This window comes from Corynebacterium sp. H128 (genome assembly GCF_037482625.1).
GTDB lineage: Bacteria > Actinomycetota > Actinomycetes > Mycobacteriales > Mycobacteriaceae > Corynebacterium.
Genome location: NZ_JBBHKW010000002.1, coordinates 1 through 57671, shown reverse-complemented (window position 1 = coordinate 57671; position 57671 = coordinate 1). Strand labels below are relative to the sequence as shown.

Annotated in this window: 52 protein-coding genes and 1 pseudogene (1 of these 53 running past the window's edge); 37 read left to right on the top strand and 16 right to left on the bottom strand. The window is 58.1% G+C overall.

Annotation, left to right across the window (positions count from 1 at the left end):
* From hisD to WG915_RS02055, 16 genes are all read left to right on the top strand, one after another.
* Nucleotides 1–689 carry the 3' portion of a histidinol dehydrogenase gene (gene hisD, locus WG915_RS02130; protein ID WP_339563718.1) on the top strand. 616 nt of this gene lie to the left of the window's left edge, so the window shows 689 of its 1305 coding nt (coding positions 617–1305); its start codon lies off the left edge, out of view; it ends in the stop codon at nucleotides 687–689.
* Nucleotides 690–691: 2 nt separating this feature from the next.
* Nucleotides 692–1774: a histidinol-phosphate transaminase gene (locus tag WG915_RS02125; RefSeq protein ID WP_339563717.1), complete on the top strand. Its 1083-nt coding sequence runs from the start codon at nucleotides 692–694 to the stop codon at nucleotides 1772–1774.
* Nucleotide 1775: 1 nt separating this feature from the next.
* Nucleotides 1776–2372, top strand: a complete 597-nt coding sequence (gene hisB, locus WG915_RS02120) for an imidazoleglycerol-phosphate dehydratase HisB (RefSeq protein WP_339563716.1) — start codon at nucleotides 1776–1778, stop codon at nucleotides 2370–2372.
* Nucleotides 2373–2393: 21 nt separating this feature from the next.
* Nucleotides 2394–2582: a hypothetical protein gene (locus WG915_RS02115; protein WP_339563715.1), complete on the top strand. Its 189-nt coding sequence runs from the start codon at nucleotides 2394–2396 to the stop codon at nucleotides 2580–2582.
* 60 nt (nucleotides 2583–2642) lie between these two features.
* On the top strand, nucleotides 2643–3920 hold the full coding sequence (locus tag WG915_RS02110; RefSeq protein WP_339563954.1) for an MFS transporter: 1278 nt from the start codon (nucleotides 2643–2645) through the stop codon (nucleotides 3918–3920).
* Between the two features lie 14 nt (nucleotides 3921–3934).
* A complete protein-coding gene (gene hisH, locus WG915_RS02105; RefSeq protein WP_339563714.1) occupies nucleotides 3935–4567 on the top strand; it encodes an imidazole glycerol phosphate synthase subunit HisH in 633 nt (210 codons plus the stop codon).
* Nucleotides 4568–4603: 36 nt separating this feature from the next.
* Nucleotides 4604–5341, top strand: a complete 738-nt coding sequence (gene priA / locus WG915_RS02100) for a bifunctional 1-(5-phosphoribosyl)-5-((5-phosphoribosylamino)methylideneamino)imidazole-4-carboxamide isomerase/phosphoribosylanthranilate isomerase PriA (protein WP_339563713.1) — start codon at nucleotides 4604–4606, stop codon at nucleotides 5339–5341.
* Between the two features lie 13 nt (nucleotides 5342–5354).
* A complete protein-coding gene (locus tag WG915_RS02095; RefSeq protein WP_339563712.1) occupies nucleotides 5355–6152 on the top strand; it encodes an inositol monophosphatase family protein in 798 nt (265 codons plus the stop codon).
* Entirely contained in the window at nucleotides 6149–6913 is a 765-nt protein-coding gene (gene hisF, locus WG915_RS02090; RefSeq protein WP_339563711.1) for an imidazole glycerol phosphate synthase subunit HisF, read from the top strand. Before WG915_RS02095 ends, hisF begins: the two co-directional genes overlap by 4 nt.
* Complete coding sequence (hisI, locus tag WG915_RS02085; protein WP_339563710.1) at nucleotides 6910–7272, top strand: phosphoribosyl-AMP cyclohydrolase; 363 nt, start codon at nucleotides 6910–6912, stop codon at nucleotides 7270–7272. Before hisF ends, hisI begins: the two co-directional genes overlap by 4 nt.
* Complete coding sequence (locus tag WG915_RS02080; protein WP_339563709.1) at nucleotides 7260–7892, top strand: TIGR02234 family membrane protein; 633 nt, start codon at nucleotides 7260–7262, stop codon at nucleotides 7890–7892. Before hisI ends, WG915_RS02080 begins: the two co-directional genes overlap by 13 nt.
* 71 nt (nucleotides 7893–7963) lie before the next feature.
* Nucleotides 7964–8776 carry an indole-3-glycerol phosphate synthase TrpC gene (gene trpC / locus WG915_RS02075; RefSeq protein WP_339563953.1) on the top strand — a complete coding sequence of 271 codons (813 nt, stop codon included), beginning with the start codon at nucleotides 7964–7966 and terminating at the stop codon, nucleotides 8774–8776.
* Nucleotides 8777–8828: 52 nt separating this feature from the next.
* Complete coding sequence (gene lgt / locus WG915_RS02070; RefSeq protein WP_339563952.1) at nucleotides 8829–9689, top strand: prolipoprotein diacylglyceryl transferase; 861 nt, start codon at nucleotides 8829–8831, stop codon at nucleotides 9687–9689.
* Between the two features lie 33 nt (nucleotides 9690–9722).
* A complete protein-coding gene (gene pyk / locus WG915_RS02065) occupies nucleotides 9723–11150 on the top strand; it encodes a pyruvate kinase (RefSeq protein WP_339563708.1) in 1428 nt (475 codons plus the stop codon).
* A gap of 49 nt (nucleotides 11151–11199) precedes the next feature.
* Complete coding sequence (gene glgP, locus WG915_RS02060) at nucleotides 11200–13803, top strand: alpha-glucan family phosphorylase (protein WP_339563707.1); 2604 nt, start codon at nucleotides 11200–11202, stop codon at nucleotides 13801–13803.
* A gap of 27 nt (nucleotides 13804–13830) precedes the next feature.
* Nucleotides 13831–14493, top strand: a complete 663-nt coding sequence (locus WG915_RS02055) for a GntR family transcriptional regulator (protein ID WP_339563706.1) — start codon at nucleotides 13831–13833, stop codon at nucleotides 14491–14493.
* A gap of 5 nt (nucleotides 14494–14498) precedes the next feature.
* Here the strand turns inward: WG915_RS02055 and WG915_RS02050 are convergent, their stop codons facing one another.
* Both WG915_RS02050 and WG915_RS02045 read right to left on the bottom strand, forming a co-directional pair.
* Nucleotides 14499–15752: an amidohydrolase gene (locus tag WG915_RS02050; protein WP_339563705.1), complete on the bottom strand. Its 1254-nt coding sequence runs from the start codon at nucleotides 15750–15752 to the stop codon at nucleotides 14499–14501.
* Nucleotides 15753–15770: 18 nt separating this feature from the next.
* On the bottom strand, nucleotides 15771–17111 hold the full coding sequence (locus WG915_RS02045) for a DUF4921 family protein (RefSeq protein ID WP_339563704.1): 1341 nt from the start codon (nucleotides 17109–17111) through the stop codon (nucleotides 15771–15773).
* A gap of 31 nt (nucleotides 17112–17142) precedes the next feature.
* On the opposite strand from WG915_RS02045, the gene WG915_RS02040 reads away from it, so the two are divergent.
* On the top strand, nucleotides 17143–17496 hold the full coding sequence (locus tag WG915_RS02040; protein ID WP_339563703.1) for a hypothetical protein: 354 nt from the start codon (nucleotides 17143–17145) through the stop codon (nucleotides 17494–17496).
* Between the two features lies 1 nt (nucleotide 17497).
* On the opposite strand, the gene WG915_RS02035 is transcribed toward WG915_RS02040, so the two are convergent.
* The gene (locus tag WG915_RS02035) at nucleotides 17498–18586 is read right to left on the bottom strand and encodes a glycerate kinase (protein WP_339563702.1); all 1089 of its coding nucleotides are present in this window, start codon (nucleotides 18584–18586) and stop codon (nucleotides 17498–17500) included.
* A gap of 366 nt (nucleotides 18587–18952) precedes the next feature.
* Here WG915_RS02035 and gdhA point away from each other — a divergent pair, with 366 nt between their 5' ends.
* Complete coding sequence (gene gdhA / locus WG915_RS02030; protein WP_339563701.1) at nucleotides 18953–20299, top strand: NADP-specific glutamate dehydrogenase; 1347 nt, start codon at nucleotides 18953–18955, stop codon at nucleotides 20297–20299.
* Nucleotides 20300–20393: 94 nt separating this feature from the next.
* Here gdhA and rbsD read toward each other — a convergent pair whose 3' ends face one another.
* From rbsD to WG915_RS02000, 6 genes are read right to left on the bottom strand one after another with little or no spacing between them, the layout of a single operon-like run.
* Nucleotides 20394–20768, bottom strand: a complete 375-nt coding sequence (gene rbsD, locus WG915_RS02025) for a D-ribose pyranase (RefSeq protein ID WP_339563700.1) — start codon at nucleotides 20766–20768, stop codon at nucleotides 20394–20396.
* Complete coding sequence (locus tag WG915_RS02020) at nucleotides 20768–21673, bottom strand: ribokinase (protein WP_339563951.1); 906 nt, start codon at nucleotides 21671–21673, stop codon at nucleotides 20768–20770. The genes rbsD and WG915_RS02020 overlap by 1 nt, the downstream gene beginning before the upstream one ends.
* Nucleotides 21670–22593 (bottom strand): D-ribose ABC transporter substrate-binding protein, encoded by a 924-nt coding sequence (locus tag WG915_RS02015; protein WP_339563699.1) that lies wholly within the window; start codon nucleotides 22591–22593, stop codon nucleotides 21670–21672. Before WG915_RS02015 ends, WG915_RS02020 begins: the two co-directional genes overlap by 4 nt.
* A 38-nt stretch (nucleotides 22594–22631) precedes the next feature.
* A complete protein-coding gene (locus WG915_RS02010; protein ID WP_339563698.1) occupies nucleotides 22632–23588 on the bottom strand; it encodes an ABC transporter permease in 957 nt (318 codons plus the stop codon).
* Nucleotides 23585–25120, bottom strand: a complete 1536-nt coding sequence (locus tag WG915_RS02005; protein WP_339563697.1) for a sugar ABC transporter ATP-binding protein — start codon at nucleotides 25118–25120, stop codon at nucleotides 23585–23587. Before WG915_RS02005 ends, WG915_RS02010 begins: the two co-directional genes overlap by 4 nt.
* Nucleotides 25121–25129: 9 nt before the next feature.
* Complete coding sequence (locus WG915_RS02000; protein ID WP_339563696.1) at nucleotides 25130–26146, bottom strand: LacI family DNA-binding transcriptional regulator; 1017 nt, start codon at nucleotides 26144–26146, stop codon at nucleotides 25130–25132.
* Between the two features lie 229 nt (nucleotides 26147–26375).
* On the opposite strand from WG915_RS02000, the gene WG915_RS01995 reads away from it, so the two are divergent.
* The 8 genes from WG915_RS01995 (at nucleotide 26376) to WG915_RS01960 (ending at nucleotide 38468) form a co-directional block, all read left to right on the top strand.
* Nucleotides 26376–27092 (top strand): DivIVA domain-containing protein, encoded by a 717-nt coding sequence (locus tag WG915_RS01995; RefSeq protein ID WP_339563695.1) that lies wholly within the window; start codon nucleotides 26376–26378, stop codon nucleotides 27090–27092.
* Between the two features lie 51 nt (nucleotides 27093–27143).
* Complete coding sequence (locus tag WG915_RS01990; protein WP_445227769.1) at nucleotides 27144–27617, top strand: YceD family protein; 474 nt, start codon at nucleotides 27144–27146, stop codon at nucleotides 27615–27617.
* The gene (rnc, locus tag WG915_RS01985; protein WP_339563693.1) at nucleotides 27614–28345 is read left to right on the top strand and encodes a ribonuclease III; all 732 of its coding nucleotides are present in this window, start codon (nucleotides 27614–27616) and stop codon (nucleotides 28343–28345) included. Before WG915_RS01990 ends, rnc begins: the two co-directional genes overlap by 4 nt.
* Nucleotides 28346–29182: a bifunctional DNA-formamidopyrimidine glycosylase/DNA-(apurinic or apyrimidinic site) lyase gene (mutM, locus tag WG915_RS01980; RefSeq protein ID WP_339563692.1), complete on the top strand. Its 837-nt coding sequence runs from the start codon at nucleotides 28346–28348 to the stop codon at nucleotides 29180–29182. It begins immediately after the preceding gene.
* Nucleotides 29183–29703: 521 nt separating this feature from the next.
* The gene (locus tag WG915_RS01975; RefSeq protein WP_339563691.1) at nucleotides 29704–31143 is read left to right on the top strand and encodes an alanine/glycine:cation symporter family protein; all 1440 of its coding nucleotides are present in this window, start codon (nucleotides 29704–29706) and stop codon (nucleotides 31141–31143) included.
* Nucleotides 31140–31406, top strand: coding sequence for an acylphosphatase (locus WG915_RS01970; protein WP_339563690.1), 267 nt, complete (start codon nucleotides 31140–31142; stop codon nucleotides 31404–31406). Before WG915_RS01975 ends, WG915_RS01970 begins: the two co-directional genes overlap by 4 nt.
* A gap of 254 nt (nucleotides 31407–31660) precedes the next feature.
* A complete protein-coding gene (gene smc / locus WG915_RS01965; protein ID WP_339563689.1) occupies nucleotides 31661–35098 on the top strand; it encodes a chromosome segregation protein SMC in 3438 nt (1145 codons plus the stop codon).
* A gap of 25 nt (nucleotides 35099–35123) precedes the next feature.
* The gene (locus WG915_RS01960) at nucleotides 35124–38468 is read left to right on the top strand and encodes a hypothetical protein (RefSeq protein ID WP_339563688.1); all 3345 of its coding nucleotides are present in this window, start codon (nucleotides 35124–35126) and stop codon (nucleotides 38466–38468) included.
* A 17-nt stretch (nucleotides 38469–38485) separates the two neighbouring features.
* On the opposite strand, the gene WG915_RS01955 is transcribed toward WG915_RS01960, so the two are convergent.
* Nucleotides 38486–38878, bottom strand: coding sequence for an ArsR/SmtB family transcription factor (locus WG915_RS01955; protein WP_339563687.1), 393 nt, complete (start codon nucleotides 38876–38878; stop codon nucleotides 38486–38488).
* Nucleotides 38879–38930: 52 nt separating this feature from the next.
* On the opposite strand from WG915_RS01955, the gene WG915_RS01950 reads away from it, so the two are divergent.
* The 5 genes from WG915_RS01950 (at nucleotide 38931) to ffh (ending at nucleotide 46243) form a co-directional block, all read left to right on the top strand.
* Entirely contained in the window at nucleotides 38931–39950 is a 1020-nt protein-coding gene (locus WG915_RS01950) for a cation diffusion facilitator family transporter (protein ID WP_339563686.1), read from the top strand.
* Between the two features lie 41 nt (nucleotides 39951–39991).
* Nucleotides 39992–41578: a signal recognition particle-docking protein FtsY gene (ftsY, locus tag WG915_RS01945; protein WP_339563950.1), complete on the top strand. Its 1587-nt coding sequence runs from the start codon at nucleotides 39992–39994 to the stop codon at nucleotides 41576–41578.
* A 176-nt stretch (nucleotides 41579–41754) separates the two neighbouring features.
* Complete coding sequence (locus WG915_RS01940) at nucleotides 41755–43056, top strand: ammonium transporter (RefSeq protein ID WP_339563685.1); 1302 nt, start codon at nucleotides 41755–41757, stop codon at nucleotides 43054–43056.
* A gap of 3 nt (nucleotides 43057–43059) precedes the next feature.
* A complete protein-coding gene (locus tag WG915_RS01935; RefSeq protein WP_339563684.1) occupies nucleotides 43060–43398 on the top strand; it encodes a P-II family nitrogen regulator in 339 nt (112 codons plus the stop codon).
* 1228 nt (nucleotides 43399–44626) lie between these two features.
* On the top strand, nucleotides 44627–46243 hold the full coding sequence (ffh, locus tag WG915_RS01930) for a signal recognition particle protein (protein ID WP_339563683.1): 1617 nt from the start codon (nucleotides 44627–44629) through the stop codon (nucleotides 46241–46243).
* Between the two features lie 39 nt (nucleotides 46244–46282).
* Here the strand turns inward: ffh and WG915_RS01925 are convergent, their stop codons facing one another.
* The 3 genes from WG915_RS01925 to WG915_RS01915 form a co-directional block, all read right to left on the bottom strand.
* Nucleotides 46283–46882 carry a class I SAM-dependent methyltransferase gene (locus WG915_RS01925; protein ID WP_339563682.1) on the bottom strand — a complete coding sequence of 200 codons (600 nt, stop codon included), beginning with the start codon at nucleotides 46880–46882 and terminating at the stop codon, nucleotides 46283–46285.
* A gap of 83 nt (nucleotides 46883–46965) precedes the next feature.
* A complete protein-coding gene (locus WG915_RS01920; RefSeq protein ID WP_339563681.1) occupies nucleotides 46966–47592 on the bottom strand; it encodes a response regulator transcription factor in 627 nt (208 codons plus the stop codon).
* Complete coding sequence (locus WG915_RS01915; RefSeq protein WP_339563680.1) at nucleotides 47568–48740, bottom strand: sensor histidine kinase; 1173 nt, start codon at nucleotides 48738–48740, stop codon at nucleotides 47568–47570. The genes WG915_RS01920 and WG915_RS01915 overlap by 25 nt, the downstream gene beginning before the upstream one ends.
* A gap of 112 nt (nucleotides 48741–48852) precedes the next feature.
* Between WG915_RS01915 and WG915_RS01910 the strand changes: the two genes are divergently transcribed.
* On the top strand, nucleotides 48853–49725 hold the full coding sequence (locus WG915_RS01910) for a CPBP family intramembrane glutamic endopeptidase (protein WP_339563679.1): 873 nt from the start codon (nucleotides 48853–48855) through the stop codon (nucleotides 49723–49725).
* A 137-nt stretch (nucleotides 49726–49862) separates the two neighbouring features.
* Nucleotides 49863–50396, top strand: coding sequence for a 30S ribosomal protein S16 (gene rpsP / locus WG915_RS01905; protein ID WP_339563678.1), 534 nt, complete (start codon nucleotides 49863–49865; stop codon nucleotides 50394–50396).
* 88 nt (nucleotides 50397–50484) lie between these two features.
* Here rpsP and WG915_RS01900 read toward each other — a convergent pair whose 3' ends face one another.
* Nucleotides 50485–51600, bottom strand: a complete 1116-nt coding sequence (locus tag WG915_RS01900) for an ATP-binding protein (RefSeq protein ID WP_339563677.1) — start codon at nucleotides 51598–51600, stop codon at nucleotides 50485–50487.
* Between the two features lie 113 nt (nucleotides 51601–51713).
* Here WG915_RS01900 and rimM point away from each other — a divergent pair, with 113 nt between their 5' ends.
* The gene (gene rimM / locus WG915_RS01895; RefSeq protein ID WP_339563676.1) at nucleotides 51714–52208 is read left to right on the top strand and encodes a ribosome maturation factor RimM; all 495 of its coding nucleotides are present in this window, start codon (nucleotides 51714–51716) and stop codon (nucleotides 52206–52208) included.
* On the top strand, nucleotides 52208–53008 hold the full coding sequence (trmD, locus tag WG915_RS01890) for a tRNA (guanosine(37)-N1)-methyltransferase TrmD (RefSeq protein WP_339563675.1): 801 nt from the start codon (nucleotides 52208–52210) through the stop codon (nucleotides 53006–53008). Before rimM ends, trmD begins: the two co-directional genes overlap by 1 nt.
* Before the next feature lie 409 nt (nucleotides 53009–53417).
* On the opposite strand, the gene WG915_RS01885 is transcribed toward trmD, so the two are convergent.
* Nucleotides 53418–54518: an asparaginase gene (locus WG915_RS01885; protein WP_339563674.1), complete on the bottom strand. Its 1101-nt coding sequence runs from the start codon at nucleotides 54516–54518 to the stop codon at nucleotides 53418–53420.
* A 162-nt stretch (nucleotides 54519–54680) separates the two neighbouring features.
* On the opposite strand from WG915_RS01885, the gene WG915_RS01880 reads away from it, so the two are divergent.
* Entirely contained in the window at nucleotides 54681–56954 is a 2274-nt protein-coding gene (locus WG915_RS01880; protein WP_339563673.1) for a Tex family protein, read from the top strand.
* A gap of 114 nt (nucleotides 56955–57068) precedes the next feature.
* A complete protein-coding gene (rplS, locus tag WG915_RS01875; RefSeq protein WP_339563672.1) occupies nucleotides 57069–57410 on the top strand; it encodes a 50S ribosomal protein L19 in 342 nt (113 codons plus the stop codon).
* A gap of 141 nt (nucleotides 57411–57551) precedes the next feature.
* On the opposite strand, the pseudogene WG915_RS01870 reads toward rplS, so the two are convergent.
* Nucleotides 57552–57671, bottom strand: a pseudogene (locus WG915_RS01870) (IS30 family transposase); the annotation flags it as partial.

The following is a 57671-nucleotide window of genomic DNA, read 5'->3' as shown; positions in this document are numbered from 1 at the left end:
ACCCCGTGGATATGATCACCGGACCGGGAAACATCTTCGTCACCGCCGCCAAGCGATGCGTGCGCGGTGTAGTGGGAATCGATTCGGAGGCTGGACCGACTGAAATTGCGATCGTCGCCGATGACACCGCCAATCCCGTCTATGTGGCTTACGACCTGATTTCCCAGGCCGAGCACGATGTCATGGCTGCATCCGTGCTCATTACGCCCTCCGAAGAATTTGCGCGCGCAGTGGACCGCGAGATCGAACAGCGCTATGGCGTCACTCGCAACTCCGACCGCGTCGCCCAGGCGCTGAAAGGGGAGCAATCCGGCATTGTGCTTGTCGACGACCTTGACCACGCCATCGCCGTCGCCAATGCCTATGCTGCCGAGCACCTGGAGATCCACACCGCGGACGATGCTTATGTAGCCGCCAACATCCGCAACGCAGGTGTCGTATTCATTGGCGAGTACGCCCCGGTGCCCCTCGGAGATTACGCAGCTGGATCCAACCATGTGCTGCCAACTTCGGGGTCCGCGGCCTATGCTGCAGGCTTGTCCACGCATACCTTCCTCAAGCCGATGCACTTTGTGGAGTACAGCGAAGCTGCCCTTAAAGACATTGGCCCAACCATCATCACGTTGGCTGACGCAGAACAATTGCCAGCACACGGCGAGGCCATCAAGGCCCGCATTCAGGAGCCTTAAAGATGACTTCCCTCAATGATCTTCCGCTGCGCGAGGAACTTCGTGGTCAGTCGGCTTATGGCGCGCCGCAATTGGATGTCGATGTTCGGCTCAACACCAACGAGAATCCGTACCCGCCGTCCCAGGCGCTTATCGACGACCTCGTCGCGGAAGTTGCGAAGACCGCAGCCGACCTCAACCGCTATCCCGAGCGGGATGCAGTAGCGCTCCGTGACGCGTTAGCTGATTATGTTTCGCAGCAAACGGGCGTGGAAGTGACCCGAGAGAACCTGTGGGCCGCCAACGGCTCCAACGAGGTATTGCAGCAGCTCCTGCAAGCCTTCGGAGGGCCTGGTCGCACTGCGATGGGATTCGTTCCTAGTTACTCGATGCACCCGATCCTTGCCCAAGGAACCTACACCGAGTTCATCGGGGTGCCGCGCGGGGAGGACTTCCGCATTGATATGGATGCGGCTTTAGCGCGAATTGCAGCGGATCAGCCGGATGTTATTTTCGTGACAACGCCGAATAATCCCACCGGAGACGTGACCTCCATAGCGGATATTGAGCGCATCCTCAGCGCAGCGCCGGGCATTGTGATTATCGATGAAGCCTATGCAGAGTTCTCGCCATCCCCATCGGCAACTACCTTACTGGCAAAATATCCTAATAAGCTGGTGGTTTCACGCACCATGAGCAAGGCATTCGACTTTGCGGGGGGTCGGCTTGGCTACTTCGTTGCCGACCCTGCCTTCATCGAAGCTGTGATGCTGGTGCGCTTGCCGTACCACCTATCCACCTTGTCTCAAGCAGCGGCCATCGTGGCGCTGCGCCACCGGAACGACACGCTGGCGACCGTAGCCAAGCTCGCTGCTGAACGCGAGCGCGTCGTTGCTGCGCTGCAAGAGCTGGGCTACACAGTTGTCCCCAGCGAATCCAATTTTGTGTTTTTCGGACCATTCGACGACCAGAAAGCAGCATGGGAGCAGTTCTTAGCTGAGGGTGTTCTGATTCGCGACGTGGGTGTGGCTGGGCACTTGCGCGCTACGATCGGATTACCAGCAGAAAACGATGCCCTGCTCCGGGCCGCAGCGAAGGGAATTTAACATGCGCATTGGCACTGCGACACGGACCACGAGTGAATCGGATATCACTGTGGAGATCAACCTCGACGGCACTGGCCAGGTCAGCATTGACACCGGCGTGCCGTTCTTCGATCACATGCTCACCGCTTTTGGCGTGCACGGCTCCTTCGACCTAAAGGTCCGTGCACAGGGCGATACCCACATTGATGCCCACCACACTGTTGAAGACACCGCCATTGTGCTCGGCCAGGCATTGTTGCAGGCTGTGGGAGACAAGAAGGGGATTCGCCGTTTCGGATCCGCACAGCTGCCGATGGATGAGACGCTGTGCGAAGCGATCATCGATATTTCCGGCCGCCCTTACTTTGTCATGACCGGCGAACCAGAGCATATGGTGCATCAGGTGATCGGCGGCCACTACGCGACCGTCATCAATGAGCACTTCTTTGAAACCCTGGCGCTCAATTCCCGTATTACGCTGCATGTTCGCTGCCACTACGGACGCGATCCGCATCACATTACGGAGGCCGAGTTTAAGGCCGTCGCGCGAGCCTTGCGCGTAGCCACTGAGCTGGATCCACGACAGAGTGGCATCCCGTCCACCAAGGGTGCCCTGTAAGCGATGCAAGAAGTTGTTACAGTGGCTGCTAGTGCCGGTCAGCCCAACTATGCGATTGTCTATCTGCTGTTCATCGTTGCAGGTCTGCTTGTCGGTGGGGCATGGTCGGCATACAAGGCTGAAAACAAGAAAATGACGTACGTGATGGGGCTAGCAGCTGCCATCGCGGTGACCGCCGCAGTGTTGTGGCTGATAGGGGAAATGACTTAAGTGGTGAAGCAGGCGAAGAACCCGACTCTGACTCGAGCGGAATTGGACAACCTGTCCAGCATGTGGAAGAGCCCGGGGTTCCTAGCCACTATCATCGCCGTCGGCGCGGCCTTTGGCAGCTGGTCTTTGCTGCTTCCCATTGTGCCCCTGGCAGTTATTCAGTCAGGTGGATCGAATGCACTCGCAGGGGCTACCACCGGTGTTTTCATGGCCGCGACTGTGATCACCCAAACTTTCACTCCCGGGCTGTGCCGGAAATTCGGTTATGTGCCCGTGATGAGCGTGGCGGCCTTCCTACTCGGAGTGCCAGCTGTTGGTTACGCGCTCGGCGTCAGTATGCTGCCGGTCCTGCTTATCTCCGCGATTCGCGGTGTTGGCTTTGGCGCGCTCACGGTGGCAGAGTCCGCGCTGATCGCGGAGCTCGTGCCTCTTAAATTCCTCGGCAAAGCGTCCGGCATGTTGGGGCTAGCAGTGGGTTTTTCCGAGCTAATTTTTCTGCCTTTGGGTTTGTACCTGGCAGAAAATGTCAGCTTCACCGTGGTGTATGTCCTCGGGGCAGTAGTCGCCCTAGTGGCAGCGCTCATGTGTCTATCTATCCCGCGCATCAAGCCCGAACCCACCGTTCCTGCTTATGCTTTGGAAGAAACTGCAGGGGCTAGCCCGGCGCCACGGGTTGCCACTTGGAAACTGGTCACCGTCCCTGCGATCGGAATTTGCGTTACCTCAATGGGCTTCGGTGTGGTTTCCTCGTTTTTGCCGGCCGCAGTCCGGGAGGCTGATGCACTCAACGGGGCCCTTTTCGCCGGAATTGTGCTCTCCATCGTGGGCGCGGCGCAAATGGTCTTCCGCTATTTGGCCGGGGTAGTGGCAGACCGGCGTGGTGAAGCGGGGCGAGTCATGGCACCAGCGCTCTTTGCTGGAGCCGCAGGCCTAGCGTTGATGTCCGCCACGGTCCTCAATGACTGGCCGGTGTGGTGGCTGTTTGTCGCCGCAATCTTGTACGGCGGCGGTTTTGGCGCGGTGCAGAACGAAGCGCTACTGATGATGTTCACCCGGCTGCCTCGTAACCGAGTATCTGAAGCTTCTGCGCTGTGGAACATTGCCTTTGACTCCGGAACGGGAATCGGATCTTTTGCTCTGGGCTTGGTGGCTACCGCATTTGCCTATTCGGGTGCCTTTGCCACTGCTGCGGGACTAATGCTGCTGGGGCTCGTGGCCACCGTGCTCGATAGCTTCTTGGGACGCCATCGCATTACGGAATCGGGCAATATTCGGGCGCGCCTGCGTCAGGTCAGCGCCGCCCGGCGGATCGCACGACCACGGACGAAGCGGAAGTAGCTAAGATATCCAGCATGAAGAAGATCGCCCTGCTGGATTATGGCTCTGGAAACATTCGCTCGGCACAGCGTGCTCTGGAACATGTCGGGGCTGAAGTCTCCCTGACCAAAGATCCACACGTCGTCCTCGCTGCCGACGGCCTGCTGGTGCCCGGTGTCGGTGCATTTGATGCGTGCATGCGGGGATTGCAAGCAGTGCAGGGGCCTCGTTTGATTGGCGAGCGGCTGGCCGGGGGACGCCCAGTGCTGGGCATCTGCGTAGGTATGCAAATCCTGTTTGACACCGGTGTAGAACACGGTGTGAAGGCAAGCGGTTGTGGCGAATGGCCCGGGACCGTAGAAAAACTACAGGCACAGGTGCTCCCACACATGGGGTGGAATACCGTGGAGGCGCCTGCCGGTTCACCAATGTTTGCGCAGATTGCGCCGGAAGATCGATTCTATTTCGTGCACTCCTATGGTGTGCGTACCTGGGAGTTCGAGGGCGATGGTTTGACCACTGCGCCACAGGTAGCGTGGGCTACGCACGAATCGGATCGCTTTGTTGCGGCCGTCGATAATGGCGCGCTGTGGGCCACACAGTTCCACCCGGAGAAGTCCGGAGATGTTGGGTTGCAGTTGCTTCGAAATTGGGTAGGACAACTATAGGGCGGCAGGCGTAGCAATCGGGATAGACTGCTAACCATGACTTTCACTCTTCTTCCGGCAGTTGACGTAGTTGATGGCCAAGCCGTGCGGCTGCACCAAGGCGAGGCAGGCAGCGAAACCGTGTATGGCACCCCGCTGGAGGCCGCGTTGAACTGGCAGGAACAGGGCGCTCAGTGGCTCCATTTTGTGGACCTAGATGCGGCGTTCGGACGCGGGTCGAATCATGAATTGATGGCTGAGGTCGTCGGCAAGCTTGACATCAATGTCGAGCTCACCGGTGGCATCCGCGATGATGCTTCGCTGGAACGCGCGCTAGGAACCGGTGCGCGCCGGGTGAACATCGGCACTGCTGCGTTGGAGAATCCCGAATGGTGTCGTGGAGTGATCGAAAAGTACGGTGACCGCGTAGCCATCGGGTTGGATGTGCGAGAAGTTGACGGGGAGTGGCGTACCCGTGGCAACGGTTGGGTATCTGACGGCGGCGATCTCTGGGAAGTTCTCGAGCGCCTGACTTGCCAAGGCTGTTCCCGCTTCGTGGTCACTGACGTCTCCAAGGACGGCACCCTGAGTGGCCCTAACATTGACCTCTTGCGTGACGTCGCGGCTGCTACCGATGCCCCTGTCGTCGCCTCCGGCGGCATTTCTAAGCTTGAAGATGTCACCGCACTGGCGCAGTATCGCGCAGAAGGAATCGATTCCGCCATCATCGGCAAGGCCTTGTACGAGGGACGCTTCACGTTGCAGCAAGCCTTAGCCGCGGTGGCCGGCCAATAGGAGTACAACGCTCATGGACGCACGCATGCTGCTCGCCATCGCAGAAGCGGTGGTCGATGATGCCGAACGAATCTTCTTAGCCGGTATGGGCATTGCGGAGCGCGTAGACAAATCCGGTGGGGATTTTGCCACTACCTCAGATCTCAGTATTGAGGCGTTGCTGCGCCGAGAACTCACCGCAATCACCGGAATCCCCGTATACGGCGAGGAGGGCGGTGGCAGCCTCGAGGACGAAGCAGTATGGGTGGTGGACCCCATCGACGGCACTGCGAACTATGTAGCGGGCAATCCGATGTGTGCCATTCTGGTCAGCCTGCTGTACCGCGGTGCCCCCGTGGTAGCGCTCTGCTCGATCCCTGCTTTAGGCAAAAGACTCACCGCCTTTGCCGGTTCTCCGCTGCTATTGAACGGAAAACCACAGCCGCCAATTGCACACCCGCATCGGCGGGAAGTGCAGATCGGTTATGGTTCCATCGTGGCCGACAGGAGACACGATATGTCTTCCGCACTACGCCACGAGTTGTTGGCCAAACTCGCCGATGAAGACACCCGCCTGCGAGTCACAGGCTCAGTCGGGGTGGATCTTGCCTTCGTCGCGCTCGGCATTTTCACCGCAGCGGTGACGTTTAGCCCCTTTGTTTGGGACAACGCTGCGGGGGTCCTCTTGGTCCAAGCAGCCGGTGGCGTGGCCACAGGGCTGGACGGACACCCCTGGCGGATAGGGGCCACCGGTGTTATCGCCGGGGTAGCTGCCAAACACAATGAGATCTTGAGTACCATCGACGAGATCCGGAAAGAGGAGAAGGTGTGACGGTAGCAGTACGCGTAATCGCATGTTTGGATGTCGACGGTGGCCGAGTTGTCAAAGGAGTTAACTTTGACAACCTGCGCGATGCCGGCGATCCAGTGGAGCTTGCGTCCAGATACGGCCAAGAGGGCGTAGACGAGCTCACGTTCCTCGATGTCAGCGCTTCCAAACAAGGCCGGGGCACAATGCTCGACGTAGTGCGTCGCACCGCGGAACAGGTATTTATTCCGTTGACTGTAGGCGGCGGAGTGCGCAGTGCAGCGGATGTGGATGAGTTACTACGTGCTGGTGCGGACAAGGTGAGCATTAACACTTCCGCTATCAGTCGCCCTGAGCTCATTTCAGAGCTCTCCCAGCGCTTCGGCGCCCAGTGCATCGTGCTGAGCGTAGATGCACGCCGGGCAGCGCAGATGCCCAGCGGCTTCGAGGTCACCACGCACGGTGGCACAGTGTCCGCAGGGCTCGATGCCGTCGAGTGGGCACGTCGTGGGGCGGATTTGGGGGCAGGGGAGATCCTGCTCAACTCCATGGATGGTGACGGCACCCAAGATGGGTTTGATGTCGAGCTGATTCACAAGGTGCGGGCAGTGGTGTCTGTCCCGGTGATCGCCTCCGGCGGTGCCGGTAAAGCTGAACACTTCCCACCTGCGGTGGCCGCCGGGGCAGATGCAGTACTCGCTGCTACGATCTTCCACTTTGGCACCGTGACAGTGTCCGAAGTAAAAGACCAGCTTGCCGACGCCGGATATGAGGTGCGTCGATGAGTGATCCGGCTACTTTCGAGCTCGCCCCCGAGCTTGCCGCAAAACTAAGATTCAATGATGCCGGCCTGATCCCGGTCGTCGTCCAGGCTGCGGGCACCCTAGAGGTGTTGATGCTTGCGTGGATGGATGCGCATGCCCTGGCGTATTCCTTGGCAACGCGCCAAGGAACCTATTTCTCCCGATCCCGCAACGAATACTGGATCAAGGGTATGACCTCTGGTCATGTGCAAGAGGTAGTAAGCATAGCTGCAGATTGCGATGGAGATACGTTGTTGATGGTTGTCCGGCAAACTGGCGCCGCCTGCCACACTGGATCCCGCACGTGCTTTGATGATCGGGAACTACCATGCGCAAATTAGCTACTCTTCTGCTTGCCCTTGGCGCAGCCGTGGTGTGGGCGAGTTCGCGACTGACGTGGCTAAGCGTCGCTGCTTTTGACGATAAGTCCGGGGAAGCTGTGCATAATCTGCCGGGGGCGGTGTGGTCTACCGAAATGACGGCCGTTGCCTTGGTGCTGGTAGCTGCTGTCGTCGCAACGCTAGTGCTGCGTCGTATCGCTCGCAGAATCGTCGCCGCCATTGCGGGGCTCGCAGCTATAGGCGCGAGCTGGCACCCGCTGCAATTGCTGACCACTGAACCGGACCCGCAGCGGGTGAAGGATCTGCTTACTTCCGGGGCGGCTTCCCAACAGCAGAATAAACCGATCATCATCACAGATTGGGCTGAGCTCACCAACATTCAGGTGCAGCATCTCGGGCCAGCTTTGGCTTTGCTGGGATGCGCATTGGCGCTGGTCGCTGCAGTACTGCTGGTGATGAAGCCTGGGGAAGACGGAGTGCGTCGCAATGCCTATGAAACCAAGAGAGCTCGCGAGGAACGACTGGAGGCAGACCTAGCCGAAGACCCCGATTCGCCCCGGCTGATGTGGGATGCCCTAGACGCTGATGTAGACCCGACTACCGCACGCCACGATTTTTAAACCGGTAGGGCTAGCGACTAGCCTTAGTTTTGTGCACCAACTTTTCCCTGGGTTTGCAAGCGAGAGGACAGATACTCGTGTCCATCTTTGAGCAGATCATTCAGGGCGTAGTGGAAGATGTCGCCTACCGGGAGTCGTTGGTTCCATTCAAGGAAATCAAGGCGATGTCCAAGGCGGTTGATCCGCCCCGTGACGCTCGCGGCGCCCTCCTGCAACAAGGCTGTGGCGTCATCGCCGAAATCAAGCGTGCCACCCCCTGCCATGGTGTAATCGCTCAGATTGAACGCCCCGCTGAACTCGCTATGCAATTCGAAGCCGGCGGCGCGCGCATGATCGGCTGCCAGACTGAGCGTCGACGATTCATGGGTTCGCTCGAAGATCTCGCTGCCGTGCGTGCAGCGGTGTCCGTACCGGTGATGAGCAAAGACTTCATCGTCGATCCTTACCAGATCCATGAGGCACGCTACTACGGGGCCGACATGGTTCCCCTCATCGTTTCCGCGCTCGACCAGCCTCGACTCGAGTCATTGCTGGATCGCATTGAGTCTCTAGGGATGACGGCGCTTGTAGAGGTGCAAACCCCGGACGACGCCTCGCGGGCCATCCAGGCCGGAGCCTCGGTTGTAGGCGTGAACGCCCGCAACCTTCATTCCATGACGATGAACCCCAAAGCATTTGGTGAGATCGCTCCTGGGCTTCCGAGAGAGACGATTCGTGTGGCCTTATCCGGGGTACGCACCCCCAAGGACTTGCGTTGGTATTCCAGTGCTGGTGCTGATGCTGTGGTGATCGGGGAAAGCCTGGTGACAGCTCCAGAGCCACTCCGGCTGGTGCGCACGATGGTTGCCGTCGGCCAGCATCCCGCCACTCCGACCACGCGCTAATCCTGGGGTAGTGACAGCGCGTATCCCATCTTTAGGGCACACTAGTTGCGTGATGAATCTCGCGTACCTACCTTCGCCGCCGCAAGGGGTGTGGCACCTCGGTGGCATTCCGATCCGCGCCTATGCGCTCTGCATTGTTGCTGGAATCCTCGTGGCAATCTGGCTGACGAAGCGACGCTACCTAGCCCGTGGCGGTAATCCAGATGTCGTGTTGGACGCGGCACTCATTGCTGTCCCGGCCGGAATTATCGGTGGCCGAATCTACCATGTGATCACTGATAATGATCAATATTTTTGTGACACGTGCAACCCAGTTGATGCGCTCAAGGTGACGAACGGTGGCCTGGGAATTTGGGGAGCAGTAGCTCTCGGTGTGCTGTGCGTGTGGGTGATGATGCGCGTCCGGAAACTGCCCTTCGCACCGCTTCTCGACGCCGCCGCCCCCGGGATCATCCTGGCCCAAGCCATTGGACGGTTGGGGAACTACTTCAACCAAGAGCTCTACGGTGGCCCGACCACCTTGCCGTGGGGCTTAGAGATCTACTACCGCGTGGATGCTAACGGTGCGCTGGCGCCGCTGACCGGCCGTTCTACCGGTGAAGTGATCGATGTGGTGCACCCGACTTTTCTGTATGAGCTGATCTGGAACGTACTGATTTGCCTCTTGTTGCTTTGGGCTGACAAGCAATTCGATCTGGATCGTGGCCGAGTCTTCTGGCTCTACGTTGCGGGCTATACCGCGGGCCGCTTCTGGATCGAGCTCATGCGCAGTGATCCGGCGACGCTCATCCTTGGCCAACGCGTGAATACTTTCACCTCAGGAATTCTCTTCTTGGTCGCAATTGTGATGTTCTTTTGGTTGGGACGTCGACAAGCAACCAGCGGATCCGACCGCCCCGGGTCACACTTGTAGCCGTGTACCCCCATTAGGACTAGGGTGGGGGGCGTGAATAGACGAACAAAGATTGTATGTACGCTCGGTCCGGCAGTCGCCTCTAAAGAAGGCATCCTTGGTTTAGCAAAGGCTGGAATGGATGTCGCGCGATTGAACTTCTCGCACGGCGATCATGCCGACCATGAACAGAACTACCGCTGGGTCCGGGAAGCAAACGACGAGACTGGTCGCGCCATCGGCGTGCTGGCCGATCTCCAGGGCCCTAAGATCCGACTCGGTCGTTTCGTGGACGGTGCCACTGTGTGGGAAACCGGCGAGACGGTCCGCATCACCGTTGAAGACGTAGCAGGTACGCATGACCGCGTCTCCACTACCTACAAGGAGCTCGCTAAGGACGCCAAGCCTGGTGATCGCTTGCTTGTCGACGACGGCAAGGTTGGCCTCGTCTGCATCGCTGTGGAAGGCGATGACGTCATCTGTGAGGTCACTGAGGGCGGCCCAGTCTCCAACAACAAGGGTGTTTCCCTGCCTGGCATGAACATCTCGGTGCCTGCGCTATCCGAGAAGGACATCCGCGATCTCCGCTTCGCCCTGCAGCTCGGCGTGGACTTCATCGCACTGTCCTTCGTCCGTTCCCCAGCGGACATCGAGCTAGTCCACCAGGTCATGGACGAAGAGAATCGTCGCGTGCCGGTGATCGCAAAGCTGGAGAAGCCAGAAGCAGTTGAAGCACTCGAATCCATCATCCTGGCTTTCGACGCTGTCATGGTGGCCCGTGGTGACCTCGGCGTGGAAGTGCCGTTGGAAGATGTCCCCGGCGTGCAGAAGCGGGCGGTTCAAATTGCCCGAGAGAATGCTAAGCCAGTGATCGTGGCGACCCAGATGTTGGACTCCATGATCGAAAACTCCCGCCCGACTCGCGCGGAAGCTTCGGACGTTGCCAACGCTGTGCTCGACGGCGCAGATGCCGTGATGCTTTCCGGCGAAACCTCCGTGGGCAAGGACCCTGAGAACGTGGTTCGCACGATGGCTCGCATCGTGGCAGCTGCGGAATCCAACGGTTCCACGCCACCACTCAGCCACATTCCGCGCACCAAGCGGGGCGTGTTGTCCTACTCGGCACGTGACATCGCAGAGCGTCTGAATGCGAAGGCACTGGTTGCTTTCACCACCTCCGGCGATACCGCTAAGCGACTTGCACGTTTGCACAGCTCGCTGCCACTGCTGGTGTTCACCCCGCAGGTAGAAGTTCGTTCCCAGCTTGCTCTCACGTGGGGCGCGCAGACCTTCTTGTGTTCAACGGTGCGCACCACCGACGACATGATGGTGGAAGTAGACAAAGCGCTGTTGGCTATGGACGACTACCAAGTCGGCGATGTGATGGTTGTCGTGGCAGGTACTCCTCCTGGAGAACCAGGCAATACCAACATGATTCACGTCCACATGCTTGGCGAAGACGTGAGCGAAGTGAAGTACTAGTTTTTCTGTTCCGGTCGCGGTTTCCTCGTTCTGTGGCAAAGTGAAGGGCGTGAAACCTTCAAACACCATCAACGTTGTTCAAAGCGTCCCGCCGGCCCTCGCACCGTTGTGGCACCTCGCCATGAATTTGCGTTGGTCTTGGCGCCAAGAAACCCGCGACCTTTTCAGTGAAATCGATCCGACCCGATGGAGCGACTTCGATGAGAATCCCCGCCGGATGCTCATGGAGGCCTCCTCGGAGCGCTTGCGCGAACTCGCTGCAGATCGGGATTATGTCGAGCGCGTCAATGCTGAAGAAGCTGATCTTAATTCCTACCTGCAATCCTCCTTCTGGTACCAAAACAGCCATGCGACGCATCAGATTGAGGACCAAGCGACCGTAGGTGAAAGCGACCTCGGTCCGGCAGATCCGATTGCTGCATACTTCTCAATGGAGTTTGGTATTCACCCCTCCCTCCCGATCTACTCCGGTGGCTTGGGAGTTTTGTCCGGCGACCACATGAAGTCAGCCTCCGATCTTGGTGTCCCGCTTATCGGCGTCGGACTGTTGTACTCCTACGGCTACTTCACTCAGTCCCTGTCCGGCGATGGCTGGCAGGAGGAGCACTACGAGTACCATGACCCGAATCTGCTTCCGGTGGAACAAGTCCTTGATGAGAAGGGCCAGCAGCTTAAAGTCACCGTCGCTTTCCCAGAGGGACGCGACATTGTTATCGCCCTGTGGGTGGCTGCAGTAGGGCGCGTCCCGCTGTTGCTGCTCGATACCAACATCCCAGACAACCCGCCGGACATGCAGGATGTCACTGACCGGCTTTATGGCGGCGACAGTGAACACCGAGTCCGCCAAGAACTAGTCCTTGGCGTCGGCGGCGTGCGTGCTGTCAATGCATTCTGTGATTCCCGTGGCTTGGCCCGCCCACGAGTTGCCCACCTCAACGAGGGGCATGCCGGCTTCTTAGGACTCGAGCGGATTCGCGAGCGCATGGTCGAAGGGGCCACATTCGATGCTGCATTAGCCCAGGTGCGCGCAGCCAGCATCTTTACCACCCACACCCCAGTGCCAGCAGGCATCGACCGCTTTGACATGAACTTGGTCCGACGATACCTGGGTGAAGGGCTACCGGAGGAGCGCCACCTCGTCCCCGGCGTTCCGCTGGATCGTTGTCTTTCCCTGGGCGCTGAGGCAGACCCGCACCGATTCAACATGGCGCATATGGGCCTGCGCCTATCGCAGCACGCCAATGGCGTCGCAAAGCTGCACGGTGAGGTCTCCCGCCATATGTTCGCTGCCCTCTACAACGGTTTTGAACCGGAAGAGGTCCCAATCGGCTCGGTCACCAACGGCGTACATTTGCCTACCTGGACTAAACCCGAAATGCGCGCGATCATCGAACGCTTTTCCGAAGGCCAGGATCTGGCAGTTGCCGACGAGTGGAGCAACCCAGACGCGGTTAAGGATGAAGAGCTGTGGGGCGTACGCAACAAATTGCGTGGGGATCTCGTCCGCGTCGCACGCAAAGCGATCAAACAATCCGGAATACGACGTGGCCAGTTCGCAGCCCAGCTGAGCTGGACCGACCGTGTGTTGGATCCGAATATTCTCACCGTCGGCTTTGCGCGCCGTGTGTCCACTTATAAGCGTCTGACGCTGATGCTGAAAAACCCGGAGCGACTCCGCAAGATTCTGCTCAACGAGCAGCGTCCCGTGCAGTTCGTCATCGCGGGCAAGGCACACCCCAATGACATGGGTGGCAAGAAGTTGATGCAGGAAATCGTTCGTTTCGCAGACGAAGCCGGCGTGCGCGATCGCTTCCTCTTCCTACCGGACTATGACATCGGGCTCGCAAGCTACCTGGTTTCCGGATCAGATATCTGGCTCAATAACCCGGTGCGGCCGCAGGAGGCCTCCGGAACCTCTGGCATGAAAGCCGTGATGAATGGCTGCTTGACCTTGTCTATCTCCGATGGCTGGTGGGACGAAATGCCACAAGAGGGCTATGGCTGGACCATTCCGACGGTGGAGACAGATGATCAGATGTTCCGTGATCAGCTAGAAGCAGAAGCACTCTATGATCTCCTCGAGTATGAGATCGTGCCGAAGTTCTACGAACGGGACGAAGCCGGGGTACCTCGTGAGTGGCTCGACATAGTTCGCCGTTCCATGACGGAGCTTTCGCCACTGGTCAGCTGCACCCGCATGGTGCGTGATTACACCGAGCAGTACTACCGTCCTGCAAATCACGCTGCGCGACTGGTGATGCGCGATCCGGATGCCGCAGAGCAGTTCGTGAACTGGAAAGAACGGGTGTATCAGTCCTGGCCAAACCTCCGTCTGGCTGATCTGCAGCTGCGGAACGCCTCCGATACCAACCGCGCGGTTACCGCCGGAGAAACAGCGAGCATCTCTGTGGACGTGGAGCTGGGCATGCTGACCGGACGCGATGTTGACGTCCAAGCGGTCTTCGGCGCGCTGGATCACGAGGGCAATCTAGTGGACACCACCGTCGTCTCGATGCAGGACAATGGGGAAGGACGTTATTGGGCTGAGCTGCCGATTCACGAGCCAGGTCAGCTTGGGTACACCGTCCGCGTTGTGCCACGGCATCAGCTCTTACCCAACCCGGCTGAGCTGGAATTGGTGAAGTTCTATTAATGAACCCCGCGGAGTAGGGTAAACCGTATGAGTTCGGTGACCTTCGAGCGGGGACGCACCCCTATGACGCAGGCCGAGTTTTCTTACACGGAGCTGCGTCGCGCTATCACCTCCGGGGAACTCCCCGGAGGTTCTCATATTGTCCAATCAGACTGGGCTGAGAAATTGGGGGTTTCAGTGACCCCGATTCGAGAAGCAATACGCCGTTTGGAACAAGACGGCTTAGCCCAGTCCGAAGCTCATAAAGGCACGACGGTCACGGGGTTCAGTCTGGAACGAGCGGAAGAGGTGTATCACCTCCGCTCGATTCTGGACCCGATCCTCATCCGCAAATACTTTGAGGGACCTGCCCAAGATCTTTCCGGTGCCAAAGATATGATGCACCGTCTTAATGCGGAATCGGATCCGGTGCTCTACGCCGACCTTGATCGGGAATTCCACTGCGCGCTGATGTGCATCGACGATTCATGGACTTCCCGAATCGTACTCAACCTCTCCCTCGCAGCTGCTCCCTACGTGTGCGTCGCCCTCCAATCGAAGCCGGAGTTGTTCAGCTCAGGTGCCAAGGACCACTCTGCTTTGATTGAAGCCTTTGAAGCAGCAGACGTGGACCAGTGCGTAGAACTACAAACGCAGCACCTGCTGCGGACACTCGCGGTACTGCGCACCCTCCCGTTACCGAGTGAGTAGCCCTCCTAGATGGCCAAGTACGTCAGGATAGCGGTGGCCGCTGCCTTATTCGCGGTGGTGACTGTGGGCTCAAAATCTGGCAGGAACGTACTCATGTGGTTCGAGGGGACATCCTCCGCGATTCGGTCAGTAGCCACCGCTTTCTCCCATTGCTCGCGCGGTGTGGCACCCAGCATCCAGTACAAATATGGGGCGTCATACGCCCGCGGAATCTGGGAAAAGTCCTCGGAGGCGGTCCAGGGGGCGCCGTCTACGGAGTCTTCCCCAAAGACTGCATCAAAGTTGCTGCGGACGCGTGCGAAGACCTCAGGGTCATTGTCTGTCAGTGGGGCATGGTTGGTGTACTCAAAAGTCGGGGGCTGTGGGCAGCCCGAGGCCGCACATTCGCCGCGGACCACGCGCTCAATGGCGGCGTAGAGATCTTTCTTGATCTCGTCATTGTAGGTGCGGCAATTCAGTACCAGATATGCCGATTCAGGGATAGTGTTGTTCGAGTTTCCGGAGGACAAGGTACCTACGGTGATGACGGCGAATTCCGATGGAGGGATTTCTCGCCCGACGATTCCTTGCAAACGCACAACCACCATGGCCGCCACAAAAGTGGGGTCGATGGAAAGGTGCGGCATTGATCCGTGAGAGGACTTGCCGAAGATCTTGATTCGAATGGAATCTGCAGCGGCGAGCGCTGGACCTGGCATAGACCTGATGGTGCCGGCGGCGCCAGGGCCAATATGCTGGCCAAATACCACATCTGGTCGTGGCATGACCTCTTTGAGATTGTCCTGGACCATGCGGAGCGCGCCGGCGCCATTTTCCTCAGAAGGCTGGAATAGGGCGACAAAGGTGCCAGACCAATGCTCGCGCAGGTCGTCAAGAAGCGCACAGCAGCCAAGCAAGGCAGTGGTGTGCATGTCGTGGCCACAAGCATGCATCAGCTTTGTGCGCACTCCCTGTGGGGTGACACCTTCCGCAACGGAGGCGAAGTCGACACCGGTCTTTTCTTCTACAGGAAGGGCATCAAAGTCGGCGCGCATGACCGCGGTAGGTCCGGCGCCGTTTCGGAAAATTGCGATGATGCCATAGCCGCCGATACCGGAGATCACTTCGCAATCGAAGTCTGCTAGCTTCCGCAGAATTTGTTGCGCTGTGCGCTTTTCCTGCATGGATAGCTCAGGGTGGGTGTGCAGATCACGATAGAATTCGCGCTGCCACCCTAGATCGATTGTGGACTGGGCGAGGATGGAAGTGATTTCGGACATACCCTTAACTTTAGACCTCTAACTCCGCAGTATGGGGTTGTACTTGAGGGAGTTTCGTTCCACGTTCGCCTCAGTGGCAATGCGGACGGTCGGGGCGATTCGGTTCTCTTCGCGGAGTCGGAACAGTTCCGGTACTACGCGATCCCGAATGTTCTGCGGTGAAAGCGTGTTGAGGTAAATCTTGGTGCCGCCTTCAAATCCTGCGAGGTTGGAGACACGCCACTTGATCATCACGCGCCATGGCATAGGAATATCTAGGTCGATTGGCTTATGGTGCCATTCCTCGTTGCAAGGCACGTTGGCGCCGGTGGCGGCGTGGCAGGCGTGGATGAGATCACTCATAGCGTTGATCTCCGCTGTGGTCTGCAGCCAGGGCTCCGGGGTTGCTGATTTCGAGTAGACCTCTAGCGTTGGGTAACGGTGCCCGAAGCCGGCGAAAGCCACCGCGTGATCATTCTCAGCAAGGATGAGGTTGTGGTAGTTCGCGTAGTCTACCGCCCACTCGTTGTACATATTCGGGTTTGCCCGCAGCCGTGAAATCTCCGCCTCTGCATGAACTCCCCGCTCATCAATGGCAACCAGCTGTTTGTGCAGATGGTCAAAGGAGGCTCCGGCGGGCTTGAGCCAGTTCTGGAAAACCGCGACATAAGGCGCGTAGCGGTTGCGGGAGTAGAGGTCGGCGATGGCTTCTGTGGTGAAGCGAATCATCGCGCGGTGTTCCGCGACGCTAAGGGTGCCTGAAGACGCCAACTGTGAATCGTGTGTTGCGCCGTCGATAAAGTGGCGGCGTCCAATAATCAGATCGTGCCCGCCACCGAAGTAGCTGTCAGCGCGATCTACCAGTTCTTCTTCGGTGAGGGCCTCCAGCTCTGCTTCGCTTTTGCCGGCAGCCCGCAAACGTGTCTTGACGATGTTAAAAACGTGCTCCCGGCCTTCCGGATCAGCAAGGTATTCGTGCATCCTCAGGGCAGTTTCTGCGTCCATCTCATAGCCGTAGTTCTCCTGCCAGTAGTCGTAGGAGACAATTTCGAAAAGGTTGGGGACGCGGCGAAACTCTGCGGTGCTGCTAGCAAGCTGTCCTGGAAGCAAGCCCGGCCGGGTGACCCAATTTCCATCTTCCAGCACCACCCGCGCCTTTTCTGGTGGAGTTTGCAGGAGTCGTTCGGAGCAGAAGGCGCACGCCGCGCGATGATCATCTTCGCTGAGTTCCCGCGGGTCGGTTGCAGGCGTGGAGAGGGGGCGATTGCCACGACCGGGCACCGTCCACACCTCGGTTCCCGTGAGAGGGTTGACCTGCTTCAATGTGCCATCGGCCATTGTGATTAGCGGGGTAGGGCGGTTGAGAAAAGGTGTGCTCATACTTATCGACCTTATTAGCTACGCTGAGTTTATGCCTGAGATTATTTTCGATGTCCTCGTTCCCGAGTCTGAGATTACCTCCCTGCTAGCACGCTTTGAGAAACTTGCCAGCACCATGAAGCTCACCGCGCTACTCGACGGCGAGGCTGTCGTAGCTGCTGAAGTTGCAGAGCAGCTACGCGCCCAAGTCGAGGGCGATGCCGACGACTATCGAATGGCTCGATACGTGGTGCATGCTCCCAACAATCTGAACCACACCGCGATGACTTTTGCCCGGCTCCTTACCCCACACGCCGACCTGCCTGCAGAACCGGCGTTGTTGGAAAACGAGCAGGAGTTTGAGATCGCAGCTGACTATCCCTGGGTTGTGGAAATCCGTCCCTGACTTAAGTATTAAGCTGCCGGGCGATGCGTTCGCCAGCATCGATGAGCTGGGTGTTGATGTCGGCATCGATGAGCTCGGCCGTGAGGATGTCAGTGGCGGGGGAGTCCTTGAACCGGCCGGCGACGATGGCAGCTTGCGTGCCTTGTTTCGCCGCGAGTTCCAAGACCATGCCCGTAACTTTGTCGCGAGATGATTGCTCGTCAAAGGAACCCTCGCCCGTGATCACAACGTCAGCCTCGTGCAAGTGTTCTACCAGTCCCATGGATTCGGCGACCACCTGTGCGCCGGGGAGCACCTTGATGGCGGATTCTGTGCCATGCATGATGGCGGACAGCCACGTGAGTGCGATAGGTAGGCCCCCTGCAGCGCCAAAACCGGGTCGGGTGGGGTCGATTCCGCATTTTTCACACAGCGTGGCCAGCGCTTTATCCAGAACAGCAACATCTTCCGGGGAGGCACCCTTTTGGGGGCCGAAAACTGCTGCGGCCCCGTTGGGGCCGATAGCAGGGGAGGTTACGTCTGTGAGCAGTACCCATTCCACACTGGCGGCGGGGATGTTGAGCTGGGCAGTATCGAAATGGTCGAAGTCTTCCAGTGCTGCGCCACCCTGCCGTAGTGGGTTCCCAGCGGCATCCATTGCGCTAGCACCGAGAGCAACAAGGATTCCCGAACCGCCGTCGACGGTGGCGCTGCCTCCCAGGCCCAGCGTAATTCTGCGGGCGCCGCGAGAAACAGCGTCAGCAATCAGCACTCCGGTGCCATAGGTGTCGCCGGTGGTTGGGACTGGGCAGTCGGCGACAGCTGGAAGCCCGGAGGCGGCGGCAACGTCAATGAAGGCTTCTGGGTAGGCATCGTTAAAGACGTAACTCGCTTCGGTGAGGCGGCCTGCGGCATCGGTGGTGGGGAGGGTGATGGTGCTTCCCTCAAAGCAGGCGGCGGTGCCTTCACCGCCGTCGGCAAGCGGCAGTAGGGTGACTGTGGCGTCGGGGAGCACGCGCTGGATTCCCTTAGCGATGAGCTCGGCGGCTTGGGGAGCGGTTGCTGTTCCTTTGAAAGAATCTGGGGCGATCAACACGCGGAGCGTATGCATAATATCCAATCTGTTGTATATTTGCGGTTGGAGTTTTATTCTCACGTTATGGAACTTTGTTCAACAAAAGCATCCGTCATATGAGATGGTCAGTGTGCTTTTTGACGTTTTGCCAGGCAATTTCCAGTTGTGATCCACATCTCAAAAACGGCCGAATTCTGGCCTGTGGCTCATTTCTGGGAAAAGCCGCCACGAATATTCTGATAAAGTTTTCACCGTCACGTTGTTAGCTGAAGTAATTCACTTGCAGGTGGTCGTTTTATCAACATCCGCGGCAATCGCAATTCTTGCCCGGGGTAGAAGCCATTATTGCACCCCGGAAGAACAAGGGTTGTGAGGCTGCGCGAATACCGAAAGGAATGCAGCATGTCTTCTATCGAGGCCCAAGTCTCTGACTATTACAACAAGCTTCTGCTGCGCAATGCCGGCGAGCCAGAATTCCACCAGGCTGTTGCCGAAGTACTCGACTCCCTCAAGATCGTGCTTGAAAAGGATCCACACTACGCCGACTACGGACTCATCCAGCGCCTCTGCGAGCCAGAGCGCCAGCTGATGTTCCGTGTTCCTTGGGTTGATGACAAGGGTGAAGTCCAGGTCAACCGTGGTTTCCGTGTTCAGTTCAACTCTGCAATCGGACCTTACAAAGGCGGCCTGCGCTTCCACCCATCTGTCAACCTTGGCATCATCAAGTTCCTCGGCTTCGAGCAGATCTTCAAGAACTCCCTGACCGGTCTGCCAATCGGCGGCGGCAAGGGCGGTTCCGACTTCGACCCCAAGGGCAAGTCCGACGCCGAGATCATGCGATTCTGCCAGTCCTTTATGACCGAATTGCATCGCCACATCGGCGAATACCGTGACGTGCCAGCAGGCGATATCGGAGTCGGCGGACGTGAGATCGGCTACCTGTTCGGGCAGTACCGCCGCCTGGCAAACCAGCATGAATCCGGTGTTCTCACCGGTAAGGGCCTCGCCTGGGGTGGTTCCTTGGTGCGCACCGAAGCCACCGGCTATGGCCTGGTGTACTTCACCAAGGAAATGCTCGAGGCACATGGCTCCTCCTTCGAAGGCAAGAAGGTTATTGTCTCCGGCTCCGGAAACGTGGCCATCTACGCCATCGAAAAGGTACAGGAGCTGGGCGGCACTGTCATCGCGTTCTCCGATTCCACGGCATGGGTAGAGACGCCTAACGGCGTTGACGTTGCCAAGCTCAAGGAAATCAAGGAAGTACGCCGCGAGCGTGTCACCGCTTACGTTAACGAGACTGAAGGCGCCGTGCTGCACACAGAAGGATCCATCTGGGATCTACCTTGTGATGTTGCATTGCCATGTGCCACTCAGAATGAGCTCGGTGGCTCCCACGCCAAGGCGCTGGCAGACAACGGTTGTAAGTTCGTCGCAGAAGGCGCAAACATGCCATCCACCGCGGAGGCGATCGAGGTTTACCGCGAGCGAGGCATCCACTTTGGTCCAGGTAAGGCTGCCAACGCCGGTGGCGTTGCTACCTCCGCATTGGAGATGCAGCAGAACGCTTCCCGTGACTCCTGGAGCTTCGAGTACACCGACGAGCGGCTGCACAAGATCATGTCGGGCATCTTCCAGAACGTTGCCAAGACGGCCAAAGAATACGGTCACGAAGGCGACTACGTAATCGGCGCCAACATTGCAGGCTTCAAGAAGGTTGCTGACGCAATGCTCGCACAGGGCGTTATCTAACACCGACAAAAAATCGGCCCGCTTCCTGTCCCCTGCTTAGCTGCAGTGATCGGAAGCGGGCCATTAGTGTGCTCATGGGACCTGAACGGCCACGCTAGAATGCCACTCCTGAAGTGAGGATGACATTGGCATAGGCTGTGGTCTCTCCGGTGCGAACCACAAACTTGACGTCGCTGAGCAGCGCCTTGAGCTCTTCATGGCTTTCCTTCCGGAGGGGCAGCCCGTTGAAGAGCGCCACTACTTCTTCAGGCGACTCTTCAGCGACAAGCGATTCTTGAATCACTACCTCTTCCCGTAGCGCTGCCAGCACCTCACTGAACCTCGGGATGCCAAAGACCAGCGCCAAATCGATTACTGGTACATGGCTGGGGATAGGTAACCCGCAGTCAGCCACCGCAAAGGTGTCTGTGTGCCCGAGCTGGTTGATTGCAGCGGCTAGCTCCGCGTTCAAAATGCCCAACTTGCGCATCAGTGGACCTCCGGTAGTGGATCGGATAGGGAAGGGTATGACGGCTGAGCGCCGTGCTTGGTGGCAGCATAAGCACCGACACGAGCGGCATGTTGGGCCGCAGTACGGAGCGAATGGCCAGCCAGCAATTGGGCTGCCAGCGCCCCAGTGAAGGCATCACCAGCCCCGGTAGTGTCTACCGCCGTGATCGATGGCGACGGGATGGCGGTGAGCCCGGCACTATCGCCGAGCAGGGCACCCTTGGCGCCCAGAGTGAGAACAACGGAAGCAAAACCGGCATCGAGCAGCGCACTCACCATGTTTGCGGGCTCAGACTGCGGCGCAGTAATACCGAGCTGAGTCATAACGAGGCCGGCTTCGTGTTCGTTGACAACCAGGGGGTCAGCGCGGAGAAGCGCTGCGCGATCAACGTCGATGACAGGCGCCAAGTTGATAATGACTCGTCCGCTCGCTTGCGCCACCGCAGCGGCGAAGCCCTCGGCCGGAATCTCGCCTTGTAGGAGCAGGATTTCTGCATCCGACACTGAGTGGGATGCCAGGAAATCGCCGTCTACTGCTGCGTTTGCACCTGGCACGACGATGATCGTGTTTTCGCCGTCTTCAGCCACAGTGATGATCGCAAGTCCGGTGGTTGTCTGCGCTAGCTGCGAGATGTGGGAGCAGTCCACACCGGAAGAACGCATGAGGGAGAGCGCAGACTCTGCGTACGCATCGTCACCAACCGCGCCGATGAAACGAACGCGGGCTCCCTGCAGCGCTGCGGCTACTGCTTGGTTTGCTCCCTTACCGCCAGGCAAAATGTCCCCGCCGGAGCCAAGCAGAGTTTCGCCTGGCTGTGGGTGGCGGTGTACCTGGACGAATAGGTCAGCGTTGATGGAACCAACTACGCAGAGCGTCTTCATTATTTGAACTCAGCAACGTTGGAGGAATCTACGGTCACGACCTCAACCGGGATTTCCTTCTTAGCGTCCTTGCCGTCGAGAAGTGCCTTGGCCTGCTCCACGGCCTGTGCACCCAGCTCAGCTGGCTGCTGTGCGATGGTTCCTGCAAGCGAGCCCTTTTCGACGGCTGCAATACCGTCAGCGGTGCCGTCGAAACCAAATACCTTTACTTCCTTGCCTGCCTTCGCTCCCAGAGCCTCAATAGCGCCGAGTGCCATTTCGTCGTTCTCAGCAAAGACTGCCTTGACGTTGGGGTGTGCCTGCAGCAGGTTAGTGGTGACGTTCAGGCCTTCGGTGCGGTCGAAGTTGGCGGTCTGCTTCGCCGCAACCTTGATGTTCGGGAAGGCGGAGATACCTTCTTCGAAGCCCTTGCCACGGTCACGGGAAGCGGAGGATCCGGCAATGCCCTGCAGAATCAGTACTTCGCCTTCTTCGCCGATTGACTTCGCCAGTGCTTCGGCAGCTTGCTTGCCGCCAGCGACGTTGTCAGAAGCAATGAAGGATGCGATCTCGCCCTCGCTTGCGGAGCGGTCAACGGCGATCACTGGGATCTTGGCGTTGTTGAGGGACTTCACGGATGGGACAACAGCGTCGGAGTCGGTTGGGTTGACAATGACCACGCCCGAGCCGGAGGTCTCTGCATTCTTGAGCTGGTCTGCCTGGGTGGAGGCGTCATCGGACGCATCCTGGATGCTGAGCTTCACGCCCAGCTCATCGGCCTTCTTTTGTGCGCCGTCGCGCAGTTCTACGAAAAATGGGTTGGATTGGGTGGACAGTGCCAGTGTGACGGAATCCTGGCCGGCCTCACCGCGGTTGCAGGCTGTCATGCTGAAAGACAGGGCGAAAATGGAGGCAATAGCGAGGGACTTGCGTGCGATGGACATGAGGTTCCTTTCGAGAACTGTGTGGGAAGACAGGGGGATTAGTTGGCAGTCTTATTTCGGATTACGTCGAATCCAACGGCGAGTGCGATCACCAAACCAATGACAATCTGCTGCCAGAAGGATGAGACATTCAGAAGGTTGAGTCCGTTGCGGATGACAGCGAGGAGCATCGCGCCCACCAGGGTGCCAGTTGCCTTTCCGGAACCACCGGCTAGGGAAGCACCGCCAATGACGACGGCCGCAATGGCATCTAGCTCATAGCCCACGCCAGCTTGTGGCTGCGCCGAGGAAAGACGGCCGGCCATCACCAGACCAGCGAGGCTGGCAAACAGGCCGGAAAGCGCGAACACCGTGATCTGAATCTTCTTTACCGGCAGACCAGACAACCGCGCTGCTTCGAGGTTGCCGCCAATCGCATACATGGAGCGACCGAGGACGGTGCGCTCCAAGATGAACCAGCAGATCAGGCCCGCCAGCACCATCATCACAATCGGAATGGGCACCCCGCCCACGGTGGAGCCGAGGAAGTTCACGGAATCAGCTGTCGGCATCGGTGAGCCTTGGGAAATAACCAAGGTTGCGCCGCGGGCGACGGACATCATGGCAAGAGTGGCAATAAAGGAGGGGATCTTGCCGAAGGCGGTGGCCATACCGCAGATCATGCCGGCCATCGCGCCGATGATCAGGCCGATAAGCAAAGTGACCCAGCCGGGAAGCGAAGTACTGCCAAAGAAGGAGGCGGAGACCATAGCTCCCAGTGCGGCGACGGAGCCGACAGAGAGGTCGATGCCAGCGGTGATGATGACGAAGGTCATGCCGAATGCCAAGATCGCAACTGTGGCTGCTTGGATACCGATGTTGACGAAGTTGTTCACCGTGAGGAAGTGCGGGGTGGCGATGAACAACGCTACGCACAAAACAATGAGGCCAACGAGCGCACCGTTGTTCATCATCCAGTTGAGTACGCGGTGCGAAGGCGTCTTCGTGGTGGTCATGAGGAGAGCTCCTGGTCTGAGTCTGAATTGGTGTTAACAGCACTGGTGAGGTTGGCGACAGCAAGGGTCATGACCTCATCTTGAGTGGCGGTCGGTGGTAGTTCCCCGGCGACCTCGCCGCCAGACATCACGAGGACGCGATCGGACATGCCGAGGACTTCGGGCAAGTCTGAGGAGACCATGAGTACGGCACCGCCGGCGGCTGTGACCTCGTTGATGATGTTGTAGATTTCTACCTTTGCGCCGACGTCGACGCCACGGGTTGGTTCGTCAAGCAGCAGCACTTTCGACCCCGCGAGCACCCAACGGCCAAACACGGCCTTTTGTTGGTTGCCACCGGACAGGTCCCGGATCGGCTGGTGGATGCTGGCCATCCGGATGCGGAGCTTGTCTGCGACCTCGGTGGCGCGACTGGTTTGTCCGCGGCGGTCAGCCAGCCCGAAGGTACTGGTGGACCGTAGTGTGGCAAAGCCAAGGTTCTCACCGACGGTGGCATCTAAAACTAGGCCTTGGCCCTTGCGATCCTCGGGGACGTGCCCGATCCCCTGCGCGATTGCCTTGGAAATGTTGCCGGAAGCTAGACGCTGTCCATCGACGATCACTGTGCCGGAATCGACCTTGTCTACGCCCGCGATGGCGCGCACAACTTCTGTGCGGCCGGCCCCGACGAGTCCTGCCAAGCCGACTACTTCACCAGCATGCACAGTGAAACTGACGTCTTTGAACGCCCCCTGTGAACTCAGCTCGCGAACCTCCAACAGCGGCGCGCCAGGTTGATGAGAAACGTGTGGGTACTGGTCCGCGATGTCACGGCCGACCATCAGCCGAACGAGCTCATCCTCGGGTGTGTGCGCCGGTACTTCAGCGACGAAAGCGCCGTCGCGTAGTACGGAAATCGTGTCTGCGATCCGTGCGAGCTCATCGAGGTGGTGCGAGATGAAGACCATGCCCACGCCCTTTGCCCGCAAATCCGCGATCACGGAGAAGAGCTGATCGACTTCCTTGCCGGTGAGTGCGGCAGTAGGTTCGTCGAGGATCAGCATTCGGGCGTTCATCGACAGTGCCTTGGCGATTTCCACCAGCTGTTGCCGCGCGATGCCGAGCTCAGCAACTGGTGTGTCCAAATCGACGTCGAGCCCGATGAGGCGCAACGCGGCCTGTGCTTGGCGACGCAATTGAGAGAAATTGACCAAGCCAAAGCGTGATGGCGTACGACCGAGCATGATGTTCTCGGCGACGGTCATCGTGGGGACCAAGTTCAATTCTTGGTGGATGGTCGCAATACCGAGAGCTTCGGAAGCCTTAGAGTTAGGCAGGTGTACTTCCTTGCCGTCAACGATGATGCGCCCGGAGTCTGGTTGGTAGACACCAGCCATCATCTTGATCAGCGTTGACTTTCCAGCGCCATTTTCACCGAGCAGCGCTTGGACTTGGCCCGGCCGGACGTCAATGCTGACACCGTCGATGACGGTTACGGGTCCGAAGGACTTTGTCACTTCCTCTAGCCTGAGGATTGGTGTTGTGTTCGACATCTGGTTGGCTCACCTCCTTGAGGTTTCGTGGGGCCCGCAGCAAGTAGTCGCCCGGGGGATGAACGTGGTTGCAAGGTCGCCAGGAGGCGGCTGCGGTCTCTTGGCGTCGATAAGCTCGCAGAGGCCAGCATGGGCCCGTGTGCTCATCGCCACCACGTCTTGGTCGATTACCGAAATCGGCGTGGGCTGTAGCGACATGTAGAACAGGTCATCAAAGCCCACGAAAGCAAGAGCAGTACCAACCGCGATGGACGTGGAATAGCAGTAGTCCAGCGCGCCGAAGGTCATCATCGAATCTCCTGCGATCAGCGCGGTGACGCCCCGGCTGAGCAGCTCGCGCGCCCCTTCGATTCCCTGGGTGACCTCGTAACCACCGGGATATACCTCGGTGTCGCCCAAGCCGAGTTCTTGACACACCGCGTTAAACGCCGCCAATCTGGCCACTCCTGTTGATGTCGATTGCGGCCCGGAGAGGAAACCGATGTGCGTGTGTCCGAGTTCTTGCAGCGTCCGCAACGCGGCACGAAGACCCGGCAGTGGATCCGAGACATAGGCATCGAGGTTGGTTTCGGGGACGGTGCGGTCAATCAGGACGATGGGAGTGCCGGCATCTCGGGTGTCCCGTAGTAGTTCCGCACAGTCCTCGCTGGGGACAACGATCATGCCGTCAACCCGCATCTGTGACAGTGAGTGGATTGCAGTTTCGAACTGGACAGGATCTTCGTCGCTGGTGGTGATGAGGGTGGTTTGGCCATGCTGGGTGGCGCACTTTTGAATGGTGGCGGCCATGGTGGCGAAATAAGGGTTGTTCAGCGTGGGGATAGCGAGCCCGATGAGTTTGGTGCGCGAGTTGCGTAGTCCGCGGGCTTGAACGTTGGGCTGGTAATTGAGCTCTTTAGCTACTTCACGCACACGATTTCGGGTGGTCACAGAAATGGAGGGTTTATCTGCTAGCGCGCGGGATGCAGTGGAGATAGAAACTCCGGCAGCAGCTGCAACGTCCTTGAGGTTGGAGGGCGAGCTCACTAGCTTTCCTCCTTTGTGCAGGTAATAGACTATGCAAACGTTTGCGTAATATTGCTAAACCTACTGTTCCTCAAGTTGGACTGTCAAGTGAGGTGTGACACAGCAGGGAAGGGGTTGTGCGAGAAGCCATGGCTATCCGCTGTTATGGAGGGGCGATATGTGAAAAGAACTCCCACGCTTGACGCGTGTGCCCCGAGATTGTGTGATCGGGTAGGTAAGCTGAGGAACCATGTACCGCGTATTCGAAGCCTTGGATGAAATGGTTCAGACCGTCGAGCAGGCCTATGGCGTGCCGATGACCGCAAACTGCATGGTGCCCCGCAACGACATGCTGGCGCTTCTCGACGACCTCCGCAACGCACTACCCGTGGAAATCGATGACGCACAAGACGTCCTCGATCAACGTGATGAAATTATCCGTGGCGCCGAGGATCGTGCGGCGGACATTGTGGATGATGCGGATGCGCAGGCCACCGACCTGGTATCCCGTGCCCGGCAGGACTCTGAAATGATGCTCGGCGATGCCGAGAATCGTGCCCACGCCATGGTGGCTAAGGCACAAGATGAAGCAGACCGACTCGTTGAGGAAGCACGCCGCAAGTCTGATGACTTGGTCGATCGCGCCACCGCGGAAGCAGAGCGCCTAGAGATTCAGGCCCGTGATTCCTACGATCGAGCCGTTGAAGAAGGCCTCGCTGAGCAACAGCGTCTGATTTCCGAATCGGAAGTGGTTCGTCGTGCAAACGAGGAGGCGCATCGCGTAGTTGACGCGGCGCATACCGATTCCAACCGCCTGCGCCAAGAGTGCGATGCCTTTGTGGACAACAAGCTCGCTGAATTCGAGGATTCCCTTTCCGGAACCTTGCGGGCAGTTTCTCGTGACCGCGCAGCATTGCGTCGTGGTGCAGGTGCCGTTGGTGCGCAGCCCCGAGAGGACAGTATCTAAGTGTCCTCACCATTAGTATTTAACGTCGTGAAGCTGCTGCGCGGTAGCGGAATGCCGGAGCAGCGCACCCAGTCAGGGCAGGCGGATGAGCGTATCGGCGTGCAAATGATCGCGATTGAACCAGGCACTCCGGTCACTGTCGATGCAACACTCACCCCGCTGGGCGAGGGCATCATGGTCGATGCCACGGTCACTGCGACGCTCACCGGACAGTGCTCCCGCTGCTTAACCACGCTGCATCCGGACTATGAAGTGTCCGTGAACGAGGTCTTTGCGGCTACGGACACCTTCATCCAAGGCGAAGACGCCGAAGATGACGATGATGTCCCACAGGTAGCTGGCGACACTATCGACCTAACCCAAAGCCTCATCGACGCCGTTGGCTTGGACCTGCCATTTAATCCAGTGTGCGATTATTTTGGTCTCGAATGCGGTGACGCTGAGGTCCCCGCGCCCGATGGAGTTTCCGGCGAAGAAGACGAACGCCCAGATCCACGCTGGGCTGGACTGGAGAAGTTTAAGTGAGTCGTAAGAAAGGCCGCGTCACCGGCCAAGAAGCCCTCGACGCGGCCTTTACTGCCGTCGATCACACGCCGCTGCTAGCAGCGCTCGGGGTGGAATTGACTGAGACGAACCTGCGTCTGGCATTGACACACCGCAGTTTTGCCAATGAAAACGGCATGCTGCCGAACAATGAGCGCCTAGAGTTCTTGGGTGACGCCGTGCTCGGACTGTCCGTGGCAACGCAGCTGTACCACCAGTACCCAGACCGCGCGGAGTCTGACATCTCCAAGATGCGAGCCAGCATCGTTAGCCGTTACGGCCTGGCCGACATCGCGCGTGAGATTAATTTGGGCCAACATATCCTGCTTGGCAAGGGCGAGGATTCCACTGATGGGCGCGAAAAGGACTCGATCCTCGCGGACACGATGGAAGCCATTCTCGGTACCATCTATATCCAGCATGAGTTTGCAGTCGCCCGGGAAGTGGTATTGCGGCTGTTCAAACACAAAATTGATACTGCCTCCGCAAAGGGCTTGCACCAGGACTGGAAGACTACTTTGCAGGAAAAGGTGGCTGAGAAGAAGCTACCGGCGCCTGTCTACGAATCTGAGTTCACCGGCCCAGACCACGAGCAGACCTTCACCTCACACGTGGTGATCAACGGTGAGCGCAAGGGCACTGGCACTGGGCCGAACAAGAAGCTTGCCGAGCAGCAGGCCGCCCACATGGCCTACCTCGCAATCCGCTAAATGCCTGAGCTTCCCGAAGTCGAAGTCGTTCGGCGTGGGCTTGTTCCGCACGTCGTCGGTCGAAAGATCGTGTCTGCGTCCGTTATGCATCCGCGGGCAGCGCGACGGCAGATTGGTGGGGCAGTCGAACTCGCTGCGCGGCTTGGGGGAGTGCAAATTACGGGCGTCGATAGGCGGGGCAAATACCTCTGGCTGAGCGCCGCGGATGAGGCACTACTCATTCACCTGGGCATGAGTGGCCAGATGCTGGTCAAGACCGCTGGCACCGCGCCACACAAGCATCTGCGCGCCAGCGCTGCGCTTGATGACGGCCAAGAGCTGTGGTTCGTAGATCAGCGCACCTTCGGATACTGGCACTTTAGTGAGTTAGTGGATGGTGTGCCGGAGTTGGTGTCTCATATCGCGCCTGACCTTCTAGATGCGGCGCTGGACCTTTCTGCCATATCAGCGCGGATTAATGCTCGACGCTCTGCTATTAAGCGAGTGCTGCTCGACCAAACCGTGGTATCCGGAATTGGCAATATCTACGCAGACGAGATGCTGTGGCAGGCGGGCATCCATGGCGAGCAGGCTGCTTCTTCATTGTCTCTCGCGGAGATCACCGCTTTGCTGCGGGCGGGCATTGATGTGATGCAGCGTGCTTTGTCAGAAGGCGGGACCTCTTTCGATTCCTTGTACGTCAATGTCAACGGAGAGTCGGGGTACTTCTCCAGGTCGCTCAATGCATACGGGCAGCAAGGGAAGCCATGTAAACGCTGCGGGACGCTTATGGTGCGCGAACAATTTGCGGGTCGGGGATCACACCTTTGCCCGCAGTGCCAGCGGGTGGATGGATAGCGTTGAGCCGGTTTGCCACTAGCTCGAACCATGCGATGGTAGTGCTAGGTAGTAGAGCCTCAGCGGGGCTTGCTCCAGCTGCCCGCACTATTGGGTTCCACAATTCTTGCAACAAAACCTGCTGTCGCGCGGCTCGGTGCGCTACCAGGAGGAGCCGAACACCCGTCGGCAAGCGTTGCGACGGCGCCAGCAAAGTCACTCGTAGGACTGCTGTGGCACATGAGCGATGGCCGAAATAGATGCCCTGTTCGAGGAGCTGCCGAGATTTGGAGTTGGGAACCTGGAGCCAGCTGGCCCGCATCGGCTTAGCAAGAATTTCAACTCAATACGGTGGGCAACACGGCATTTGGAGGTCTTCGTTCAGCAGGGGGGGTACGGGGAGCGGATAGACGCTGCGCTACTAGCGTCTGATCAATAGTTTGCAGCAAAGTGGTAGCGCTGATTGCAGACCCTAAACAGCGCCTGAATAAAAATTTGCGGAACGATTAAACGCAGAACAACTTTGCCATTACGCTACGTATATGGAAAACATCCAAACCTACGTAGATACATTTAACGAGCATTACTGGAAATTCGTCCTCGTGCTCCTTGTTGGTGCTGGCGTGTGGTTCTGTATCACCACGGCTCTAGTGCAGATTCGTTACATTCCGGACATGTTTAAGGCGGTTGTTGAGAAACCGTCAGAAATCTCCGAGGGCCAAAAAGGTATCTCGGCGTTCAAAGCATTTACCATTTCCGCTGCCTCCCGAGTAGGTACCGGCAACGTAGCAGGCGTCGCCATCGCCATCGCGACCGGCGGTCCGGGCGCAGTGTTTTGGATGTGGATGCTCGCCACGATCGGCGGCGCAACCTCATTCGTAGAATCCACCCTGGCGCAGGCCTTCAAGGTGCGGGATCACTCTTCTTACCGTGGTGGCCCCGCGTACTACATCACCAAGGTTTGGAAGCAGAAGTGGGCAGCCGTGCTGTTCGTCGTGCTCATCACCGTGACCTATGGTTTCGTATTCAACGCAGTTCAGTCGAACTCCATCTCCGAGGCGATGGTGGCATCGATCGACGCTGACCCCGCTACGACAAAGCTCACCGTGGGCATCGTGCTGGCACTGCTAACCGCAGTAATTATCTTTGGCGGTGTGCAGCGCATCGCGAGCTTCACACAGGTAGTAGTGCCGTTTATGGCCGTTATGTACATCGTTATCGGTGTGCTCGTTCTCGGTATCAACGCAGACAAAATCCCGGGCATGATCTGGTCCATCTGGACCCACGCTTTCGGAACCCGCGAATTCGCAGGCGCCACCCTGGGCACCGTGATCATGAAGGGCGTACAGCGCGGATTGTTCTCCAATGAGGCTGGTATGGGCTCTGTTCCGAACGCCGCCGCAACCGCATCTGTGTCTCACCCGGTTAAGCAGGGCCTAATTCAGACTCTCGGTGTGTATTTTGACACCGTGATCGTGTGCTCGATTACTGCGTTCATCATTCTTTTGGCACGCGGTGACATCGATGAAGAACTCACCGGCATGCAGATGACTCAGAACGCTCTGGCATCTAACGTGGGCGAGTGGGGCATCCACTTCCTCACCGTAGTCATCATCTTCTTGGCCTTCTCCTCGGTGATTGGCAACTACTACTATGGCCAGAGCAATATCGAGTTCCTCACTAAATCCAAGCTGGTCTTGAACGGATTCCGCGCGCTGGTGGCATTGTGCGTCTTCGGCGGCGCGATGGGCTCCGTGCCACTCGTGTGGGCGCTGGCTGATACCTTCTCCGGTCTGATGGCAACAGTCAACCTCATCGCTATCTTGCCCATGGGCGGAATTGCGGTGGCACTGCTCAAGAACTTCGCAGAACAGCGCAAACAAGGACTCAATCCCGTCTTCCACCGCGACGATGTCAAGGGCATCCGTGGCTGGGAAGGCATGGAGTGCTGGGACGGTTCTGACCCACTGACCCACCGGTGATCCGACTGACTGTGTTTGTGCTGGGACACGTCCAAGGCGTTGGCTTTCGCTGGCACACTCGCTCCCGCGCCCTCGAACTAGGTTTGGCTGGAAGCGCCACTAACCTCAGCGATGGTCGAGTGTGCGTGGTGGCGGAAGGTCATCGCAAAAAGTGCGAAGATCTCCTGGCGTGGTTGAGAAGCACCCAGGCGCCTGGAATCGTAGAAGCCGTGATCGAGCAGTGGTCGCAGCCACGTGGAGCTACCGGGTTCGATATGCGTTAAACGCCGGCTGCGCAATCAGCTTGCTGATCAAAATTCCTCAAATCTCCCTGCCTCGAAGCAGCTCCTCGCAGAAATCCTCAAGTTGCAGGATCGGATGGGGGCGCAGCGGCAGGGAGATTCGCCGTATGTGCCGGAATCGGACACGGCCTCCTCCCGGGAGCGCTGCGGGGAACACATCGAAGTACAACGCCGAATTCCAGGGTTAGCGCGGCAGCCTGCGTGAATACTAGAACCCTGCTTGTTAGTATCAAGCGGTGCATCTAAAATCGCTGACCCTCAAAGGATTCAAGTCTTTTGCCTCGTCAACGACCCTGAAGTTCGAGCCCGGGATCTGCGCGGTGGTGGGGCCGAACGGCTCTGGCAAGTCCAACGTTGTAGACGCGCTGGCTTGGGTCATGGGGGAGCACTCAGCTAAGACCCTGCGCGGCGGCAAAATGGAGGACGTCATCTTCGCCGGCGCGGGGGAGCGCAAGGCGCTGGGCCGCGCCGAGGTGACCTTGACCATCGATAACTCGGATGGGGCCCTCCCGATCGAGTACTCCGAGGTATCGGTTACCAGACGCATGTTCCGCGACGGCGCCAGCGAATACGAAATCAACGGGGCCAAGGCTCGGTTGATGGACGTGCAGGAGCTGCTCTCCGACTCCGGTATCGGCCGGGAAATGCACGTCATCGTGGGACAGGGGCGCCTCGCCCAGATCTTGGAGTCCCGCCCCGAGGAACGCCGCGCCTTTATCGAAGAAGCAGCGGGTGTGCTCAAGCACCGCCGTCGCAAGGAGAAGGCGCAGCGCAAGCTCCTCGGCATGCAAGCAAACCTTGACCGACTCAGCGACCTTACTGAGGAGCTCAAACGCCAGCTCAAACCACTTGCTCGCCAGGCAGAAACCGCGCAGCGCGCTGCCACTGTACAAGCGGATCTGCGCGACGCGAAGCTGCGGCTGGCGGCCGCGAACTTGAGCGAGCTAGAAGCCAAGCTCAGTGATGCCCACAACCAGACCAAGATTCTGGCGGAGCAGGTCGCAGAGGTCACAGAGCGTCTTGAGGAAGCAACCGGGGAGCAACTAGAAACCGAAGCTCTGCTACAGCGGGCGACGGAAGAAGCCGATGCCGCCCAACAACTCTGGTTCCAACTATCAGCGTTGGCAGAGCGGGTTTCTGCAACCGTGCGTATCGCGGCCGACCGCGCTCGCACCCAACCAGAGGTACCCTACAACGGACCCGACCCAGAGGACTTAGAGGGCCGCGCAGAACAGGCTGACCAGCAGCAGGCTGAACTGGATCAAGCAGTTGCTATCGCACGTGAACGTTTGGAATCAATCCGCGAGCAGGTTGAAGATCATGAGGACGCGTTGCAGCGCGCCGATAAAGAACACCTGGCACGGGTGCGGGCGATTGCGGATCGGCGTGAAGGCGTCGTCAGGCTGTTAGCAGCCGAGGAAAGCCACCGTGCCCAAGTGGCAAGTAGTGAAAGCGAAGCTGAAAGGCTGACCGAACAGCTGGAAGAAACCCTCGCCCGTGCGCAGCAGGCGAGCACTGAAGAGCGAGCTGTCGCGGAGGAATTGGAGCAGCTGGCTACTCGACGTCAACCACTCGAGGAAGCCCACACCCGGGCCGCTGCCGAAGCCGGTGCCGCCGAGTCTCGATTAGAGCAGCTGCGCAGCAAACAGCGGGACCTGGAACGCGCAGTATCGAAGTGGGAATCCCGCATCGACACGCTCAAGCAGACTGTGCCAAAACAAGCCGTGCAGCTAGACAATTGGGGCCCAATCGCTGACTTCATCACTCCGCATCGAGGCATAGAGAAGGCTCTCTCGGCCGCGCTGGGCGCAGCAGGTGAAGCACTCAGTGGTGAGAGCCTGCAGGAAGCCCTAGCGCAGCTCAGCCCGGACAAAATCTCCCGAACCGTGCTCATCGAGGCATCCCAGCAAAAGCAATGGCGGATGGAAGCAACGCTGCCGAAGGGGACTAGCTGGCTGCTGGATCATGTGGACGTCGATAAGCGCTATGCCCGAGCCCTCACGCGCCTACTCGCCGACGTCGTGCTAACCCCCGACGCAAGCACTGCGCTGCAAGTAGTTGAGCAGGACCCTCGCCTGCGTGCGGTGACCCCAGCCGGGACCCTACGCGGTGAGGGTTGGGTGGCGCTCGGTAGTGGATCCACAAGCGTGGAAACAGCTGCCCACATTGCGGAGGCCAGTGCTGAATTGGCACAAGCGCGGGAAGAACTCAACCACATCGCCGGGACCTTCGAAGGCGCCGTGCAAGCAGCAGAGGAAGCTCGTATTCAGGCCGCGGGTGCAAAGTCGGCACTGCGCGAGCATGACACCTTCGTTGACTCAATGCAGCGCGACGCACAACGCCTGCACAAACAAGCCGAGGCTAGCCGCAATGAACACCAACGGATGGCCGCGCGAGTCCAACAATCCGAACTGCGCGCAGTTGAGGCACAACAGCAACTCGACGAAACCCTGGATCGGCTAGCCCGAGTGGAGGAACACGAGGAGGAAGAACCATCCACCGCGGAGCGCGACGCAGCCCAAACCGCGCTCGCACAAGTCAAAGCGATGGATATGGAAGCCCGCCTGGCACTGCGCACCGCCGAAGAGCGCGCCGGGCAGTCCCGTGGGCGTGGCGATCAGCTCCGCAGACAGGCCCAGCATGAAAGACAGGCTAAGGCGCGGCACGAGGCGGCCATGGCGTCGCGTCGATCCGCCGCTGCATTAGCTCAAGCGGTGGAACGCAATGCCAGCTTGATCCAGGACCGCGTGCAGGAGGCGCTGAGCAGGTCAGAACAACAGCGCACGCAAACGGCCGAGGTGAAGGCCGCTTTTTCCGCCAAGTTGGCAGCGGCTAAAGATGCCGCCCATGCCGCCCAATTGGAGTTGAACAAGCTCAGCGATTCAAAGCATGCCTCCGATATTGCTCGTTCACAGGCACAAGTTCGCATTGAGGAAGCACAGTCCCAGGCCGAAAATCAGCTGGGAGTGCCAGTGGAGGTGCTGCTCCGCGAGTATGCGCCGGATGCGGACTTTGACAAGGCTGCAGAGCATGCACGCTTGAAGAAGGCGGAGAAAGCGCTCGCTTCCTTAGGCAAAGTGAACCCGTTGGCGCTCGAGGAATTCAAGGCGTTGGAAGAGCGCTATGAATACTTGGCAGGGCAATTGGCGGATGTCCAGAAAGCTCGCAAAGACCTCTCTGACGTGATCGAGGACGTGGATGCCAAGATCCTGCAGCTGTTCGCCGATGCGTGGCACGACGTCGAAAGAGAATTTCCGGCAGTCTTTTCCACGCTATTCCCCGGCGGCGAGGGACGCTTGGTGCTTACCGACCCAGAAGATATGCTCGCTACTGGCATCGAGGTGGAGGCCCGCCCGCCAGGAAAGCGGGTCAAGCGGCTCACGTTGCTTTCTGGTGGCGAAAAATCTCTCACGGCGTTGGCCATGCTGGTAGCAATTTTCAAGGCGCGCCCAAGCCCGTTTTATGTTATGGATGAGGTGGAAGCGGCACTGGATGATACCAATCTGCGTCGCCTGATCAACCTCTTTGAACAGCTCCGAGAAACCTCACAGCTCATCGTGATTACTCACCAAAAGCCGACGATGGACGTGGCTAACGTCCTCTACGGGGTGACGATGCAGGGCGATGGTGTAACCCGCGTGATTAGCCAGCGCATGAGTCCTGCTACAACTTAAGTGGCAGGCTACGAAAGGAACAACATTGAGCGGCGCTAGGCCTATTGCTGATTTACAGGATTCTCTCCTCGGGTGGGCATCCCAAACTGAACTGGAATTAGCACAAACGCTAGCCGACATCGAATTTTTCCCAAATTCGAGCCTTTCCCGGGATGAGCTGCAGCGCATCGAGCGATTCTTCGGCACATTCGTCCGACGCCAGCTGTCCGCTGGGGCGGACTTTGCTGCTCTGTTATCAGTGATGCCCGCGCTCACCACCACCACTTTGATCAAGCGCGCGTCGCGCATGGTGGAACGAGATCGCCTCTTTGAGGAGTACTGTGCGGGGCTGGAAATCCCCGCCCACCACTCGAAAGTGGTGGCAAGCTGTGCACTTCAACTGATTGAACAGGTCGGCCTGCTCGTGGTCGGGACAGACCCCGTAGCGGCCTTGGAACTTCATACCGGCGTGACCAGCGCGAAAATTCCTGATGTTCTGGAGGCCCTGGATAACGGCGAGGATCCTGCGAAGCTGGATATACCGCAGTGCGAGCATCACCAAAAACTGTTTGCTGATATCGCTGCCGTCCGTGATTTCTCCGTGGAACATCCCACTTCTTGGCTGGACCGCGACCGCTCGCATTTGACGTTGGCGCCACTGGTGAATGATTCGGTGGTAGAGGAGCTCAAAGAGCGCCCCGCTGGAACTGAAGGACGTCGCACCGCGGTCGGAGTTGCTACCCGTGAACTGCGACCCCGCGTCATTTTGGATGCGGTGCGGCGTAAGGTGTGCCTCCGGTTGCCGGAGCAGCAAGTGCCAGACGGTGATGAGATCCTCTGGCGTGTCAGCGTGGAAGGCACGACCCGAATCTTCCGCACTGGGCGGCCTTGGGGCGATACTTCTCCCTACACAGAGTCACTTGATATCACCCTGGACAACCCGATTCGTGAGCTGACGGTGCATGATTCCACCAACGGCATCACCTGGCACGTCCCAGTGATCAACTCCGAAGACCCCGTTTTGGTGTTTACCCCCAAGGGACACAACATTACGGCTAAGGCTTCGTTGCATTATGCGGCATTGCAGGTCCTCGCCCCGGCGGATGCCGAACTCGTGGATGTGGTGACCTCTAAGCAACTTCCTGAGGTGGAGTCCTTCCAGATCGAAGGCTGGGAGTCCTGGACGTGTCATGTTCTGGACACCTCCAAAGCTGATTCTTTGCAGCTCCTTCGGCCTGGCCAACAAGTCTCTCCAGTGCGTCCGGTTCGCTCCATCAATCCGCGACAGCGTGTGACCTTCCGAGACCCAGCGCCAGCTATTGAAAATATCAGCACTGCAGCAGGGTTGCCGGTTCACAACGAAAGTTTGTTGGTGGATTTCCCACCTACGTTGTCTGGTTCAGATGAGATCTGGTATCTCTCGATTTCTTCATTCGGCGGTGTCGGCGCAGCCGGCGAGGAAGTCATGCAAGAAGAACCGCTCGAGGTACCAGCTGAGGGCGGCAGCTTCGAGATCTTCGATCCTGAGGCCTATGAGGATCCTTGGGTAGGCGAGTACTTGGTTCGGTTGCGCGGCCCGCGTAACGAGTCATTCCGCCATGAATATGCCATCGTCGAGGGGATGGCCGCCTCCACCGATTTCGCTGGCCTGGTCCGTTCTGTTCGTATTCCCGCCACGGGTGGCCTCAGCACCGCCGTACTGCTGGTTAAGCCGACGTTTAAGCCTTTTGAGGTCAGCCCCGCTGAGATTGAGGTCGCTCCCAACGCCGCTGAGGCAACCTTTGCGGTGACCACTGAGGTAGGCGATCAGCTTCCCTTGCGTTTCACGCCGCCACGACTGCAGTTTGATCTACCGCTCGTCGGCAAGCCTGCGCTGTGGCGCACCACTCGCATTACCTGCCGCGCGGCAGACCTTGACCCAACCCGGGAGCTGCGCATTCGTGCGGGGCGTGACCTCGGGCGGCCGACAGTCACACTGCGTAACCACCACGGCGCGCCGGTTCGTACCGTCAAGCTCGCTTCCGAGGACGGTGTGACTTACACCTGCATGATTCCGGCCACCACGATGCTCACCGGACGCCTCGAATTGGAATGGACTGATGCACGTAGCAAGAAGCGGGCGTCGGTAAACCTGGCCGATATTGACAGCACCCCGCACTACACCGATGTCAGTCTCGACGGCGGTGAGCTGGTGTTGGAAGGCTTTATTGTAGGTCGTGACCTCGAGGCTTGGGTATGGCTGGAAACTGCGCCATGGGTGCCTGCTTTGTCCTTGCCGCTGACAGGTGCACGCACCACACTGCCTGCCGCGCTTATCGACGCCGGTCCAGTGCTCCTAGACATCCATTCCAACGACCCCTTCAACACTCTGCGGGCGCCTTATGCGCCAACCGCCTCCGCGGTCCGCGTGGCACAACCAGGCTTCTTCTCCCAACAGACTGAGTCCTTCGCCCAGATTTCTGCGTTCCTAGCGGGGGAACAGGAAACGGCGCCGAGTGACCCGCAGGTGTTGCCAGTGCTGTGGGACTATCTGAGCAGCTGGAACAGCGATCACCAGAACCGGGCGTCGGTGGTCTCTGCCTTGTCCGCGAACCCTGGTGCTGCGTTGGAGGCCCTTTCGGCCTCCTTGGTGCCAGCCGAAAAACAGCCGGGCCGGATTATCTCTTCTGGTTTGATTTTGGGGGCATTTACTGCAGCTAGTTCCGTGGATCGCCACCGCACGCCATGGATCGGAGCGCTGGAGCTGATGGGCAAGCTGCCAGCTTTGCTCGAGTCAGAAGAATCAACTCGTCCTGTATTACAAGAATTGGAAGAGATCGCAGGTAAACGCCTGGTAGAGGCACTGACTACTGGCAGGGACACCACTTTGGATACTGCTTGTATTGATCGCGGCACGGTACAGCTCGCGGCCATGGATGCGGCCCAACAGCAGGCGCTTCTTGGTGTCCTGTTTGGTCAAGGCGACATTGTGCCGGGCGCCATCATGGAAGATTCGGCACGCCTACTTGCGGTCATGGAGGCATTCCATCGCCGCACGGAGCTCACCGCGATCTTGTCTGATGAAACAGTTATTCAGACGATGGTGAGTACGCTGCGGGCGCTCAAAGGCACCAATCGTGCGTTGTACGCTTCTGCGCGGGTGCGTTTTGACAAGCTGGACGGTGTTGATACGAATTCGCGGGAAAACCACTGGGCGCTTGCGCCGGTAGCCTCGCTTGTCTTTGCTCTCGCGGCGCGTATGCATGCGCATGGGCTGATCGGTAAACCAAAGCTCCTATTGAAGGCTGCCCCAGCGTGGGCTGCACTCGCGGAGGTCATTCCGGATCTAGTGACCGGTGACCTGATTTCAGCGGAAGCCATGGTCCTGGCCCTAAAGTACCCGGGGATGTAAGTGCTATAGCTGCTGCATTAGCCGTCGTGGGCCTCGTGTCGACGGCGGTTGTGCAGCATGTGCCGATATGCGTGGGGCTCACTGCCGTGGACGTCGCCAGCGACGTGCTCGGCGTGGGAAAGCCCTTCGCTGAGCAGTAGCTCCAGGTGTTCGTCATCGGCGGAATAGAACATGAAGGTGCCTTGGCGTCGGAAGTTCACCAGTCGGGCTGTCTTGAGTTTCGCAAGGTGCTGGCTGACTACAGAAGGGGAGACCTCGAGTAGTTCGGCCAGTTGTCCGACGCTGAACTCGCCTTGAAGCAGCAACCAAATCAGTCGGATCCGAGTTGGGTCGCTGAGGATGCGAAAGGACTCGGCCGCCAGGTTGGCATGCATCATGTCTGGAGTGTGGACAGTGTCGTGCTTGTGCATATATTTACTATAACTACTTGCGTATCTGCACATGTATGCAGATACTTAAATTATGTTGACGCAACCAGCAACGCACGACCATGAGCATGGGCACACACATGCGCACGCGCACGGTGATGAGCACGGCTTATGGCAGCGTTTCCGGCACGCTATCCTGCCGCACTCTCATGATCATGCCGACATGATCAGCGATTCGACAGAGGCTACTAAAGTGGCAATCCGCGCCGCGTGGCTCAGCTTGGCTGGAATGGCCGCAACCGCGTTGCTGCAGGTGGTCATAGTCGCGATCAGTGGCTCGGTCGGGTTGCTCGCAGACACAATTCACAATATTGGCCACCTCGTGACCACCATCCCGCTCATCATTGCACTCCGGATTTCCACGCGTCCGGCCACCAAGCGCTACACCTTCGGCCTCAAGCGTGCCGAGGACCTAGTGGGATTATTTATCGGGCTGGTGATTGCGGTTTCGGTGGTGTTGATCTTTATCGACGCATTTGATGCCCTCCGGCACCCACGCGACATGGCAAACTCCGGATGGGTTCTCGCCGCCGCCATCATCGGAGCCCTGGGCAATGAAGCAGTGGCGCAGTTCCGAATCCGATCGGGGCGGCGTGTGGGCTCGGCCGCACTAATTGCGGAAGGCCAGCACGCGCGCACCGATGCCCTGACCTCAGTTGCGGTCATCTTCGGTGTAGTAGGAACCTGGCTCGGTTTTTCGCAGCTCGACGCGGCCATCGGACTGTTCATTGGGGTGATGGTTCTCGGGGTCTTACTCAGCTCCATGCGGTCCGTACTGCAGCGGCTTCTCGACGGCAGCGACCCCGCAATCGTGGATACCGTCCAGGAAGAGCTGGCAGAACACCCAGAGTTGAGCGGGGTGCAGCACATCCGAGCGCGCTGGCTGGGCCATCAACTGTGGGTAGAAGCGGACGTCGATATGCGGCCCGACGCCACCGTGGCCGACATGGCGCACCTGCGTCATCACGTGGGCGAGCATCTCAAAAGCCGACTGCCACGTTTGGAAAGCTTTTCCTTGAATTGCCAGCCGGTTACCCCACCCGCCTCGGGATAAGTGGCAGCGGGCCGAGGTTTGCTGACACTATGGAAACCATGATGAATACCACTTACCTGATCCTCGGCCTTGTTGTCCTTGTGCTACTGCTAGCTGTCGTCATCATGATCGTGCTGGGAAACAAGCGCAAAAAGGACAAAACCGTTACCTTCACCAAGGAAGAGCAGCCGAAAGAGCTGACGCGTGAGGAAAAGAGTGGCAACTATCAGGCCGCTGGCGGTTTCAACTTTGCGCCCGCCAAGGATAAAGAACCTGAGCTCCTGGAAGGCCAACGCTTAGACGCCGTACAGCCGCAAGAGCAGCAGGCCGCAGCATCAGTCATGCCACCAGTTCCAGCAGCACAACCGGAGCCTAAAACGGCCACGGACATGGTGCTGAAAAAGGTGCCGGTTCCAAAGCCGGAAGCTGAAGTTTCTGAGCAGGCCACTGCGGAGCAAACGCATCAGGTCAGGGAAGAAGAAACCGGTGCTGAGGTACCTGCTGCTGCAGCTGCTACTGCCGCGACCACCCCGCTTGCTCGAGAGGTGGCAGAAGAAATTAAGGATGTTAAGGACGTCGAAACGCCGGCGGAACCAGAGATTGCTGAGGAAGCCGAAGAAGCTGCCGAGGCCGCTGCAGTAACCGTCGATGCCGCAGAAGCAGCACTCGAACAGACCCCCGTGCCGGACACTGCTCCGGCTCCGGCACCGCAACCACTCGATGAGATCGAACCTGCTGTCGGACGCTTGGGCAAGCTGCGCGGAAAACTGGCAAAGTCCAATAATTTCCTTGGCCAGTCTGTGCTCGGCATGCTCACTGCTGGTGACCTGGATGAGGACTCCTGGGAGGAAATCGAGGATCAGCTGATCATGGCTGATCTCGGTACGGCAACCACAGTTAAGGTTGTGGAAAGCCTGCGTGAAAAGATCGCGGCTCGGGGTGTGGAAACCGAAGAACAGGCCAAAGCCATGCTGCGCGAAACCCTCATCGAGGTGGGAAAGCCAGAGCTGGATCGCTCCATCAAAGCGATGCCTTATGAGGGTAAACCAGCAGTTGTGCTGGTCGTCGGCGTCAACGGCACCGGCAAGACCACTACTACCGGCAAGCTTGCCCGCGTTTTGGTGTCGATGGGGCACAAAGTGTTGCTCGGCGCAGCCGATACTTTCCGTGCCGCGGCCGCGGACCAGCTGGAGACCTGGGGACGCCGTGTGGGCGCTGAAACTGTGCGAGGCGCAGAAGGCGCAGACCCTGCCTCGGTGGCTTTTGATGCAGTGGCTAAGGGCGTAGAAACTCAAGCGGATGTTGTGCTCATCGATACCGCAGGTCGCCTCCACACTTCTGTCGGTCTGATGGACCAGCTCGGCAAGGTCAAGCGCGTGGTGGAGAAGAAGGCAAAGGTAGACGAGGTGCTGTTGGTGCTAGACGCTACCGTTGGCCAGAACGGCTTGATGCAGGCGCGTACCTTCCGGGACGTAGTAGATATCACCGGTGTTGTGCTCACCAAACTCGATGGCACTGCTAAGGGCGGCATTGTATTCCAGGTCCAGGAGGAGCTGGGAGTGCCCGTCAAACTCGTAGGACTCGGTGAGGGCGCAGATCACCTCGCGCCCTTCGAGGTAGAGAGCTTCGTGGACGCCTTGCTGGCCTAGCAGCCTTCGCCCACGTTTTTCAGCCCGCGATATGGATGAACTTACATCGTCCAGATCGTGGGCTTTTTGCATGTTGCGGACTCGTGAATAAAAGAACTTCAGCTTGGTTACTGCAGGTTTAGGATTTCTGCATTGGGTCAATGATGGGCCCCAAGATCAGAGAAAGAAGGCCCGTCATGAACACGGAAGTCTTTGCCAATACCTCGTGGATGTTGGTGTCCACCGCGATGGTGCTCCTCATGACACCTGCGCTTGCGCTGTTTTACGGCGGCATGTCCCGCCAAAAGTCGGTGCTGAACATGATGATGATGTCCTTCGGCTCACTTGGTGTAGTGACCGTTGTGTACATCCTGTGGGGTTGGTCGATTTCCTACGGCTCCCAAGACATTGGCGGCATCTTTGCCAATCCTTTTCAGTTCTTTGGCTTACACGGAGCGATTTCCGTCAACGGGATGCCGCTGATTTCCAAGTTTGGGTATCCAACGGTTATCGAGATCGGATACCAGCTCACATTCGCTGTGATTGCTTGTGCCTTGATTTCGGGAGCGCTTGCAGATCGTGTGAAGTTCGGTACCTGGTTGGTGTTCACTGGTGCCTGGTCCACCTTCGTCTATTTCCCACTCGCACACATGGTGTGGGGCGGTGGATTGCTCTCTGAGCACGCGCATTCGGTTGCTGCCTGGATGTTTGGTGCGCATGGCGACGAAGCGGCAGTGCCACCAGTTGATTTCGCGGGTGGCACAGCAATTCACATTTCGGCAGGCACAGCCGCGTTGTTGTTAGCGATATGCGTCGGCAAGCGCCACAGCTTCCTGCGCTCAGCTCACCGCCCACACAATCTCCCGATCGTCATGTTAGGTGCCTCGCTGTTGTGGTTTGGTTGGTTCGGTTTCAATGGCGGCTCGGCGCACGGTGCCAGTTGGCTCACTGGCCTAGCGACGCTCAACACGACGGCTTCGGCGGCCGCCGGCATTTTGGGGTGGTTGTTAGCGGAAAAGCTTCGCGACGGCCACGCAACCTCTCTCGGCGCGGCTTCCGGAGTCGTGGCTGGACTGGTGACGATTACCCCAGCTGCTGGTGTGCTTACCCCGTTAACCTCGATAATTTTAGGCTTCATAGGTGGCATGCTGGCTGCCTTTGGTGTGGCGCTCAAGTTCCGTTTCAAATTTGACGATTCCCTCGACGTTGTCGGTGTTCACCTCGTCGCGGGTATTTGGGGAACAATCGGGCTGGCCTTCTTTGCCGATGGCAAAGGCATCTTCACCGGAAACCCGAGTTATGGATTCAAACTGCTCATCGTGCAAATCGCGGTGGCGGCCCTGACGATGCTGTACGCAGGTATCGTCACCGCAGTCATCGGCTGGATCTTGGAAAAGACTATGGGGTGGCGAGTCGACCGCGATGTGGAGCACGGCGGCATCGACGCCCACGTCCACGGTGAAACCGCATACGATGCCCTCGGAATGGAAGGCAAATAGCAAATGAAACTCATCAGTGCAGTAATTCAGCCCTTTATGCTTGACGACGTCCGCGCGTCACTGAGCAGTCTTGGCTGCCATGGCATGACGGTCACCGATGTCCAGGGCTTCGGAAATCAAAAAAGCCACAAGGAGGTCTACCGCGGCGCGAACTACAACCCGGAATATGTGGCAAAGTCCAAGATCGAAGTACTCGTTCATGACGAGTACGTAGACCAAGTGGTGGCGACGATACTGGAATCTGCCCGCACAGGCAAGGTGGGCGACGGCAAGATCTGGGTCACCCATGTTGAAGACGTAATCCGAGTGCGGACAGGGGAGCGTGGCGACGGAGCGCTCTAAGGATGCGCCCTTCGGGTGTTATTCCGCAGACGAAGAGGTGCGGGGTTGCAGCTGGCAACTCCACTTTTGCATTAATGCTGCTGTTTTCGCTCTTTCTTTATCTGCAAGCCCAAGTGGGCGCCAACTAGTGGCATTATGCACAACACCGCCATGAAGATGATGAATCCAAGATCGAATGGTTCACCACTGTAGATCCGCAGGCAGATGCCAATTATTAGAACTACAACTGAAAGAACCCAAAATGGCGCTTCGCGCCGCGGTTTTACAGACAATGAGCTGCTCCTCCACTAATGTTGACCCGCACCGTGCGAGCATTCGGATAAATCCCGTGAGCAGTTGCAATTGCCGCCACAGCGCCAGCGAACCTGGCAGCTGCGCGACAGTCTTCGCCTGCTGTTTTCACACTCTTCTTGAGAGCGTTGAAAGAAATATGATTCATGAAAATCAGATCCACTTCTGATGCTAGCTGGCGACTGTGCTGGGGGCGGGATCTAGCAATGTTTGACATTGCATTGTGGCCGGAGCGTGATCTATTTGTAACCGCTTCTTTTAAAGGGGATACGAATCAAATTTGATAGATCACACGGGTTGAGTTTATGGAACTAGCTAAGCTTAAGTTTCATATTGAGGTGTGCGCCATCCTGATTGACCTGTCCATAAATAGCCGTGAGCTTGTTTTTCAATCCTTGTCGGTGCGCTAGTGATTCTAGGCGAGCCCGAGATTTATCGTCGAGAGGCAGGAAATCAGTGGGCGTGGAGTAGTCATGCGAATCAACATCATCGAGAGCTACGGCAATCGTTCAGTTGTTTTGATCGCATCTCTTCAGGCCGATAGGGCTCCGCCATTAGTTCTCGGGTCTTGTTGTGCTTGGCGGGCCGGGACGAAGGGCGGATTGTCTGTGGCGCTAGTTAGTGCGTTGTCCATAGCCACAACTGCGAACTGCTCTTGAGGAGCTTCTGCTGTCGTGGCCTGCAAATCAGTGCGTGAAAAGTGGTCCGCGACCAGGAGGGGCATCAATTTTCTATGGAGGCTCATCAAACGGCCCTTCTCTCGAGATAATGAAGAAGTTGAGGGATGACGTTTAACCTGGGTCCTTTGGGGGAACGCAAGTAGCAAGCAAGGTAGCCGACTTCGGAAGCCTTAGAATGTCCAAACTTCGCGCTGAAAGAATCGGCGACTAGAGTTGAACGGAAAGTTGTAGTAGCTGACCACTAGGGAGCCATAGACGTGTTTGAATCTTTGTCCGACCGCCTGCAAACAGCCCTCACGGGTCTTCGAGGCAAGGGCAAGCTGTCCGAAGCGGACATCAACGCCACCGCGCGTGAGATCCGTCTTGCTCTCCTAGAGGCTGACGTTTCGCTAACGGTTGTGCGCGGTTTTATCAAGCGCATTAAGGAACGTGCTGCCGGGGCAGAGGTTTCTGAAGCGCTAAACCCAGCTCAGCAGGTCATTAAGATTGTTAATGAAGAGCTGGTTGAGATTCTCGGCGGTGAGACGCGCCGCATCACCCTGGCGAAGAATCCACCGACCGTCGTTATGCTTGCTGGTTTGCAGGGTGCGGGCAAGACCACCCTTGCCGGCAAGTTGGCCAAGCACCTGACCAAGCAGGGGCACACCCCGATGCTGGTTGCCTGCGACCTACAACGTCCGGGTGCGGTGCAGCAGCTTCAGATTGTCGGTGAGCGGGCTGGGGTACCGACCTTTGCACCCGATCCGGGCACGGCTATGGACACCCTTGATCACGAGATGGGTACCTCGCATGGGGATCCGGTTGAGGTGGCGCGCCAGGGTATTGAGGAAGCGAAGCGTCAGCAGCGTGACTTCGTCATCGTGGATACCGCCGGCCGCCTTGGTATCGACGAAACCTTGATGACGCAGGCCCGTAACATCCGCGACGCGGTGAACCCCGATGAGGTCCTCTTCGTCATCGACGCCATGATCGGCCAGGACGCGGTCCAAACCGCAGAGGCTTTCCGTGACGGTGTCGATTTCACCGGCGTGGTGCTGACCAAGCTGGATGGCGACGCCCGTGGTGGCGCCGCGCTGTCCATCCGTGAAGTCACCGGCAAGCCCATCATGTTCGCCTCCACCGGCGAAAAGCTCGAGGATTTTGATGTTTTCCACCCCGAGCGCATGGCAAGCCGAATTCTGGGCATGGGCGACATGCTCACCCTGATCGAGCAAGCCGAGGCGACGCTGGATCACGAGCAGGCCATGGCCACCGCCCAGAAGATGGGCACGGGGGAGCTCACTCTTGAGGACTTCCTCAATCAGATGCTGATGGTTCGTAAGCTCGGTCCGATTGGCAACATTTTGAAGATGCTGCCTGGTGGTAAGCAAATGTCTGATATGGCGGACATGGTGGATGAAAAACAGCTCGATCGCATCCAAGCCATCATTCGAGGTATGACGCCAGCTGAGCGGGCGAACCCGAACATTCTGAATGCCTCTCGCCGTAAGCGCATTGCTGTGGGCTCTGGCGTGGCTGTGTCCGATGTGAACAATCTGGTCGAGCGGTTCTTCGAGGCCAAGAAGATGATGGGCAAGATGGCCGGACAAATGGGCATGGGCGGTATGGGCGGTGGCTCTGCCACCAAGAAGAAGCGCACCACCCGCAAGGGCAAGGGCGGCAAGAAGAAGCCGATCAAGAACCGCGGACCAAAGATGCCAGGTGGCGGCATGCCAGGAATGCCTGGCGGCATGCCTTCCATGGAAGAACTGCAGAAAATGCAGGAGCAGATGGGTGGCGCGGGGATGCCAGGTATGCCGGGTATCCCGGGCATGCCAAAGATGCCTAAAGGCATGGAGAACATTGACTTGGACAAGCTCAAGTTCGATAAGTGATGATGCGGTAGGGGTGTATCGCCACCTCTGCCGCTACCGTCAGGGCAGCGCGTTGAATATCGTGCCGATTGCTTTGATCCAGTCCCACAACGTAGACCGTGTAGTCCCAGATTGGTATCCGCGGCTTTCGCCGGATCGGCGCCATTGGATGCAATATCCGCCCAGGCGGGCTTGACAGTTAATGGACTGATGGAAGTTTTTCCGTGCGAATGCGCGTACCTCGCGGAACTTAAACCGAGGAGGGAATGCTGGATTCACCGGTTGCTTGCCCTTGCGGCCGAAGAAACCCGAATCGCTGGTTTGCCCGATCAAGTGAATTCGGCCGCGGTCTGAAAGCAGTGCTTCAATGCGCGGGAATGCGTGGTCTTCTCCGTACTGGTTCAGAGAATTGACTGCAACGATGTAGTCGAATTCTGGCAACTCAAGGCTGCGAAAATCTCCATGAATGAGTGTGGCGTGTGCTCGAACAGCAGCTAGCGCGGCTCCATCAGTGTCAACACAGGTGAGTTCTCCGCATTGGCTTGCCAGGCTTTCCACCAGCTCACCGCAGTGGCTGCCAATGACGAGCACGCGGGATCGCGGATGGGGAATATGCGACAGGATTTCTGAATAGTCTTTGGACTGCTTCTTCTGTGACATCAGCGCCTAATTCAAAGCAATGGACAGGGATAGGCTAAAACTCTACTGACCTAAATCGCTGTAGTGGAAAATCTGATGTCCGGCTACCTGCTGGACCCGAGCTCGGCGATGGCGATTGATACGCGATTATTGCACTCGAGTTTCTCCATGATGCGTGTGATGTGCGTTTTTACTGTGGATAAGGAAACAAAGAGTTCACGCGCTATTTCGTCATTACTCTTTCCCTGCGCAATGAGCTTTGCGACGTCCCTTTCGCGGCCACTCAACTTATTTAGCCGCGGGTCCTGCGGTGTTGGGGTGGCTTTGTTGAGTAGAGACTGGAGGACTTGCTGTGACACAAGCGGTTGACCAGTTGCTGCCGCGTGGATAGCTCCAATGAGCTGGGCTGGGGGAGTCGTTTTGAGGAGAAATCCCGTAGCTCCACGCCGCAGGGCAGTGAGAACATTGTGCTCGGTGTCGAAGGCAGTTAAAACCAAGACCTTTGGAGCATTCGGCTGGTGGACGATGAATTCCAGCGCCTCTAAGCCGTCGAGCACAGGCATGCGCAAGTCAAGGAGCAAAACGTCGCAGTGCGGGGCGAGCGAGAGGGCTTCTTTGCCATTCGTGGCTTCTCCTGTGCAGGTGACGTGGGGGTCGCCGTCGATAAGCATGCGGAGACCGTGGCGCATGAGAGCTTCATCATCAGCTATTCCAACGCGGATTGCTGGCATGGCAACTCCAAGGTGACGGTGAAAGGGTGGTGAATTACGCTCAGCTTACCGCCGCATAAGGTCGCGCGTTCATGCAGGCCAATGAGGCCTTTCCCCATAGGGGTATCCGGTGCGGACGAAGGATTACTAACTGCAATCCGCAGCGCATCGTCAGCCACAACATCGACGGAGACGGGCGCCTGCGGGGCATGCTTTCGGGCATTAGTTAGTGCTTCTTGCACCATGCGGTGCGCGGTGTGCTTGGCGGCAGTAGAAAGATTCTCCAGCGCTCGGGAAGCATTAGGGCTGATGCTGAGGTCGATGTGAGTCCCTGCGCTGCGTGCTTGTTCGACGAGCTCAGCTATGGTGACTCGCGGATCAACGAGGTCCGGTTCGGTCCGCAGCACGGACAGCACTTCTTGGAGATCAGTCACTGCCGCTCTCGCTTGTTCGCTAATGGTGCTGGCTTGGTGCTGCAACTCCGCTGCTTGCAAGTCGTTTCGGAACTCCAACACCCCGGCATGAAGTGTGATCAAACTGAGGCGATGCGCCAGGCTGTCATGCATATCCCGGGCGATGTTGAGGCGCTCATCGTAGCGTGCCATGGCCTCATGTTCACGCAAGATTGCTTCGTTAAGCTGGACCTTTTGCCAGAGCAGTTCCGCCGCTTCACGCCGCTTTCCTTTGGCAGTACCTGCAATTATGCACGCAAGTATCAGCAAGAAGGTGGTCCAGAGCACCGGCACGATATCGGACTTGTCAGGGTCCACGGCCAAGTTGGCCGCTGCCCCCAACTGCGCAGCTATCGCTCCGATAGTCATCGATCGGACCGTGCGCTTCGACGCCAACTGCACGAGAGCATAAAGCCCTGCGATGACCCCAAGCGCACTGAACCAGCCGCAGAACACGGTGGCGGCGCCGAGTAGGTAGCCCCCCTGTTGTTCGCCCTTGCTCCGTAGCAGGAACGGAAGGCACACCAAGCTGAAAATGCCGGTAGGCAATTGTGCTAACCAGAAGATAATCCGGGGTGTTACGTACTCCGGTGGGAGCGCAGCAATATCTTGGAAATTGAATATCACCGGCAGCATGAACAGGTACAGCAACAGGCCGAGTCCCCAGCTGATAGCTGTGGCAACTTTCCAGCGGGGGCGGGGTGCTTCTATGACCATAAGGCCTAACTATAACGCCGGTGCGGCTGAGCTAGTGTCGGCCGAAAGTATGAAAAACAGTGGCCAAATGACTGATGCGTAGTGATATCAACTTCGGGGAAAGTTGGCTGCTATGACGTACTTTATTTGTAGCCGCCGTCGGTGGTGGCACCCGATTCTAGAATTTGTTCTCCTCTTGCTATTCAGCGCCGTATTCCTGGGATTAAGCCTCGGTGCGCTCGCTGGCATCAGCGCACTTTTAGGCGATTCAGGCTTTGTTGGACGCGGCTTTGCAGAATCGATGGATATGTATCAGCTGGAAGTATTCGTTTGTGGCATGCTGTTTCTCGCAGTACTCGCACCAGCAGCGCTCCTGAGCGCTCGAATTGTACGGCGACACCGGTGGCGGACGTTACTTTCAGTTACTGGTAGTTTTTCCTGGCGCTACCTTGGTTTTGGCAGCATAGTGGTGCTGGCTTTGGCGGTGTTGGTCTCCATCGTGGTTGCTGCGGTAGAACCTGCGGGGGAGGTTCACCTCGATGTTGGTTTGCTCCTCGCTTGTTTCTTGTTGGTTCCCCTGCAATCGGTGGCCGAGGAACTGGTATTCCGGGGTATTCTAGGGCAGGCTATCGGGGCGTGGACGCGGTCGCCAATAGCTGCGATCCTCATACCGATGCCACTCTTTGTTTTCGGTCATGACTACAGCCCACTTGGTTTGGTAGCTATTGCTTGGTTTGCATTGTGCGCCGGGTTCCTAGCACATCGGACCGGAAGTTTGGCGGCTCCAATGGCACTTCACATAGGTAATAACCTCGGCTTTGTCACCTTTGGGGTGTTGGGATTGCAGGATTTGAACCAGACTGAGATGGGGATACTGGTTTCCGTAGCCGATGTGATCTTTGTCAGCGTCGCGACGATCGTGTTATTGCAGCTCCATCGCCGGATGACAGCTACTCGGGCGCTCACGGCGCACGGCAGTTTGGAGCTGAATGGCCAGCTGGTCTAAACTAGTCGAGTCCTGCGTAATTTTCGCCTCCGGCTCCGGCCGAACGAAGACGTCACACGCAGACCAAATGAAGGGTTGAACCGGCTGTGTTAAAAGAACACAGTGTCTGTACTGCCCAGTGACTAGAAGGAATACACATGGCTGTTAAGTTCAAGCTGCAGCGTATGGGCAAGATCCGTACCCCGCACTACCGCGTTGTCATCGCTGACTCCCGCACCAAGCGCTCCGGCAAGGTTATCGAGAACATCGGTATCTACGAGCCAAAGGCTGAGCCATCCGTCATCAAGATCGATTCTGAGCGCGCTCAGTACTGGCTCTCCGTTGGCGCACAGCCAACCGAGGCTGTGCTGGCTCTGCTGAAGATCACCGGTGACTGGCAGAAGTACAAGGGCATCGAGGGTGCAGAAGGCACTCTGAAGGTTGCCGAGCCTAAGCCAGCTAAGATTGACCTGTTCAACCAGGCTCTCGCAGAGGCTGCCGACGCTCCTACCGCTGAGGCAATCACCGAGAAGAAGCGCAAGGCTAAGGAAGCAGCAGACGCCAAGGCTGCTGCTGAAAAGGAAGCCGCTGAAAAGGCTGCCGCTGAGGAAGCTGCAAAGGAAGCCGCTGCTGAAGAAGCTACCGAAGAAGCTCCTGCAGAAGAGGCCGCTGAAGAAGCTGCTGCAGAGTAATTCCTGCTAGGCATCCGCCCTCTACCGCAAACATTTAATTGTTTGGGTAGGGGGCGTTTTGTATGAGCAGGTATCGCTGTGTGTGTACTCACCAAAAGGGGATAGGCGCTGCGTCCTGCTTCCTCCTCAGGAAATCTCGTAGCCCGGGAATGGCAAAGCGGAGCAGGCCGTGACCGGACGGGACAATGATGAAACGGTCGATCAATCGGCGACGGTACTGGCTCGCGGTGTCTGCGCTGCGGTCAATACGCTCGATGATATCCGCCAGCTTTGAATCACCATCGTCTTCAGCCATGGCCGTTAAAAAGGCCAACTCGAGTTCTGTGCAACGGGAGAGCACCGGCTCGAGGACCAGCTTGCCCAGTTCAGCGTGCGCGAGCTCGATGCCGCGCTGTGCGGCGGCAAGGTCAAGCTTTCCGTCAGTAGCTCGATTCCAGGAATGATAGCCAATCAACTGGATGAGAAACGGGTAGCCGTGAGTGGCTTGCATGGCTGTCTGCAGCGCCGCTGCATCCCAGGATCCGCCTGCTTCTCGCACAGGATCTTGCAGCCCTCGGAGCGCATCCTCCGGGGTAACCGCGCCTAAAAGATGACGGTCAGCACGGCGCAAGAACGTGATTCCGGGGTGATCTAAGAGGGCGTTGACTTCCTCGGGCAGTCCGGCGATTGCGAAGGCGATATTCTTGTTTTCTCGAAAGAGATGCTGGATGGCTGCCATCAGTTCAGCCAATTCGTCCACCGTTGCGCGCCCGACCTCGTCAACGGTGAGGAAGAGGCCATTGGGGGCGTGGCTCAGGACGTCGTTAAGCAAGCTGCGCAGCCCTGGATCGGGCTCATGCTTCTCGACGCGTTCGGTGCGCACCCCGCCCAGCCCTGCTGGCGCGCTAAAACCGGTGAGCCTCGTGCCGGTCGCGCGGGGGTCGATGTCGCGGAGTAGCGCAGGCAGGTGGTCGTCGGTGAACCGAGAAAGTAGGCCGGGTAGGGCAGTTTCGCTGATAACGTGCATGCCGTTGCTGCGGGCAGTGTCCTCGAGCTCATTGAGGAGTACCGTCTTGCCAACTCCACGGGTGCCGATCAACAATAGTGCGCGACTGGGGGCGCCTGGCCCCTGATCCAGCGCAGACTGGAAAGCAACGAGCACTTCTTGGCGTCCTACCGGATGTGAAGGCGAGGTCCCAAAAGTAGGGGTAAACGGGTTGTGCACAGTTCTCCTCCGCTGCTCAGATTGCTCAGGTTTCGAGATCTGACTCAGTTTTATCAGTTTTCGGGATGCTACTCAGTCTACTCAGTTTTTGGTGCTGCGCTAGAGTAAACAGCATGGAATTGATGATTGGTCGAGTGGTGAAATCGCATGGGATCCGTGGCGAAGTAGTGGTGGACGCAACCACCGATGACCCTGACCTGCGTTATATTGTCGGCGAAGTACTGCATGGTACGCAGGGTAAGAAAGAACACGAACTAACCATCGCCAGTATTCGGGAGCATCAGGGCCGACTGCTCATCAAGTTCGAGGAGATCCCAGACCGCACTGCTGCGGATTCGCTGCGTGGAACGAAGTTTTTCGCAGACCCAATCTACGATGAAGATGACGGCTTCTACGACCATGAGCTCGAGGGCTTGCACGTGATCCTAGACGGCAAACAGATCGGTACCGTTACCGGAATCAGCCACGGTCCAGCGCAGTCCTTGCTGGAAGTAGAAATCGCAGGCCGAGAAGTCCTGATCCCCTTTGTGGCTGAAATCGTGCCGGAAGTTGATCTCGAAGCGGGTACAGCCACCATCACACCACCCGAAGGACTGCTGGATCTCTAATGCGCCTCGACGTCATCACCATATTTCCGGAATATCTCGGGCCATTGCGTCATGCATTGCTTGGCAAGGCAATCGAAAAAGGCATCCTTTCCGTAGGCGTCCACAACCTGCGCGATTGGGCGACCGACGCGCACAAATCCGTGGATGACACCCCCTATGGTGGTGGCCCGGGCATGGTCATGAAACCGACGGTATGGGGGCCGGCGCTTGACGACGTCAGCCAGGGGCGCGCTGCCGGATGGCAATTGGATTCCGCCACGCCACATGCCGATAAACCCCGACATGATGACTTAAGTGGTCGGGAATTTGCTGGCTACGGTACGGATATTCCCGAGTCAGACAAACCTCTGCTCATCGTCCCGACTCCCGCAGGTAAGCCGTTCACACAAGATTTAGCGCGCCGCTGGTCGAGTGAAGAACATATCGTGTTTGCCTGCGGCCGCTACGAGGGTATTGACCAGCGCGTGGTTGATGATGCTGCGCACCGCTACCGGGTCGAAGAAGTCTCCATCGGCGACTACGTCCTCATCGGTGGGGAAGTAGCAGTTTTGGTGATCACCGAGGCGATCGTCCGTCTGATCCCTGGCGTGTTGGGGAACGCATCCTCGCATGAAGAAGATTCGTTCTCCGATGGCCTCCTCGAAGGCCCGTCTTATACCAAGCCGCGTGAATGGCGCGGGCTTAAGGTGCCGGATGTCTTGTTCTCGGGGAATCACAAACTGGTGGAGCAGTGGCGCCACGAACAGTCGCTGGCGCGGACACGAGAGCGTCGACCAGACCTTTTGGACGAGCCACAATGATCCCTTGTAGTTGAGGTTGACCTGCTGCGGGCTCGCTGTATCGGCCCGGCGTTCGCAGATCTTCGGCTTTGCGATGTCCCGGGGTGTCCGTAGGTTTTGGGCGACGTGCATTGACGGTGCGGCAGTGGGAAAGCCACACAATAGCCAGCAACGCCAGGTAGCCTAGCGCCGGTCTCTGAACGATCTATTTCCGTTTCCGCCCGAGCCACCGGTAACCAGGGCCTTGTTGTGAACCGCTGTCCACCACGGGAAATCCTCCCCGCGAAATGGATATCCATCCTTTAGTTTGGGCTGGCTTTTCGCGGTTTCGCGGGGCGTATTTTCCAGAGCAATGCATGCGCAAGACCCCCTTGCTGCGCGTATCAGAACGGAAAGCGAGCGCAACAAGGGGGCCTTGGAAAAACTAGTACTACTTGTCCTGTGGGAACAGTTCCTTCACATCAGTACCGGTAGCAAGCGCAGCAACAACGAGGATGCGGGATTGTCCCGGGCGGAGGATGCCAGAACCAATCACGCCCTTTTCAGCCAAGGTAGCGCCGCCACCGGCGCCGCCGTAGGTGCCCTCAACTAGGCCCTTGTCCACGCGGGTGGACATCACGACTGGGATTCCCTTGCCGGCGGCGTCGACAATCGCGTCAGCGATCGCGCCACCGACGTTGCCGGAGCCCATGCCCTCGATGACTAGGCCCTTTGCGCCGGAGTCTACTGCGGCTTTGACTAGCTCACCCGGTGCACCTGGGTAGGCGGCGATGATGTCGACGCGGGTGCCATCCAGTGGCTTGAGTTCCAATGCCTTTGGTCGCTTGACGTCACCCTTGGCGTTGGTGTCGAAGCCATCCTTGCTGGAGGCATCCATCTTGAAGGCGCCACGCGCATGCAGGATCTTCCCGCCGAAAGCGATGAAGGCGCCCTTGCCCTTGTTCTTTGGATCTGTCGCGGCGGTCACTGCGAGAGTGAGGTTGTCTGGACCGTCGGTATCTGGATCATCGAACGGGAACATCGAACCGGTGAGCACCACTGGTTGCTCGGTGTCCAAGAACGTGTCGATGGCGATGGCAGATTCTTCCATGGAATCTGTGCCGTGGGAGACGATGATGCCAGTGACACCATCTTCTTTCAGGGTCTCGTGCACCATCTTGAGGATGTTGTCGGTGTCCTTCAAAGTCATCGCGCTGGAATCCAGCTGGCTTACCTGGCGGACCTCGATGCTCAGCTTGCTCTTGTCGAACTTCTCGTACACCTTCTTCAGGAGTTCCTCACCGGAAACGGTAGGGACGAGCGCGCCGGAGGCATCCTTCTGGCTGGCGATGGTGCCGCCAGTTGCTAGCATGACGAGCTTGCCGGAGATTGATTTGTAGTCCGTCTTGGACCCCGCACCCGCGGTCTCGCTTGATTTGGCCTCGGCCTTCGTTTCTGAAGTGCCGGAGCTGCACGCTGCGAGCAGTCCTGCGGTGGTGGCTAGGGCGCTGCCTGCTAAGAACCGGCGCCGAGAGATTCCCTGAGAATCCATCTGTACTTCCTTTCATTAGTGCTTAACTTTGATTTAATCTGCGGCCTGCGAAGATGGGTAGCAGTTGAGACAAAGTTCATGTTTGGGAACCGTTTTGCAGGCACTTAAGTGGCATTCGGGGGTGCCGACTTAGCTAGATAGGGGAGGCGCTACCATGAACAAATGCTTTCCCTCATCGCCCAAGAACTCGGAATCGATCGCACACAAGTCGAAGCCACTGTCACACTGCTCGATGAAGGCAACACCGTGCCTTTCATCGCCCGCTATCGCAAAGAGGTCACCGGTGGCCTTGATGACACGCAGCTACGCACTATTGAAGAACGCCTGACGTACCTGCGCGAACTTGAAGAACGCAAGGCCGCCGTGTTGAAGGCCATTGCGGAGCAGGGCAAGCTCACCGATGATCTCCGCGCGCTTATCGACGGCGTGAGTAGCAAAGCGCGCTTGGAAGACCTCTACCTGCCGTTTAAGAAGCGTCGTAAGACCAAGGCAGACAGTGCCCGCGAGGCTGGGTTGGAACCACTGGTAGATGAGCTAATTGCTGAGGGCACTCCCGATCTTTCTGCCTTCCACAGCGAGGGATTCGCAGATGACAAGGCAGTCGTGGAAGGTGCCCGGGCGATCCTCATCGATCGTTTTGCCATGGATGCGGACCTCGTTGGTGAGCTGCGGGATGAGATGTACAGCCGAGGAGCGATGCAGGCGAGCGTTATTGCAGGTAAAGAAATCGAAGGGGCAAAGTTCAAGGACTACTTCGAGTTCACCGAGCCATTTCACACGCTGCCCTCGCACCGAATTCTCGCATTGCTGCGGGGCGAAGCAGAGGGAGTACTCCACCTGAACCTGGACGCGGATGATGACTACTTCGAGGGCCTGATCAAGCGACGTTTCGGGCTTGGCGATACGCGGTGGATTAATGACGCAGTCCACTGGGGCTGGAAGACCAAGCTCTTTATCTCTGCTGGCCTAGACACCAGGATGCGGTTAAAGGAGAAAGCGGAGGAGGGCGCGCTTGAAGTGTTCAAGAAGAACTTGCGCGATGTGCTCCTCGCCGCTCCCGCAGGCCAGCGCGCCACCCTGGGCCTCGATCCTGGATTCCGCAATGGCGTGAAATGCGCAGTGGTGGACAAGACCGGAAAGGTCTTGGCGACCTCCATCGTGTATCCGCACCAGCCACAGAATCAGTGGTCGCAGGCGGTGCAAAACCTGGCGGCATTGGTTGCCGAACACGGGGTGGATCTGCTTGCAGTGGGCAATGGTACGGCTTCGCGGGAAACGGAGAAGCTGGCTGGAGAGATCGCCGGGCTGATCGAGCAGGCTGGTGGCAAGAAGCCCACCCCGGTCGTAGTGTCCGAATCAGGAGCCTCAGTCTACTCCGCTTCAGCGCTGGCTGCTGCGGAATTCCCAGACATGGATGTCTCCTTGCGTGGGGCGGTGTCTATTGCCCGCAGGCTCCAAGACCCGCTGGCAGAGTTGGTCAAAATTGATCCAAAGGCCATCGGCGTGGGGCAATACCAACACGATGTGAACCAGACTGCGTTGGCGCGCGCCTTGGACAACGTGGTGGAGGACGCGGTGAACGCCGTGGGAGTGGATCTCAACTCCGCTTCGGCGCCGTTGCTCACACGCGTAGCAGGGATCACCCCGGCCTTGGCCGAGAACATTGTGACCTACCGCGATGAAAATGGCGTTTTTGCTGCTCGCACAGCACTGAAAAAGGTGCCACGCCTCGGGCCGAAGGCATTCCAGCAGTGTGCGGGCTTCCTGCGCATCACTGGCGCTAAGAATCCGCTCGATGCTTCTGCCGTACACCCGGAGGCGTATCCAGTGGTGAAGAAGATCGCAGCGGCAACCGGGCTTGGGGTCGCTGAACTCATAGGCAATTCACGGGTGTTGGGGTCGCTGAATCCGCGAGATTTTGCCGACGAGCAGTTTGGCATCCCCACGGTCACCGACATCATCGCCGAGCTGGAAAAGCCCGGCCGAGATCCGCGCCCCGAGTTCAAAACCGCCACCTTCAAAGAAGGCGTGGAAAAGATCTCTGACCTCAAACCCGGAATGATTCTGGAAGGTACCGTCACAAATGTCGCCGCCTTTGGCGCCTTTGTGGACGTCGGAGTGCATCAAGATGGCCTCGTGCACGTTTCCGCCATGTCCGATAGCTATGTTGATGATCCGCACAAGGTGGTGCGCAGCGGCCAGGTAGTCAAGGTCCGCGTCCTTGAGGTGGATGAAGCGCGGAAGCGAATTTCGCTTTCCCTGCGGCTCAATGATGAACCCGAGCGGAAAGCAGAGTCTCAGAAGGCTGCACCACGGGCAGCCGGACCACGCCAGCACAAGGCGCAAGGCGGGAAGCAACGTGGCAATGGGCGTCGACAAGCACCCGCTGGCGGAACGATGGCTGAAGCTTTGAAGAAAGCAGGATTTGGTCGATAGTCGCAGCAGGTGGCATACTAGTCCAGTTCTATGTTTCGGGCACGAACCAGCACGAGCGTCCCAGTAGGGAAAATGCCGCTAGGTTCCTCTGTTCATCAAAGTAAAAGGAAATCAATGAACCTCATTGACAAGCTTGACGCAGCATCCCTGCGCGAGGATGTTCCAGCATTCCGCGCCGGCGACACCCTCGATGTCCACGTAAAGGTCATCGAAGGTAACAAGACCCGTACCCAGCTCTTCAAAGGCGTCGTCATTCGTCGCCAGGGTGGCGGCATCCGCGAAACCTTCACCGTTCGCAAGATCTCTTTCGGCATCGGTGTAGAGCGTACCTTCCCGGTTCACTCTCCAAACCTTGAGAAGATCGAGGTTGTTTCCCGCGGTGACGTTCGCCGTGCGAAGCTGTACTACCTGCGCGACCTGCGCGGCAAGGCAGCGAAAATTAAGGAAAAGCGCTAGTTACCAGCGTTTTCCTCAGGGCCCCAAGTCCACCCAGGTGGTGGCTTGGGGTTCTTTTGTTGCGCACTGAGCTTGCGCGAACCCCTTTTGCCGAGCTTCCCAGGTCACTGTTATTGAAAACGCATGACATCCAGGGCGGTGTCAAGCTGTGAATGCACCATTGAGTGTTTTCATCAGTATCTCACGAGGAGTGCACCCACCCAGCACGATTCGCGGAGTGTCATTGAGCTCATCTTGCACAAACTGGACATGCTCGGCAGT

Excerpts from the sequence above, each read along its gene's own strand:
- WG915_RS02015 (WP_339563699.1), bottom strand. The coding sequence starts at position 22,593 with ATGTCCATCGCACGCAAGTCCCTCGCTATTGCCTCCATTTTCGCCCTG.
- WG915_RS01920 (WP_339563681.1), bottom strand. The coding sequence starts at position 47,592 with ATGCCAGCAATCCGCGTTGGAATAGCTGATGATGAAGCTCTCATGCGC.
- rpsP (WP_339563678.1), top strand. The coding sequence starts at position 49,863 with ATGGCTGTTAAGTTCAAGCTGCAGCGTATGGGCAAGATCCGTACCCCG.
- hisI (WP_339563710.1), top strand. The coding sequence starts at position 6,910 with ATGAGTGATCCGGCTACTTTCGAGCTCGCCCCCGAGCTTGCCGCAAAA.
- WG915_RS01975 (WP_339563691.1), top strand. The coding sequence starts at position 29,704 with ATGGAAAACATCCAAACCTACGTAGATACATTTAACGAGCATTACTGG.
- WG915_RS02035 (WP_339563702.1), bottom strand. The coding sequence starts at position 18,586 with ATGCATACGCTCCGCGTGTTGATCGCCCCAGATTCTTTCAAAGGAACA.
- WG915_RS01955 (WP_339563687.1), bottom strand. The coding sequence starts at position 38,878 with ATGCACAAGCACGACACTGTCCACACTCCAGACATGATGCATGCCAAC.
- WG915_RS01940 (WP_339563685.1), top strand. The coding sequence starts at position 41,755 with ATGAACACGGAAGTCTTTGCCAATACCTCGTGGATGTTGGTGTCCACC.
- WG915_RS02050 (WP_339563705.1), bottom strand. The coding sequence starts at position 15,752 with ATGTCCGAAATCACTTCCATCCTCGCCCAGTCCACAATCGATCTAGGG.
- WG915_RS01925 (WP_339563682.1), bottom strand. The coding sequence starts at position 46,882 with ATGTCACAGAAGAAGCAGTCCAAAGACTATTCAGAAATCCTGTCGCAT.
- WG915_RS01915 (WP_339563680.1), bottom strand. The coding sequence starts at position 48,740 with ATGGTCATAGAAGCACCCCGCCCCCGCTGGAAAGTTGCCACAGCTATC.
- WG915_RS02055 (WP_339563706.1), top strand. The coding sequence starts at position 13,831 with ATGAGTTCGGTGACCTTCGAGCGGGGACGCACCCCTATGACGCAGGCC.
- rbsD (WP_339563700.1), bottom strand. The coding sequence starts at position 20,768 with ATGCGCAAGTTGGGCATTTTGAACGCGGAGCTAGCCGCTGCAATCAAC.
- rimM (WP_339563676.1), top strand. The coding sequence starts at position 51,714 with ATGGAATTGATGATTGGTCGAGTGGTGAAATCGCATGGGATCCGTGGC.
- WG915_RS01950 (WP_339563686.1), top strand. The coding sequence starts at position 38,931 with ATGTTGACGCAACCAGCAACGCACGACCATGAGCATGGGCACACACAT.
- WG915_RS02005 (WP_339563697.1), bottom strand. The coding sequence starts at position 25,120 with ATGTCGAACACAACACCAATCCTCAGGCTAGAGGAAGTGACAAAGTCC.
- hisB (WP_339563716.1), top strand. The coding sequence starts at position 1,776 with ATGCGCATTGGCACTGCGACACGGACCACGAGTGAATCGGATATCACT.
- WG915_RS02110 (WP_339563954.1), top strand. The coding sequence starts at position 2,643 with ATGTGGAAGAGCCCGGGGTTCCTAGCCACTATCATCGCCGTCGGCGCG.
- WG915_RS01910 (WP_339563679.1), top strand. The coding sequence starts at position 48,853 with ATGACGTACTTTATTTGTAGCCGCCGTCGGTGGTGGCACCCGATTCTA.
- WG915_RS02010 (WP_339563698.1), bottom strand. The coding sequence starts at position 23,588 with ATGACCACCACGAAGACGCCTTCGCACCGCGTACTCAACTGGATGATG.
- priA (WP_339563713.1), top strand. The coding sequence starts at position 4,604 with ATGACTTTCACTCTTCTTCCGGCAGTTGACGTAGTTGATGGCCAAGCC.
- WG915_RS01990 (WP_445227769.1), top strand. The coding sequence starts at position 27,144 with ATGCCGGAGCAGCGCACCCAGTCAGGGCAGGCGGATGAGCGTATCGGC.
- lgt (WP_339563952.1), top strand. The coding sequence starts at position 8,829 with ATGAATCTCGCGTACCTACCTTCGCCGCCGCAAGGGGTGTGGCACCTC.
- rplS (WP_339563672.1), top strand. The coding sequence starts at position 57,069 with ATGAACCTCATTGACAAGCTTGACGCAGCATCCCTGCGCGAGGATGTT.
- WG915_RS02095 (WP_339563712.1), top strand. The coding sequence starts at position 5,355 with ATGGACGCACGCATGCTGCTCGCCATCGCAGAAGCGGTGGTCGATGAT.
- ftsY (WP_339563950.1), top strand. The coding sequence starts at position 39,992 with ATGAATACCACTTACCTGATCCTCGGCCTTGTTGTCCTTGTGCTACTG.
- WG915_RS02125 (WP_339563717.1), top strand. The coding sequence starts at position 692 with ATGACTTCCCTCAATGATCTTCCGCTGCGCGAGGAACTTCGTGGTCAG.
- mutM (WP_339563692.1), top strand. The coding sequence starts at position 28,346 with ATGCCTGAGCTTCCCGAAGTCGAAGTCGTTCGGCGTGGGCTTGTTCCG.
- WG915_RS02045 (WP_339563704.1), bottom strand. The coding sequence starts at position 17,111 with ATGAGCACACCTTTTCTCAACCGCCCTACCCCGCTAATCACAATGGCC.
- trmD (WP_339563675.1), top strand. The coding sequence starts at position 52,208 with ATGCGCCTCGACGTCATCACCATATTTCCGGAATATCTCGGGCCATTG.
- WG915_RS02040 (WP_339563703.1), top strand. The coding sequence starts at position 17,143 with ATGCCTGAGATTATTTTCGATGTCCTCGTTCCCGAGTCTGAGATTACC.
- WG915_RS01885 (WP_339563674.1), bottom strand. The coding sequence starts at position 54,518 with ATGGATTCTCAGGGAATCTCTCGGCGCCGGTTCTTAGCAGGCAGCGCC.
- WG915_RS01880 (WP_339563673.1), top strand. The coding sequence starts at position 54,681 with ATGCTTTCCCTCATCGCCCAAGAACTCGGAATCGATCGCACACAAGTC.
- gdhA (WP_339563701.1), top strand. The coding sequence starts at position 18,953 with ATGTCTTCTATCGAGGCCCAAGTCTCTGACTATTACAACAAGCTTCTG.
- hisH (WP_339563714.1), top strand. The coding sequence starts at position 3,935 with ATGAAGAAGATCGCCCTGCTGGATTATGGCTCTGGAAACATTCGCTCG.
- WG915_RS01935 (WP_339563684.1), top strand. The coding sequence starts at position 43,060 with ATGAAACTCATCAGTGCAGTAATTCAGCCCTTTATGCTTGACGACGTC.
- WG915_RS01995 (WP_339563695.1), top strand. The coding sequence starts at position 26,376 with ATGTACCGCGTATTCGAAGCCTTGGATGAAATGGTTCAGACCGTCGAG.
- WG915_RS02080 (WP_339563709.1), top strand. The coding sequence starts at position 7,260 with ATGCGCAAATTAGCTACTCTTCTGCTTGCCCTTGGCGCAGCCGTGGTG.